General features: G+C 61.9%; 29 protein-coding genes, 2 pseudogenes and 1 riboswitch. Of the genes and pseudogenes, 13 read left to right on the top strand and 18 right to left on the bottom strand.

Translation table 11 applies throughout. The features are described from left to right. Nucleotides 1–128: pseudogene (locus C6Y62_RS05150) on the top strand (hypothetical protein); the annotation flags it as partial. Nucleotides 129–264: 136 nt separating this feature from the next. Here the strand turns inward: C6Y62_RS05150 and C6Y62_RS05145 are convergent. After that, nucleotides 265–780 (bottom strand): hypothetical protein, encoded by a 516-nt coding sequence (locus C6Y62_RS05145; RefSeq protein WP_173953013.1) that lies wholly within the window; start codon nucleotides 778–780, stop codon nucleotides 265–267. A 374-nt stretch (nucleotides 781–1,154) separates the two neighbouring features. Between C6Y62_RS05145 and C6Y62_RS05140 the strand changes: the two genes are divergently transcribed. From C6Y62_RS05140 to C6Y62_RS05125, 4 genes are all read left to right on the top strand, one after another. Continuing rightward, nucleotides 1,155–1,361, top strand: coding sequence for a hypothetical protein (locus tag C6Y62_RS05140; protein ID WP_173953012.1), 207 nt, complete (start codon nucleotides 1,155–1,157; stop codon nucleotides 1,359–1,361). 264 nt (nucleotides 1,362–1,625) lie between these two features. Further along, a complete protein-coding gene (locus C6Y62_RS05135; protein ID WP_068462297.1) occupies nucleotides 1,626–3,905 on the top strand; it encodes a transglycosylase domain-containing protein in 2,280 nt (759 codons plus the stop codon). Then, a complete protein-coding gene (locus tag C6Y62_RS05130) occupies nucleotides 3,877–4,545 on the top strand; it encodes a DUF1214 domain-containing protein (RefSeq protein WP_173953011.1) in 669 nt (222 codons plus the stop codon). The genes C6Y62_RS05135 and C6Y62_RS05130 overlap by 29 nt, the downstream gene beginning before the upstream one ends. Then, nucleotides 4,536–5,120, top strand: a complete 585-nt coding sequence (locus C6Y62_RS05125; protein ID WP_157066739.1) for a hypothetical protein — start codon at nucleotides 4,536–4,538, stop codon at nucleotides 5,118–5,120. The genes C6Y62_RS05130 and C6Y62_RS05125 overlap by 10 nt, the downstream gene beginning before the upstream one ends. An 867-nt stretch (nucleotides 5,121–5,987) precedes the next feature. Here C6Y62_RS05125 and C6Y62_RS05120 read toward each other — a convergent pair. Further along, nucleotides 5,988–6,338: a DUF1491 family protein gene (locus C6Y62_RS05120; RefSeq protein ID WP_068464319.1), complete on the bottom strand. Its 351-nt coding sequence runs from the start codon at nucleotides 6,336–6,338 to the stop codon at nucleotides 5,988–5,990. Nucleotides 6,339–6,761: 423 nt separating this feature from the next. Between C6Y62_RS05120 and C6Y62_RS05115 the strand changes: the two are divergent. Next, nucleotides 6,762–7,783: pseudogene (locus tag C6Y62_RS05115) on the top strand (IS30 family transposase). Between the two features lie 182 nt (nucleotides 7,784–7,965). Here C6Y62_RS05115 and C6Y62_RS05110 read toward each other — a convergent pair. Together C6Y62_RS05110 and mutS are read right to left on the bottom strand one after the other, a co-directional pair. Continuing rightward, nucleotides 7,966–10,737: a [protein-PII] uridylyltransferase gene (locus C6Y62_RS05110; protein WP_173953010.1), complete on the bottom strand. Its 2,772-nt coding sequence runs from the start codon at nucleotides 10,735–10,737 to the stop codon at nucleotides 7,966–7,968. 87 nt (nucleotides 10,738–10,824) lie between these two features. Next, the gene (mutS, locus tag C6Y62_RS05105; protein ID WP_420844139.1) at nucleotides 10,825–13,782 is read right to left on the bottom strand and encodes a DNA mismatch repair protein MutS; all 2,958 of its coding nucleotides are present in this window, start codon (nucleotides 13,780–13,782) and stop codon (nucleotides 10,825–10,827) included. 260 nt (nucleotides 13,783–14,042) lie between these two features. Here mutS and C6Y62_RS05100 point away from each other — a divergent pair, with 260 nt between their 5' ends. Beyond that, nucleotides 14,043–16,331: an NADP-dependent malic enzyme gene (locus C6Y62_RS05100; protein WP_173953009.1), complete on the top strand. Its 2,289-nt coding sequence runs from the start codon at nucleotides 14,043–14,045 to the stop codon at nucleotides 16,329–16,331. A gap of 41 nt (nucleotides 16,332–16,372) precedes the next feature. On the opposite strand, the gene C6Y62_RS05095 is transcribed toward C6Y62_RS05100, so the two are convergent. Further along, nucleotides 16,373–17,752 carry a sensor histidine kinase gene (locus C6Y62_RS05095; protein ID WP_210257972.1) on the bottom strand — a complete coding sequence of 460 codons (1,380 nt, stop codon included), beginning with the start codon at nucleotides 17,750–17,752 and terminating at the stop codon, nucleotides 16,373–16,375. A gap of 94 nt (nucleotides 17,753–17,846) precedes the next feature. On the opposite strand from C6Y62_RS05095, the gene C6Y62_RS05090 reads away from it, so the two are divergent. Next, nucleotides 17,847–18,830 (top strand): response regulator, encoded by a 984-nt coding sequence (locus C6Y62_RS05090; RefSeq protein ID WP_173953007.1) that lies wholly within the window; start codon nucleotides 17,847–17,849, stop codon nucleotides 18,828–18,830. 136 nt (nucleotides 18,831–18,966) lie between these two features. Continuing rightward, nucleotides 18,967–20,871 carry a putative bifunctional diguanylate cyclase/phosphodiesterase gene (locus C6Y62_RS05085; RefSeq protein WP_173953006.1) on the top strand — a complete coding sequence of 635 codons (1,905 nt, stop codon included), beginning with the start codon at nucleotides 18,967–18,969 and terminating at the stop codon, nucleotides 20,869–20,871. Between the two features lie 55 nt (nucleotides 20,872–20,926). Here the strand turns inward: C6Y62_RS05085 and olsB are convergent, their stop codons facing one another. Beyond that, nucleotides 20,927–21,895 carry a l-ornithine N(alpha)-acyltransferase gene (gene olsB, locus C6Y62_RS05080; RefSeq protein ID WP_173953005.1) on the bottom strand — a complete coding sequence of 323 codons (969 nt, stop codon included), beginning with the start codon at nucleotides 21,893–21,895 and terminating at the stop codon, nucleotides 20,927–20,929. A gap of 418 nt (nucleotides 21,896–22,313) precedes the next feature. Next, complete coding sequence (locus C6Y62_RS05075) at nucleotides 22,314–23,381, bottom strand: 2'-deoxycytidine 5'-triphosphate deaminase (RefSeq protein ID WP_173953004.1); 1,068 nt, start codon at nucleotides 23,379–23,381, stop codon at nucleotides 22,314–22,316. A gap of 88 nt (nucleotides 23,382–23,469) precedes the next feature. Further along, nucleotides 23,470–23,548: riboswitch (SAM riboswitch) on the top strand. Nucleotides 23,549–23,639: 91 nt separating this feature from the next. On the opposite strand from C6Y62_RS05075, the gene metZ reads away from it, so the two are divergent. The 3 genes from metZ to argE all read left to right on the top strand — a co-directional run bounded on the left by metZ (nucleotide 23,640) and on the right by argE (nucleotide 26,507). Next, on the top strand, nucleotides 23,640–24,857 hold the full coding sequence (gene metZ, locus C6Y62_RS05070) for an O-succinylhomoserine sulfhydrylase (RefSeq protein ID WP_173953003.1): 1,218 nt from the start codon (nucleotides 23,640–23,642) through the stop codon (nucleotides 24,855–24,857). Between the two features lie 71 nt (nucleotides 24,858–24,928). Then, on the top strand, nucleotides 24,929–25,321 hold the full coding sequence (gene apaG, locus C6Y62_RS05065; protein WP_068462109.1) for a Co2+/Mg2+ efflux protein ApaG: 393 nt from the start codon (nucleotides 24,929–24,931) through the stop codon (nucleotides 25,319–25,321). 10 nt (nucleotides 25,322–25,331) lie between these two features. Further along, nucleotides 25,332–26,507 (top strand): acetylornithine deacetylase, encoded by a 1,176-nt coding sequence (argE, locus tag C6Y62_RS05060; protein ID WP_173953002.1) that lies wholly within the window; start codon nucleotides 25,332–25,334, stop codon nucleotides 26,505–26,507. A gap of 62 nt (nucleotides 26,508–26,569) precedes the next feature. On the opposite strand, the gene C6Y62_RS16320 is transcribed toward argE, so the two are convergent. From C6Y62_RS16320 to C6Y62_RS05035, 5 genes are all read right to left on the bottom strand, one after another. After that, nucleotides 26,570–26,932, bottom strand: a complete 363-nt coding sequence (locus tag C6Y62_RS16320; protein WP_246274292.1) for a hypothetical protein — start codon at nucleotides 26,930–26,932, stop codon at nucleotides 26,570–26,572. Between the two features lie 2 nt (nucleotides 26,933–26,934). Beyond that, complete coding sequence (locus C6Y62_RS05050; RefSeq protein WP_173953001.1) at nucleotides 26,935–29,244, bottom strand: FdhF/YdeP family oxidoreductase; 2,310 nt, start codon at nucleotides 29,242–29,244, stop codon at nucleotides 26,935–26,937. 250 nt (nucleotides 29,245–29,494) lie between these two features. Further along, nucleotides 29,495–30,496 carry an Hsp33 family molecular chaperone gene (locus tag C6Y62_RS05045; RefSeq protein ID WP_173953000.1) on the bottom strand — a complete coding sequence of 334 codons (1,002 nt, stop codon included), beginning with the start codon at nucleotides 30,494–30,496 and terminating at the stop codon, nucleotides 29,495–29,497. 3 nt (nucleotides 30,497–30,499) lie between these two features. Beyond that, complete coding sequence (gene argF, locus C6Y62_RS05040) at nucleotides 30,500–31,444, bottom strand: ornithine carbamoyltransferase (protein ID WP_068459467.1); 945 nt, start codon at nucleotides 31,442–31,444, stop codon at nucleotides 30,500–30,502. 35 nt (nucleotides 31,445–31,479) lie between these two features. Further along, entirely contained in the window at nucleotides 31,480–32,646 is a 1,167-nt protein-coding gene (locus C6Y62_RS05035; RefSeq protein ID WP_173953089.1) for an aspartate aminotransferase family protein, read from the bottom strand. A 773-nt stretch (nucleotides 32,647–33,419) separates the two neighbouring features. Between C6Y62_RS05035 and C6Y62_RS05030 the strand changes: the two genes are divergently transcribed. Further along, nucleotides 33,420–33,983: a GcrA family cell cycle regulator gene (locus C6Y62_RS05030; protein WP_068459470.1), complete on the top strand. Its 564-nt coding sequence runs from the start codon at nucleotides 33,420–33,422 to the stop codon at nucleotides 33,981–33,983. Between the two features lie 323 nt (nucleotides 33,984–34,306). Here the strand turns inward: C6Y62_RS05030 and phoB are convergent, their stop codons facing one another. From phoB to C6Y62_RS05000, 6 genes are all read right to left on the bottom strand, one after another. Beyond that, nucleotides 34,307–34,993 (bottom strand): phosphate regulon transcriptional regulator PhoB, encoded by a 687-nt coding sequence (gene phoB / locus C6Y62_RS05025; protein WP_068459472.1) that lies wholly within the window; start codon nucleotides 34,991–34,993, stop codon nucleotides 34,307–34,309. Nucleotides 34,994–35,017: 24 nt separating this feature from the next. Next, a complete protein-coding gene (gene phoU, locus C6Y62_RS05020; protein WP_173952999.1) occupies nucleotides 35,018–35,722 on the bottom strand; it encodes a phosphate signaling complex protein PhoU in 705 nt (234 codons plus the stop codon). 80 nt (nucleotides 35,723–35,802) lie between these two features. Beyond that, nucleotides 35,803–36,609 (bottom strand): phosphate ABC transporter ATP-binding protein PstB, encoded by an 807-nt coding sequence (pstB, locus tag C6Y62_RS05015; protein WP_173952998.1) that lies wholly within the window; start codon nucleotides 36,607–36,609, stop codon nucleotides 35,803–35,805. Between the two features lie 24 nt (nucleotides 36,610–36,633). After that, a complete protein-coding gene (pstA, locus tag C6Y62_RS05010; protein ID WP_173952997.1) occupies nucleotides 36,634–37,968 on the bottom strand; it encodes a phosphate ABC transporter permease PstA in 1,335 nt (444 codons plus the stop codon). Beyond that, nucleotides 37,968–39,449 carry a phosphate ABC transporter permease subunit PstC gene (pstC, locus tag C6Y62_RS05005; protein WP_173952996.1) on the bottom strand — a complete coding sequence of 494 codons (1,482 nt, stop codon included), beginning with the start codon at nucleotides 39,447–39,449 and terminating at the stop codon, nucleotides 37,968–37,970. Before pstC ends, pstA begins: the two co-directional genes overlap by 1 nt. Before the next feature lie 149 nt (nucleotides 39,450–39,598). After that, complete coding sequence (locus C6Y62_RS05000; RefSeq protein WP_173952995.1) at nucleotides 39,599–40,657, bottom strand: substrate-binding domain-containing protein; 1,059 nt, start codon at nucleotides 40,655–40,657, stop codon at nucleotides 39,599–39,601. Between the last annotated feature and the right edge of the window lie 260 nt (nucleotides 40,658–40,917).

Here is a 40,917-nt window from a genome sequence, read left to right as displayed (position 1 = left end):
CCGAAGGCGACCGCGTCATCATTTTTGACACGACGCTGCGCGATGGCGAGCAGTGCCCCGGCGCCACGATGACGTTCGAGGAAAAGCTGGAGGTCGCCGACTGCCTCGACGAGATGGGCGTCGACATGCCCCCCGAGAATAAGCCACACCCGCCAGTCGTCACCGCCCTGCGTCGCTGACGGCGGCAACTGATCGGATCGCGCCCACAGCGGCCAATGGCCGAGGATCAGCTCCAGGTGCGCCGCGCTCAGTGTGCCCGCTAACTCAGCCAGATCCTCTTTCAGACGCCCGGCGGCGCTCGATTTGCTCAAAGCGCTCGATAATCTCGCGCTGAAGTCGTTCCACCTCATGGGCGTTTCCGGCTCCGGCGTTTGCATCATCGGGCTTCATCACCTTGTCTTCGCCAGGAACCTGAACCACCTTCTGCATGCCGCCGATCATCGACGCGACCGTTTTGGCATCGCGCTCCAGATCGGCGGAACTCAACGCACCGCTTGCCATGTCCTTCTCCATCTGATCGAGCTTTCTATTGATCACTTTGCACAGCCGTTGCGCGATGATCTTGGTTGCGGGCTTGCGCGGCTTTGGTGCCGCCATGGCTCGCTTTTGCGCTTCGGTTGTCTGTCGACGCCGACGCCACTCATGTTGCCGTGCATACTTGCAGATCAGCGCCCCCGAACATCCATATCGCAATCCGATATCTTCGAGGCCCAGCTTGCCCTCCTCGTAGTCGCGCTGGATGAGGAGAAGCGTCTGCGGATCGAATTTCGGTTTGCGCATGTCGGAGCGGCTGCCATCCTTGCTTTGCCATCGGATCAATCTTCCATCGGCCAAACAAAAAACGCCGGGGCATTGGCCGCCGGCGCATCTGTCGCGTTATATCTGAAGCATACCGCAGCACCGTCACGCTGAGGATAACTTCGCCGTTTCGCGTGCTATCGGTTAAGCGCCGTTTGCAACCGGCTGCCGCTTGCAGCCGCTACGCGCCGTCATCATCCGCTGTGCCAGCGGCATCCGCGCTTACTATCGGTCAGAAGCCGCCTTCCGTTCGGCGCCCGATTGTGCAGCTCATTACGCCCGCAGATAGCCGTACTTTGTGTATTGAGATCGCGGCGATCAGGTCGCCGATTGATCGGGCCAATGAAGGGGCACGCGTGAAAACATTTATGACCGGGCTGATAGCGCTCATCGTCGGCTATCTCGTCGGCGCCGTCGGCGGCTACTTCCTGGTGCTCGCCACCACGTCCAACGCCCACGACGCCCAGGTCGAGGCGGCCACCAGCGCTGCATTCATCATCGGACCGGCCGCCGCGGTGTTCGCGCTCATCTCAGCCTTGCCGCTGCTCCGCCGCCGTCGCTAGCTGCCGCTTTTAATGGCCGCTCACCCTGACGCTCGTCGCGGCGCTAGCCCCGTTGATGCCGCCGTCTGCGATCCGGGTGCGGCTGCTACCCGGCCACGCTGCAATCTTAGTGGCAAAAATACACCACAATTCTGCGCTTCATCCCCCTGTCCAGGTTCAAACGCGCCTTAACAGCACCGCCCTCGAACGGCTATAAGCATTCGGGATTCTAATCAAATTGCTGCTCCGGGAAGCCCCGGAACCTCTACGGGGGCAGGGACCGACGTGCAGGATTGGTTCTTCAAACGCGGACGTCGCGAGCGGACCATCGATTGGCTCGCGCTCGATTCTCGCCTCGATTCCGGCCTCGCGGCCGCATGGTCGTGGTTTCGCGACACCTGGAATGCCGGCTCCAGCTTTTTCGACCGCTTTCGCCTGCGCGGCTGGAAGCGCCTCCTCAACGAAGCAGCATCCGAGGGCCTAACCCTCGGCGCCGGCGGCTTCGTCGTCATGTTCGCGCTGGCGATCCCCGCCTTCCATGAATTCAACGAGGGCAAATTCCTCACCGGCCAGTATGCGGTGAAGTTCCTCGACCAGAACGGCAACGAAATCGGCAAGCGCGGCATCCTCCACAACGACGCCGTGCCGCTCGACGAAATCCCCGACCCACTGATCAAGGCCACGCTCGCCACCGAAGACCGCCGCTTCTTCGAGCACTGGGGCATCGACGTCCTCGGCACCCTGCGCGCGCTCGTCACCAACCTGCAGGCCAACGACGTCGTGCAGGGTGGCTCGTCCATCACCCAGCAGGTCGCCAAGAATCTCTTCCTGTCGTCCGAGCGCTCCATGCAGCGCAAGATCAAGGAAGCCTTCCTCGCACTGCTGCTCGAAAGCCGCTTCACCAAGCGCGAAATCCTGAAGTTCTATTTCGACCGCGCTTACATGGGCGGCGGCGCATTCGGTGCTGAAGCGGCATCGCAGTTCTATTTCGCCAAGTCGGTGCGCCAGATCAACATGGCCGAGGCGGCAATGCTTGCCGGTCTGTTCAAGGCGCCGACGAAATACGCCCCACACGTCAATCTGCCCGCCTCGCGCGCGCGCACCAGCATCGTGCTCGACAACCTTGTTGAAGCCGGTTTTTACACCGCCGGCCAGGTGCACTGGGCCCGTACACATCCCGCCAACATCGTTGAGAACCGCAACACCTCCAGTCCGGACTGGTTCCTCGACTGGGCCTTCGAAGAGGTACAGCGCATCGCTGCCGGAACGGGGCAATACGTTCTCACCGCCCGCACCACCGTCGACCTCAACATCCAGAAGGCCACCGATGACGCGCTCACGGCAGCGCTGCGCAAATACCGCGGCAACCGTGTAACCAGCGGCGCCATCGCCCTGCTTGAAACCGACGGCGCCGTGCGCGCCATCACCGGCGGCCCGGACTACGGCGAAAGCCAGTTCAACCGTGCCACCAGCGCGCGCCGTCAGCCCGGTTCATCGTTCAAGGTCTATGTTTACGCCGCCGCGCTCGAAAACGGCTACACCCCCACAACCAGCGTGCGCGATGCCTCGCGCCGGTGCGGCAACTGGCATCCGCAGAACTATGGCGGCAGCCACGGCAGCGGCGGGCGCATGCCGCTCTGGATGGCACTCGCCAAATCGCTCAACACCGTCGCCGCTGAACTGTCATTCGCCGTCGGCCGCGACAAGGTCATCGAGCTCACCGAGCGCCTGGGCGTCACTGGCATCCGTAAAACCTGCTCGATGGCTCTGGGTGACTATGGCATCAGCCCGCTGCAACATGCCGGCGGCTTCGCCACCTTCGCCAACGGCGGCAAGCAGGCCAAGCCTTACGCCATTCTCGATATCGTCTCCTCGCGCGGCGATCTGGTCTACAGCCGTGACCGCGACGAACCGGAAGCTCCCCAGATCGTCGACCGCAAGGTTGCCGAGGGCATGAACTGGATGATGCACAAGGTCGTCGAAACCGGCACCGCCCAGCGCGCCAAGCTCGACTTCACCCACGTCGTCGGCAAGACCGGCACCTCCAGCGGTCCGAAGGATGTCTGGTTCGTCGGCTTCACCGGCAAATATGTCGCCAGCGTCTGGCTCGGCAAGGACGACAACCGCGCGATGGTCAACGGCACCACCGGCGGCCAGTATGCAGCGCCAGTGTTCCAGTCCTTCATGTCGGTCATCCATCGCGACATGAACATTCCGACTATTCCCGGCTTGCAGCCCCATCCGGTACAGGTTGCCGAGCAGCAGCGCATCGCCGCAATGCATCCCGCTGGCGTGGCGCCGCAGGAGCAGCGCAAGGGCTCCAGCCTTATGTCGGATAAAACGCGTGACGCATTGCGCAACGTTGCTCAGGCCCTGCGCAAGGCCGGCGGCATAGAGGAGCCCGCAGCTTCACCGCAGCCGGAAAACAGCACCGGCAGCACGCGCTCCGGGGCTGCGCCTGCCACTCCCGCCTCGCCATCCGCACCGCCAGGACGGCGCGCCGATGCCGCCATCAACGCCAACCCGGCAGCCAACCATGGAACATCGCTCCGTGCTGTCCCATAGCGCCCGCGCGCCGCTCTCCGTCGTCCTCAACCGCCTGCAGAAGCGCGTCGGCATTGTCGTCGGCATCCTCGGCGATTGGGCCGCCTTCATCGGCGCCGTGCTGATCCTTGGCCTCGGCACCAGCTGGTACATGATCGACATCGGCACCGGATTGACCACCGAGCGCCACGGGCCGTGGGTTGCATGGACATCGGCCGGCCGCTCCGATGGCGACCCTTACACCCGCGCGCACTTCGCACGCTTCGGCACCCTGCCGCTCAGCTCCGACATCGCCCTCACCTACACCGCCTTCACCGACGATACCGGCGAGCGTCTGCACTCGTCGTGCGAGTACAGCGTCGAGGGACGCGACATCGACGATGGCTGGTGGAGCGTCACTGTCTTCAACGATCGCGGCGATCTGATTGCCAACGCTGCCGACCGCCACACCTACACGCGCCAGACCGCCGCCATCAGGCCCGATGGAAAATTCGCCATTGCGCTTGGCCGCGAAGCAAGTCCGGGCAACTGGCTGCCCACCGGCGGCGCGGGACGGCTGGCGTTGCAATACACCGTGTTCGATGCCGGCGCGTCCATGCTGGAGCGCACCGATGATGAGCCCAAGGCGCTACCGGCGATAAGGCGCGTGCAATGCCGATGAAGCTTTTCAACGCGATCCGCAATGCCAACTGGCTGTTCATTCTCGCGGTGCCGGTAGCAGCGGGCATCCTGCACATCTGCGCGACGATGGCGGCGCCCTATCTCACGGCGGCTTCGGCTTACAATCGCCTTGCGCCGGCGCTGCCGGTCAACCGCATGCAGGTGCTCAGCGTCGCGGCGCCGGGGTCTGAACCGCTGCCCTTCATGTCACCGGATGCGCGCTACGCCATGTGCAGCTTCGATGCGCGCGGCGGTCCGATCGACGTTTCCGCGACCCTTCCAGCCGATCAGGGCTGGAGCCTCAGCGTCGTGACGCCTGCCGGTGATAACATTTACGCAGCGGCTTCGGTGCCGAGCCGGCCGACACCGATCACCCTCGTGCTTGTTCCATCTGAAGATGCATTTCTGGGTGTCACGCCGGAGGCGCGCGGCATCGCACGCAACATCCAGCCGCCGACGCCGCTCTCCGCCAGCCGCGGCATCGTCGTTATGCGCGCACCCGACAAGGGCTTCGCTTACACGCCGCACATCGAGGCACTGCTGCGGGACGCCAAGTGCGTCGCCCGTCCGTTCTAGGCTCTTTATTACTGGCGCTCGGCGACTCCCCTTCGGGGAGCCGGCCGCCGGGCGCACAGGAAAACCTGCGCCGGGAAGAAGAAGTTTTCTTTCTTTTGCGCTGGCGACTCCGCCTTGCGGCGCCGGCCGCCGAGCGCATTTTAAGTCGGTACTGGCGACTGCGCTCCGCACAGCCGGCCGTGGTTGTTTGTTGCGCTCGGCGACTCCCCTTCGGGGAGCCGGCCGCCGAGCGTGTAATGGCTTGTGCAGAATCGGGCCGCCTCCGTACGCCGTCATCCCGACGCAGGTCGGGATCCACGCCAGCTTCCGCTTTCGCACCGGCGACACCCCTTCGGGGCGCCGGCCGCCGCTGCATGGTTGTACAGACCCGCAGCACGCTGCACCTTGAGGCAGCTGACGACGCGATCAAATAAAACATGGGCAAATATGAACATGCGCCAGTGCGCACTCGCTGACGCGCACTGGAAAGGGCTTCGCGGCCAACAGCCCGTCTGCGGGTTCAGTTCGCGCCCGCAACGCCGTCTTGCAAACCAATGCTGGCTACTCTGCCAGATCCAGCACGTCGCGCTCATTCTGGCGGCCGCGCCGTGATGTTTGCTCATCGTGCAATTCATTCCAGCGCTCATATCGAACGCCCGGAAAAATAATCACTTCCCCTGTCTCGCAACCGCCACTGCGGTGGGATGGATCAGTACTGCGAGCTTCCGGGGCACTGAATGGAAGTATCTGTGCCATGTGCTTTCCCCCGTAACATGGCTGATTTTTGATTCGGGTTGGGCGTCAAGAACATTCCAGCAAAGCGATACGAATCACAGTGTACAATTTGGCGACGGCATCCGTTACCAAAAGGTAAACCTCGGCGTGCACTTAGTCTGACGCTGTGACGATGCTGTCGTCGAGGAAATGTCGCCCTTGACGATCCTCGACTTCCACGACCCAAAGATCGGAATCAAACCGCTGCTCGCGGGCGATGAATTCATCGGCCTTGTCGTAGGCACTTCCTGCCGGCAGATGGCAGATCCAGCGCCGATCCCATTCCGCACCATCCATGCCGGCCGGAGCAGGTCCGAACAGCTGGCAGGTTCCATCCAGCCGGTCGATGCGAATGAAGATCGCTCCGGCATCGTCGTCGCCATGGCGCACCACGGCGGCCCACGCTCCGGCGGCGGCGCAACGGCGGATGTAGGCGCTCACCCAGATGTCGGCGCGCAATCGCATGGGATTTGATGCTCCAGTTTCAGGCTGAATGCACTACCGCGCCAAACACACGCGCGCCAGCACCGCTCGGCTGAAATCCTATTGGCTGGCCGGCCAACGCCAGCGACGCTTCGCGGGCAGTTCACCCCCTCAGACCGTGTCGGCCCGACAACCTCGATCTACGCCAGCCGCCCATACCCCGCGCGGTCGCAGAAGAGGGCGAGCGCAAGCAAAGGCGGCACAAGCCCCACTCTTCCCTACGCTGGTAAGACGCGCTGGATCGAGGCGAGCGAGTTCAGCGCGCACCAATCAGTGCTGGCGGCCAGCTGCGCGGAGCGCAGTCGCCTGTGCTAACTAAAATGCACCGGCGGCCGGCTCCGCGGCAACTGACGTGGATCCCAGGGATTCACGAATCAAGTGCAACGGCCATAATCGGTCGCTGCGATGGGAACCCGATACAATCAGCTCCGCTTGGCGGAGCGCTGTGAGATATTCCGCCTGCGCGCAGGCGGAATATCTCTGCGCCGCATTGCCCTTCACCTTGGGCGCAGCCCTGCCACCATCTCGCGTGAGCTGAGGCGCAATGCCGTGAGAACAAAAGTCTGGCCCGGCGGCTATGCGCCCGAACGTGCGCAGGCGTTGGCCGAGCGACGGCGACGGTGGGATTGCCGCTTCAAGATGGCGCGCCAGCCGGAGCTCAGAGAGCACGTCAGGCAACTCCTTGCGATGGGATGGTCGCCCGAGCAGATCGCCGGCCGGCTGGCGCGCACCGACGTTTCCATGCGCATCAGCCATGAGTCAATTTATCGCTTCATCTATCACCGTGTTGCGCAGAAGGATTACTTGCATCGCCTGCTGCCCAATCGCAAAAACCGGCGCGGCAGGCTCATGCGCGGCGGCGTCAGCCCACTGCGATCGTTCAAGCGCAGAGTATCGATTGACGATCGGCCACCCGAGGTTAGCGACCGCCGCAACAAAGGCCACTGGGAGGCCGATCTGATGTGCTTCACCAAGCGCAATGAGGCCGTGCTCGTGGTGCATGAGCGCACTTCGCGCATCCTCCTCGCCGCGCGCCAGACCACCAAAGCCGCGCCCGTCGTGGCAGACGCCATCGGCCGTCTTATCGCGCCGCTGCCGGCAGAACTGAGGCGCACCATGACCTTCGACAATGGCACCGAGTTCGCGCAGCACTACAGGCTGACCGATGAACTCGGCGTCGAGACCTTCTTCTGCGACACGCACAGCCCATGGCAGAAGGGAGGCGTTGAAAATGCCATCCTGCGCCTGCGGCGGGCGCTGCCGCGCAAGTCGGATCTGGGTGCGATATCAGCGCGACAGCTGGCCAGCATCGTTGCAAACTACAACGCCACCCCAGACGATGCCTCGACTTCAAAACACCTGCCGAGGTTTTCTGGGAAAACCTCAACACGTTGCACTTCAACCGTGAGACCACCTCCCGACCGTAGTCGGGATGACGCCGTGCGGAGGCGGGCCGTTTCTGCACAAGCCATTATACGCTCGGCGGCCGGCTCTCCGGAGGAGAGTCGCCAGCGCAACAAACAACCATGGCCGGCTGTGCGGAGCGCAGTCGCCAGCGTCACTTAAAAGCCGGCTCCCCAATGGGGAGTCGCCGAGCGCCACAAAAAAGCTATTTGCTGTCGCTGGCGTCGCGGTCGAGCACCGCGATAAGCCGCTCGCGGATGGCATCCTGCCGCGCCTCGCGCTCGATCTTCTTACCGGTTAGATCGGTGACATAGAAGACGTCGACGGCCTTTTCACCGAACGTGGTGACGTGCGCGGAGGTGATGTCGAGCAGCAGATCCGACAGCGTGCTCGTCAGCTCATACAGCAGGCCGGGACGGTCGCGCCCCGCGACCTCGATCACGGTGTAATTATCCGACAACGCGTTGTTGATGATGACATCCGGCTCGACGGTGAAGGCCAGCACGCGCCGTGGCGGCGCGGCTCGCTCGGCCAGAAGTGTGTCGAGCCACGCATCGCCGCGCAACAATCGCTCAATGAGAGCGCCGATGCGCTGGCCCCGGCGCAACTCGTCCTCGTCGGTTTCAAAAGCGCGATTGAGAACGAAGGTATCGAGCGCACGGCCATCGCGCGTGGTCATGATGTGCGCGCCGGCAATATTCGCGCCGGTGGCTGCGCAGGCGCCCGCAAGCAGCGCCAGCAAGCGCGGATGATTGGGAGCGACAATCGTCAGCTCGGTGATGGCGGTGAACGCGTCTGTGTGCGTATCGGTGGCGACGGCCAGGCCCTGCTGCTCCGCCTTGCGCAACAGGCGCGCATGCTCGATGCGATGCTCAGCATCGGTGCGCAGCCAATAGTCGGGATAATGCTGATCGATGTAACGGTCGATCTCCTCCGGCGTCCAGTCGGTCAGCTCGCGCCGCAACGCGTCCTGCGCCTCGGCCACACGCTCGCTGCGCTTGATCTGCGTATGACCTCCGGCCACAAGCGGCTCGGTCTCGTGATAGAGGGTGCGCAGAAGCTGCCCTTTCCAGCCGTTCCAAACGCCCGGACCAACAGCGCGGATATCCGCGACGGTGAGCAGCAACAGCAGCTTCAGGCGCTCCGGGCTCTGCACCACATCGGCAAAGTCGCGGATGGTTTTTGGATCGGACAGATCGCGGCTGTGCGCGATGTTGCTCATGGTGAGATGCTGCTCGATCAACCACGCGACAGTTTCGGTTTCGGCTGCCGTGAGACCAAAGCGCGGACCCAGCTTGCGCGCAACGCGCGCGCCGACGATGGAATGATCCTCAACGCGTCCCTTGCCGATGTCGTGCAGAAAGGCTGCAACATAAAGCGCGCGCCGATTCTTGATTGAGCTGATGATCTTGGTTGCAAGCGGCAACTCATCGACAGCACCACCGCGCTCGATGTCAGCGAGCATGCCAACGGTGCGTAGCAAATGCTCGTCAACCGTATAGCTGTGATACATGTTGAACTGCGTCATGCCGACAACGCGGCCGAACTCCGGCACGAAACGCCCGAGTACACCCGCTTCATTCATGCGCCGCAGCGACATCTCCGGATTTTCATGGCCGCTCAGCAGTTCGAGAAAGATGCGATTGGCTTCCGGATCGTTGCGCAGGTTGTCGTCGATCAGCAATCTCGATTGCCGCAACAGGCGAATGGCATCGGGATGCAGAAACGAATTCGACAGATGCGCCGCAGAAAAGAAGCGCACGAGATTTACCGGATCGCGCCTGAACACATCGGCATCCGATACGTTGAGGCGATCGTTCTCAACCCGGAAATCTGTGCGCGTGCGCAATTGACGACGCTGCTTCCAGCTGGATGGGCGGAAATAGCTGCCAATTGCCGGCGTGCCCTTAAGCTGCTGCATTTCCAGCGCTGAACACAGGATGGTGGTGAGATCGCCCACATCCTTCGCGACCAGAAAATAATGCTTCATGAAGCGTTCAACGCCGCGCAGGCCGCCGCGATCGTTATAGCCGAGCTGCTGCGCCATCCATGGCTGCACGTCGAACGTCAGCATCTCTTCGGAACGGCCCGATCCGAAATGCATGAAGCAACGCACGGTCCATAGGAAATCTTCGCAACGCCGATAGGTCGCCACTTCCGAGGGGCGAAAAATTCCGGCCGCAACGGTCATCGCGCCAACGCCCTGGCCGTAAATGTATTTCGACAGCCAATGCAGCGTATGAAGATCGCGCAGGCCGCCTTTGCCGTCCTTGACGTTGGGCTCGACCTTGTAGCGGCTTTCGCCCGCCACGCGATGGCGCGCATCGTGCTCGGCCATCTTCGCGTCGATGAAGGCGCGCGCCGTGCCCGCAACAACCTCAGTGTGGAAGCGATCCTCGAACTCGCCAAAAAGCTGACCGTCGCCGTAAATCAGGCGCGCATCCAGCAGCGCCGTGCGGATGGTGATGTCGGAGCTGAGCTTGATGCACTGATCGATGGTGCGCGTGGCATGACCGACCTTGAAGCCCAGATCCCACAGCACATAGAGGATGTATTCGGCAACGCTCTCGGCCCACGCCGTTTTCTTGTAGGGCAGCAGGAACAGCAGATCGATGTCCGACCCCGGCGCCAGCAGACCGCGCCCGTAACCGCCGGTGGCAACAATCGCCATCCGCTCCGCGTCGGAAGGGTTGGTGGCCCGGTAGATATTGTCGACGGTGTAGTCGTAGAGCAGGCGGATCAGCTCATCCTGAAAGTGCGACAGACCCTCGGCGCACTGACGGCCGCGATGATCAACCTCAAGCTGCGCCCGTGCCTGGGCGCGGGCATCCGCAACGAGGCGCTTCAGCCGTTCGAGCACGGCGCCCCGCGCCTTGTCGGCGACGCCGCCGTGTTCACGCAAAATGGCAGCAAGCTCGGCGCGCATTGCCGCCGGATCGAAATAGGGCGCTGGTGTGTGTTCGTTGGCAGTATCCATACGCGTTTCGCCAGCGACCCTTCTCAAATTCAAGCGGCGCTAACTTGCGCCCCGCTTGCTTAACTTCTCACTTCGTCCGGAAGCGCTCTAGGAACGCTCCGCTCGCAGCATCTTGAGCCGATAGATTGCATCCAGCGCCGCGCGCGGTGTCAACTCATCGGGCTGCATGGCATCAAGCGCCAGCTCCAACGCAGTGGGACCGGCGGGCTGAGGTGGCGGCGCCGCGGGCTGGCTTGCTGCAAACAGCGGCAGATCATCCAGACCGCCATTGCGCGAACTTTTCCCGCGTTCCGACTTTTCCAGCAGCGCCAGAACTTCTCTCGCGCGGCCGACGACACCCGCCGGCAGGCCGGCGAGCTTGGCGACCTGAATACCATAGGAGCGGTCGGCCGCGCCTGACTTAACTTTGTGCAGAAAGACGATGTCGTCCTGCCATTCGCGCACGTCGATGGTGACATTGACGACGCCCGGGAGACGGCGCGCAAGATCGGTAAGCTCGTGGTAATGGGTGGCGAAAAGCGCGCGTGCGCGCAGCACATCGTGCAGATATTCGACCGTTGCCCACGCGATCGACAGGCCATCGAAGGTGGCCGTGCCGCGCCCGATCTCATCCAGAATGACTAAAGATCGATCACTTGCCTGATTAAGTATCGCCGCTGTTTCGACCATCTCGACCATGAAAGTGGAGCGGCCACGCGCCAGATCGTCCGACGCGCCGACCCGGCTGAACAGGCGATCCAGCGCTCCGATGGTGGCGGAGCGGGCCGGAACGTAAGCGCCCATTTGCGCCAGCACGGCGATGAGCGCGTTCTGGCGCAGGAAAGTGGACTTACCGGCCATGTTGGGACCGGTGACGAGCCAGATGTTGCCGTCGTGCTCGGTTGTGGCGGAGGCGTGCGCAAGCTGTGTTGTATCGTCTTCCGACATTGATGCGCTGGCCGACAGCACGCAGTCGTTTTCAATGAACGTGCCCGCCTTGGCAGACCGCAGCGCCTGCTCGACCACGGGATGGCGTCCGCCGCGAATGTCGAACACGCGACTATTATCGACGACCGGGCGGACATAATCTTCCTCGCGCGCCAGTTCCGCCAAGGCCGCCGTGGCGTCCAGCTCGGCGAGCGCTGCCGCGATGCGGCCAAGACCATCGACGCTGGCCTCGATGGCGCGCGCCAGATCAGCAAATATTTCCTGTTCAAGGCTGAGCGCCCGCTCGCTGGCCGACGCTATGCGGCCTTCGATTTCGCTCAGCTCAACGGTTGTAAAGCGGACAGCGCTGGCCATCGTCTGGCGATGGCGGAATTCGGACGCGAGCGGTTCTTCAAGCAGCGGTTTGGCGTTGCCCTGCGTGACCTCAATGAAATAGCCGAGGATGTTGTTATGGCGCACCTTGAGCGATTTAACGCCTGTCTGCTCGACGTATTTCGCTTCCAGACCGGCGATGACACCGCGGCCGTCTTCCTTCAGGCGGCGCACATCGTCGAGCTCGGTGCGATAACCGGCCCGCACGAAACCGCCATCGCGCTTCAGGTGCGGCGGATCTTCAACCAGCGCATCGGTGAGCATGGCGCTGAGATCGGGCGTCACCGCGCGCTGCTCGCTCGCGATGCGCTGCAACTCTTCCGGCAGCCCGATGCCAGATGCTTCATTCTCAAGCAGATCGGCACAGCGGGCGGCACAGGCCAGTCCGTCGCGCACAGCAGCGAGATCACGCGGTGAACCTCGGCCGAAGCTAAGCCGTGAAGTAGCACGGGCGATATCGGGCGCGGCGTTGAGCGCAGCACGCAGATCCGCGCGCAGGTTTTCCTGACCGATGAGATAGCCGACCGCATCGAGCCGCGCATTGATGCGTGCAACATCGCGCAGCGGGCTGGCGAGACGGGCGGCGAGTTCGCGCGCGCCGCTGCCGGTAACAGTGCGGTCGATGGCCGACAGCAGACTGCCCTGTCGGTCGCCCGACGCGGAACGCACCAGCTCCAAACTGGCACGACTGGCGGCATCGATGAGCAGGATGGCATCGGAACCGGAGCGCTTCGGCGGACGCAGCGCGGGCTGCTGCCCCATCTGCGTCAGCTCGATGTATTTCAGGATGGCGCCGAGCGCGGCAAGCTCAGCACGGGTGAAGTTGCCGAAACCGCCCAGCTCCGCCACCTTGAGGTGCTTCTTGAGGCTCGCTTCACCACCGAGGCTGTCGAAATAGGCGTTGGGAACCGGCGTTGCGGCCGCGCCGAGACGGACGATCCAGCCGCGCACATCGGCATCGGCGAGCACGCCATCGGACGTGATGACTTCGCCGGGGGCAAGACGTGCAAGCTCGCCCGGCAGATCGGCGGCGGCGATTTCGCCAACCTCCATCTCGCCGGTTGAGATGTCGACGGAGGCAAGCGCGAAGGAGCCAGCGCTGCCGCTGCCGGCCACTGCCTGCACCGGGGGCCGGAACAGCGCCGTGAGATAGTTGCGGACCTTGGCGTCGAGCAGCGCTTCTTCCGTGATCGTGCCCGGCGTGACCAGCCGCACGACATCGCGGCGCACGACCGACTTGGAGCCGCGCTTGCGCGCCTCAGCCGGGTCTTCGAGTTGCTCCGCCACGGCGACGCGATGGCCGGCGCGGATGAGCCGCTGCAGATATTCGTCGGCGCGGTGTACGGGCACGCCGCACATCGGGATGTCCTGCCCCGCATGCTTGCCGCGCTTGGTGAGCACGATGCCCAGACACGCCGCGGCGATGGCGGCGTCCTCGAAAAACAGCTCGTAGAAATCGCCCATGCGATACCAGAGCAGGCAATCGGGATGCGCAGCCTTGATCTCCAGGAACTGCGCCATCGAGGGCGATGCGTCGGCAATGGCTGACGGCGTGGTGAGCGGTTGTCCGGTTGCAGCGGAGCCGGTCGCCCCTGCGGAAGCAGCATCACCGGCATCACCGGCGGCTGCCTCAGGGACGGCACCGATGCCCGCCTGATCCTCGGCGAAGCCGGAATTGTCGTCAGTGGCGGGGGCTGCCACATACGCGCCGGTTCGCTGCTTCGCCTGTGCTTCTTTACCGGCCATTGGCGGCCATCCCCCACATCCATCGCCATACGTCTTTAGGCGGAGATCTCCACCGCCCTCAGACGGTTCGCCGTACCCGCCCAAGCGGCCGGGCGCAATGAAATCAGGCGTTTCTTTCACATGCAAAGCGATGCGGCTTTACGCTTCGTCACAACCTGCGTGCCTACTATAGCCAATGGCTTGATTGTTTATGCGCATCCGCACGCCTATGCTGCGGTGCTTTTCAACAGAATATCCCCAAAGGACGCACAGTTTCTCCAATGAGCTCTTCCCGTAATCCGAAAGCCGAAGCCGTTCATTTCACCGATCAGGAAGCGCTACAGTTCCACGCGCAGGGAAAGCCGGGAAAACTGGAGATAACACCGACAAAGCCGCTGGCGACGCAGCGGGATCTGTCGCTGGCCTATTCGCCCGGCGTTGCGGCGCCGGTGCACGCCATCGCCGAGAACCCGCACGCGGCCTATGACTACACCAACAAGGGCAACCTGGTTGCCGTGGTTTCGAACGGGACGGCAATTCTGGGTCTCGGCAATCTGGGGGCACTGGCCTCCAAGCCGGTGATGGAGGGCAAGGGTGCGCTGTTCAAGCGCTTCGCCGACATCGACGCCATCGACCTGCTGGTCGACACCCAGGACACCGAGGAGTTCATCAACTCGGTGCGGTTCCTTGGCCCCTCGTTCGGCGGCATCAACCTTGAGGACATCAAGGCGCCGGACTGCTTCATCATCGAGCAGCGCCTGAAAGAGCTGATGAACATTCCGGTGTTCCACGATGACCAGCACGGCACCGCCATCATCTGCGCAGCCGGACTGATCAATGCTGCGGCCTTGACTGGGCGAGAGTTGAGGGACTGCAAGCTGGTGGTCAACGGCGCGGGCGCGGCCGGCATCGCCTGCCTTGAGCTTGCCGTTGCTATGGGCATCCCCAAGAGCAACGTGATCCTGTGCGACACCAAGGGCGTCGTCTATCAGGGCCGCACGGAAGGCATGAACCAGTGGAAGTCGGCCTACGCGGCGGACACCAAGGCGCGCACGCTGGCCGAAGCACTGGAAGGCGCGGACGTGCTGTTCGGGCTGTCGGCCAAGGGCGCCGTTACCGCTGACATGGTGCGATCGATGGCGGAAAAGCCGATCATCTTCGCGATGGCCAACCCCGACCCGGAGATCACGCCGGAGGAAGTGGCTGCGGTACGCAGCGATGCGATCGTGGCGACGGGCCGCTCCGACTATCCGAACCAGATCAACAACGTGCTGGGCTTTCCGTTTATCTTCCGTGGCGCGCTGGACGTGCAGGCCTCAACCATCAACGAGGCAATGAAGATTGCAGCGGCCGAAGCACTGGCGGCGCTGGCACGCACAGAAGTACCCGATCAGGTTGCAGCAGCCTATGCGGGCCGCCAGCCGAGCTTTGGTCCGGAGTACATCATTCCGGCGCCGTTTGATCCGCGCCTGATCGTTACCGTCGCCACTGCTGTTGCCAAGGCGGCGATGGATTCCGGCGTGGCCCGGCGACCTATCGTCGATATGGATGCTTACGCAGCGCAGTTGCGCGGGCGCCTCGACCCGCTGGCCGGATGGCTGCAATCGACCTACGCCGCGGTGCGCGCGAACCCCAAGCGGGTTGTGTTTGCCGAAGGTGAAGAAGCCGCGGTGATCCGCGCCGCGCATACGTATTTCACTGAGGGCTTCGGTGTACCGATCCTGATCGGCACCGAAAGTGTGGTGCGTCGGCGCTTCAAGGAGCTGGGCATTCCACTGCGGCCGGAATTCGAGATCTACGACACGCGCAAAGGCGCACACGTGGACGAGTTCACCAACTATCTCTACGCGCGCCTGCAGCGGCGCGGCTACCTGAAGCGTGACTGCCAGCGCCTTGCCACCAACGAACGCAACGTGTTTGGCGCGCTGATGGTGGCGCACGGGATGGCGGACGCACTGGTGACCGGCGTGACGCGCAACTGGACCAACGCCTTTGACGACATCACGCGGGTGCTGGATGAAGAACCCGGCCATCACCTGATCGGCGCATCGATGGCGCTGCTGCGTGGCCGCGCCGTGCTGATTGCCGACACCAGCGTGCACGACATGCCGGACGCGGTGCAGCTTGCCAACATCGCAACCGAGGCTGCGCGTTCAGCCCGCAGCTTTGGCATGGAACCGCGCGTTGCGTTTCTCGCTTACTCGACTTTTGGTCAGCCGAAAGGCGAACGCTCCGATCAGGTGCGCGAAGCCGTTGCAATTCTCGCAGAGCGGCAGGTCGATTTCGAATTCGATGGCGACATGGCTGCCGATGTCGCGCTTAACCGCGAGCTGATGCGGCATTATCCGTTCTGCCGCTTGTCAGACACCGCCAATGTGCTGGTGATGCCAGCGTTTCACGCCGCGTCGATCTCGACCAACATGTTGAAGGAGCTGGGCGGCGCAACGGTGATCGGGCCCATACTTGTTGGATTGTCCCGTCCGGTGCAGATCTGCGAGTTTGGCGCCAAGGACTATGACATCGTCAACATGGCCGCCATCGCAGCGCATGACGCGGGCCGCAAAGGCTGACCCGCAAAGACCTGCTCCGCGCAGAGATCGGGCGATGCTTCTCAGGCTTCGCCCGATTGCGCCGCATGGTTCATCACCGGCAAGTCGATGATGAAACGCGTGCCACCGTTGGCGCGCGAGCTGCATGTGATGGTGCCGCCGATACCTTCAACGATCATACGGCAGAACGACAGCCCAAGACCTGCTCCGATACCAATCCGCTGCGTCGTCACATAGGGCGCGAACACGCTGTCGATGATTTGCGGCGGGATGCCTAGCCCGGTGTCTGACACGATAATGCTGTTGCGATGCTCGCCGCGCTTGAGAGCGATGGTAAGATTTGGTGCTGGCGCACGCTCATCTTCACCTTCGAGCGCGCGCTCGCGAATGGCGCGCAAGCCGTTCTGCATCAGATTGAACAGCACGTGCGTCATCAACAGGTCCGACCCCTTGAAGCTGAAATCTTCTTCAAGCTCCATCCGAACGATGCCGCGTTCATCCGGCCGGAAACTGTAGCGCTCAACAGCGGTGAGCACGATGGACGACATGCGCTGAAGATCACCCGCATCAGCGTCCGTCTGCGCATCGCCGGCGTTGCCGAGCATGAGGTCGATGACCGAGTTGGCCGATGTCACATGCTGCTGCATGCGCCGGATCGAACCGATAATTTTTTGACGCGCCGCCGATTCCGGCAGCCGGTTCAGCAACCACTCGCATCCATCGGCCTCAAGACGGATACCTGCCAGCGGCGTTCGGCACTCATGCGCGACCTGATCTGCAAGCGCCGCAGCCTCAGTCTCGCGCTCGATGGCCTCCGACGCCTGCACGTGCCGAAGTGCAAACGCAGCGGCGAGCACGGCGCCATACACCGGCAGCATCTGGAGCCATGACGCCGGCAGCGGCGCACCTTCCGTTACGACAAGAAACACACCCATCGCCGCCAGCACACCAATGACAACCGCAGCGATGCCATTGGGAACGTCATAAAGCTGCACGGCAACAATGAGGCTGGCCACCGACACGACAGCCCACACGGCGCTGTCGGCATTCATCAGCAGCATGAGCGTGGTGAAGAATGGCAGACAATAAAGCAGTGCCGCATAGGACATTGCCACTACATGCCGCCGCATATCGATCGGCCAATGGTTTTTCGCTGCAATCATGACGCTCAGACCCCAGCCCATCGCAAACCAGACGCCGGCATATTTCTGAGACAGCGGCGTCATGGATGAATACAGGAAGTAACCGACTGCAAACGCCACCACCCCAAAGACGGCGGCAAATTGAATGCTTCGCTCAGTGCGCAAATAGTTACAGCCAAAGCTATGCAGCATCGCGCGCACGGAGGAGCCAGCGTGACGCTCGGCAGCAGCTATTGAACGGCGCACTGCGGCTGCACCGGCCAACGGCATTAGCGACAAACGTGCAGATAATTGAAGCATCTAAATTTTTAGCCGAGGATGTACCAGATCCGATACGAAAGCATAGTACGAACATCTTACGGAAAGTGCTTCATCCAGTCTGGACACCCGAGCCATGACGCCGTTTTTTCACCCAACGTCTATTTTAGCTCTCGATGATGATCCGCTGTTTTTGGAAAGTCTTGTCTTTCAGTTCTGTGACGATGTCTCGTGTCAAACTTTTTCCCGTACTGACGCAGCGCTAGAGCATTTGATTAACCAGGCGGGACAACATCCTTGCTATTCGCGCATGTATGATCTCGTCGCGCTGCCATCTGCGGGTCTGCGCGCAGCCATGCGCAATCCATCCGACGCATTGCTGTGTGCCGATGTTTCCGGCTTGCGTTCGATCATCGACGATCCTGGCCGGCACCTGCGCGTATCGGTAGCCATCGTTGACTACGACATGCCGGAGATGGATGGTCTGGAGTTCTGCCGAGCCATCCGCGATCTGCCGGTTAAGAAAATACTGCTGTCCGGAAAGGCGGGGCTGGAAGTTGCGGTAGACGCCTTTAATGACGGGCTTATCGACTACTTCTTGCAGAAGCAGGACCAGAACGCCACTCAGGCGCTGCGTAGCGCTATCCAGAGATTGCAACGGCTATATTTTGACGACGTATCGCGCCCGATTTCAAACGCGCTTGAGCTTTGCGGCACGACATGGTTCAGCGATCCAGCCGCGCGGAATTTGATCCAGAGCACGGTCGATCATCTCGGCATGGCAGAATACTGCCTTTCAACAACGCCGCCGGGCGTCGTCATGCGCGACGATGCTGGCAACGAAACATTCATGCTGATTTCAGATCGCAGCGAACTCGACGCGCAAATTGCTGCTGCAGACGCACGCGGCGCACCGGACGAGCTGATCAATCAGCTATCGAGCGGCAAATCACAGTCGTGGTTTCCAACGCCGGATGGTCGTTACAGGGCCGACTATTATTCACGATGGCAAGCACACACATGGCCGGCGGACGATCTGTACGGCAACAATCACTGGATGCACAGCCTGATACCAGTTGGCAGCGCGCGCATACTGGATGACATGCGTAAAATTGCGTGAGCGCACAACCTGCGCCAATCGTTACCAATCAATAATATTACCTCCGCATACATCTTTCCTAACCGACGATGAAAACCTTAAACTTTGAAGGGCAATTAGCAATGTAGAGACTATCTCTGATGTACAGCAGAGTAGATTGTTCATTACAGGATTTCGCGCCGTGGCAAGCATTTCCCGCCGCAAAGCCGTCGATACTGCAGCCAAACGACTGCACACCGATCGTTCGGACACAGAGCCACGTCAAATCACGCGACTGCGGAAAAATTTTGATGCCCAGCTCGCCGACCTGTCGAAACGCAATAGCGAGCTCGAACGGCTGAACTCATCCATGGAAGCCGCCATCGATCATATGGGGCGCGGGCTATCCATGTTTGACAGCGAGCAGCGACTTCTTGTGTGCAACAAGGCGTACGCCGATGTTTACATGCTGCCGCCCGAGCTTACTGCACCCGGTACGCCCTTCATTGAAATCCTGCGCTATCACCTCAAGCAAACAGCCGGCGCCGACACATCCGGCAAAGGTGCTGCGGAGTGGATCCAGGATCATATCGCGCGCCTGCAAATTGAAGGACACGTCGAAGAGGTCCAGCGACTTGCCGACGGGCGTGTCATCCGTGTCAGCTACCGCCCGCTTGCCGGTGGCGGCTGGGTGGATATGCAGGAGGACATCACCGCTCAACGCCGCTCCGACGAGAAGATCGAATGGCTAGCACGCCACGACACGCTGACGGAGATTCCGAACCGGTTTCATTTTCGCGAGCATCTGACAAAACAGTTCGCCACCTACGACACCCGAAAGGGCTTCGCGCTGCTCTGGCTTGATCTCGACCACTTCAAGGATGTGAATGATCAGCTTGGGCATCTCGTCGGTGACGGGCTCCTGAAGAGCGTGGCCGATCGTCTTCGCAGCTGCCTGCGAGCTGGCGATATCGTCGGACGGCTTGGCGGCGACGAATTCGCGATCCTGCAATGCGGCGCAGACCGACCCGAACTGGCCGAAGCGCTCGCGCGGCGCGTACTTGACCGCATCCGGTTGCCGCATGAGGTTGCCGGACATTCGCTGTTCACCGATGTCAGCATAGGCATTGCTCTTGCACCGACGCATGGGCAGACGCCCGAGCAGCTTCTCGCCAGCGCCGATCTTGCACTTTATCAAGCAAAGTCGCGCGGCCGCGGCCTGCATGCCGTATTTTGCCAGCAGACCATGGGAACGCCCGCATCCGTTCTTAGCCCGCTGCGCGCGGAGCTTGAACACGCCGTCGAGCGGTCAGAACTCGTGCTGCACTATCAGCCTATCGTTGATCTGCAGAAGGGCGAGGTATCGTGCTGCGAGGCATTGATGCGCTGGAAGCACCCAAGTCGCGGCATGATTGCCCCTGCCGATTTCATTCCGATCGCGGAAGAAACCAAGCTGATCGTAAGCATGGGGAAATGGGCTCTTGAGCAGGCGTGCTCCGACGCATTGGATTGGCCTGCCTCGACGAAGGTGGCGGTCAATCTTTCAGCGGTGCAGATTGAGTGCGGCGACATATACGAAACTGTCACCGATGTGCTGGCGCAGACGGGCCTGCCGCCCGCGCGCCTGCAGCTTGAAATTACTGAATCCGTCTTGATGCGCGACCGTGCGCGCACACAGGAAGTATTACGCAAGCTGCACGATTTGGGCGTGATGATCTCGCTCGACGACTTCGGATCGTGCTTTGCAACGCTGAGCTACCTGCACAGCTTTCCATTTCGCAAAATCAAGTTGGACCGCAGCTTCGTGCGTGACATTCCTCAGCACCGCGACTGCGTGACCATTGTGAAGTCCGTCGCCGACCTCGCCCGCGAACTGGAAATGCATTCTGTGGCCGAGGGCGTGGAGACAGCCGCGTGCCTCACGACGGTGCGCGATGCAGGCTATAGCGAGGCGCAGGGCTTTTACTTCAGCCCGGCCGTACGTGCCAGCGGCGTGGAACGCGCATTGAGACTGTGCGCACAGCGGTTTTCGGCTGCAACCGCGCCTACGGATACCCAGCACATCCCGAACATTTATGCCTAGTGCACTGCCGGAAAATGGGCGACGCCGTTTTCCGACAGCACAGCAGGAAAGTTCGTCAGGCGTCCACTGACACCCTGCTTTTGACTTCGGTCGGCGCCCCGAAATGTTCGAAATAACGCGGATCAATCTTCTCAACCGGAAGAATGATCAGCACGTCCGTTGTGCCGAACTGACGGTCAACAACGGCGCCATCGCCGACGAATGCACCCAGGCGCAGATAACCCTTGATGAGCGGCGGCAGCGCCTTCAGCGCGGCCTTGGCGTCAATCTGATCGGCAGGCAGCCGGTTCATGGGAACATGCAGATGCGGATGCGCTGCGCAGCGCCACTCAGGCGGGGCCAGCGCGTTCTGATGCAGGAAGCTGAGCGCCATGGCGTGCTGGTCGGGATCGGTGCCCGGCAGGCTTGCGCAGCCGATCATCACATCGACTTTGTGCTCGCGCACATACGTCCACAGGCCATGCCAGAGCAGTTCAACTGTGCGCTTGTTGCGATAGGGCTCCAGCACGCACGAACGGCCAAGCTCCATAAAGCGGTAGTGCGGCCGGGAGGCAATCAGCGGAGCGATGTCGTATTCGCTTTGCGTGTAGAAACCCAGCGTGCGCTCCGCCACCTCCTGACGCAGCACGCGGTAGGTGCCGACGACCTTCTGACGGCGAACACTGCCCCATGCCTCATTGGCGATCGGCATGTTGCCATCAACCACCAGCAGATGATCGCAGACGGCATCGTAGGGATCCTGATCCCGACGCGTCATCTCGGCCCGCTTGGTTGGGATGGCGGACATCTCCTCATAGAAGACGCTGTAGCGGAGGCGCTGCGCCAGCTTGATGTCGCGCCAGCGCCGCGTGAGCTTGACCTCAAGATTACCGATCTTGCCGTAGACCGTGTCCTGCTTGCGCAGGCGGAACGGCGTAGCGCTGGCGCCGTTCAGCGTATGCAGAGCGAGAAGACCACCGGGGACCGCTTGCAGTCGGGGGCTGCGTGCCAGCCGGCTGGCCATCCGCCGCGCCGTATCCTTCATGCTCGGTATCTCCGCTCAAATCACACCCCATCATAGGATGCGCGCCGCATGCCTTGAAGTGCCAAGCGCGGCTTCCCCCACACCAGTCCATTATGGATTTTTCCCAATGGCGACAGGTGGCTATCACGCTTCCATGACAGACTTTAGGCTTTCTTACGACGCTAACGGTGCGCTTGCCCGTGACAAAAGAGCAGCTATGGCGGCCCAACCCAGAATTGCTGCGCATTTGCCGTGACATAGCGGAACGGACGGCAATCGCGAAAGTCGCTAATGGGACCCGCATTCTTTAGAATGGCAGCGCGCTTGGCCGAGCTATTTCTTTCGCACCGGCGACTCCCTGCCTTTTGCACCGGCGACTGCTCTTCGAGCAGCCGGCCGCCGGTGAGTGGTTGGGATGAAGTAAGCCGCCGGTGCGGGTTTATCGGAAGTGCTTCGACAGCTTCAGCCCCTGCGCCTGATAATGTGAGGCGAGGTCGCTGCCGTAGAGCCGTTCCGGTGTTTCGGTGAGCTGTTCGTAGATCAGGCGGCCGATGGTCTGACCGTGCTCCAGAATGAACGGCACCTTGTGCGAGCGCACCTCCAGCACCGCGCGCGAGCCAGCGCCACCCGCCTCGGCGTGGCCGAAGCCGGGGTCGAAAAAGCCCGCGTAGTGCACGCGGAATTCGCCCACCAGCGGATTGAACGGCACCATTTCAGCAGCCTGATCCGGCGGCACGTGCACCGCTTCCTTGGAGGCGAGAATATAGAACTGATCGGGATCGAGGATCAGCCGCTTGCTTTCGCGGACATGGATCGGCTCCCAGTAATCGAGCATGGCGCGGGCGCCAACAGCGTCGACATCGACAAGGCCGGTGTGGCGCTTGGCGCGATAACCGATAAGGCCCTTATCGTCGCCGGTGAGATCGACGGACAGCGCGATATCCTGCACCGGTTTGGCATCGGCGCCACCGGCACGGAAGCGGATCTGCGACAGGCGCGAGCCTTTGCGCACCACGATCGGGAACGTCTGCGGACAGATTTCGGCGTAAAGCGGCCCGGTGTATCCGGCCGGGATCTGGTCGAACGCGGAAACGCCATCAGCGATCACGCGGGTGAAAACGTCGAGGCGACCGGTTGAGCTTTTCGGGTTGGTGGCGGCGCACAGGTCTGCGGGCAACGCCAGGCTTTCCAGCAGCGGCACCACATAGACGCAGCCGGTTTCCAGCACCGCGCCCTGCGCAAGATTGATGGTGTGGAGTTGCAGATCGTCGAGCTTGCTTTGCACCTTCTCGCTGGCGCCGGGCAGGAAGCTGGCACGCACGCGATAGGCGACATCGCCCAGCCGCAGGTCGAGGCTGGCAGGCTGCAGCTGATTATCGAGCTGCGGTTCAGCCAGCTTGACCGCGCCGGATTCGATCAGCGCGCGTATGGCCTGGGACGGCAGAATGCCATCGCGCGCCGCTGCGCCGCCTGCTCCGTTGCCCGACACGTTTTCGGCCCCCGCCATTTCACTCAAGCCCCCACACCTGATACATGGCCTGTCTCTAAAGCAAGCGGGCCTTGACGCCAAGCTCAGGCGGGCGCTAAGTGCCTGCCACGAAATTCGTGGTCATTTGGCCGGCCGGCTTGCAGCCACGTAAAACAACTCGCTAAAAGGGCCGTGCGCATTCTCCCGGAGCATTGAGCGCGGCCGTCTTTTGCGAGCAGCGCTTTGAGCTGGCCGGGTTTTTTCATGCCGGGCTGGACAGCCCTGGAGGATATGCGCATGGCGAGCGAGAAGAAACCGACAGCAGACCCGGCCAACTGGGCGCCGCAGACGCGGCTGGTGCACGGCGGCACGCTGCGTTCCGAATTCGGTGAAACCTCCGAGGCGATGTTCCTGACGCAGGGCTTCGTCTACGCCAACGCCGAGCAGGCTGAAGCGCGCTTCAAGAACGAAGATCCCGGCTTCCAGTATAGCCGCTTCGGTAATCCTACCGTCGCCATGTTCGAAGAGCGCATCCGCTTGCTGGAAGGCGCCGAGGAAGCACGCGCCACCGCTAGCGGCATGGCTGCGGTGAATGCCGCCGTGCTGTCGTGTCTCAAGGCCGGCGATCACATCGTTTCGGCGCGCGCGCTGTTCGGTGCCTGCCGCTATATCGTCGATACGCTGGCGCCGCGCTACGGCATCGGCTGCACGCTGGTGGACGGCCGCGACCTCAACGCCTGGAAAAAGGCCATCCAGCCAAACACGAAGCTGTTCTTCTTCGAGACGCCGTCAAACCCGACGCTGGAGCTGGTGGACATCGCCGCTGTGTCGGAGATCGCCCACAGCATCGGCGCGATCGTGGTGGTAGATAACGTGTTCGCCACGCCCATGCTGCAGCGGCCGATGGCGCTCGGCGCCGATGTCGTCGTGTATTCGGCAACGAAGCACATCGACGGGCAGGGGCGTTGCCTTGGCGGCGCGGTGCTGTGTAGCTCCGACTATATGGCTGGCGGCCTGCAGGAATATCTGCGCCAGACCGGACCGACGATGAGCCCCTTCAATGCCTGGGTGATGCTGAAGGGCATGGAGACGATGGCGCTTCGCGTCAACGCGCAGGTGCAGACGGCTGGACGCATCGCCGATCATCTGGCCAAGCAGCCGGGCGTGAAGAGCGTGCTTTATTGCGGTCGCGATGACCATCCGCAGGCGGAAATCGCCAAACGCCAGATGAGCGGCGGCGGACAGATGATCGCGTTTGAGGTGGAAGGCGGCAAGGCGGCTGCGTTCGCGCTGCAGAACGCACTTGGCCTGATCAAGATTTCCAACAATCTGGGCGATGCCAAATCGCTGATCACGCATCCGGCCACCACAACGCACTTCCGCATTGGACCGGAGGCACGGGCGGAGCTTGGCATCGGCGATGGCCTGATGCGGCTTTCGATCGGCCTTGAAGCATTCGAGGATCTGGCCGCCGATCTGGATGCCGGACTTGCCGCCGCGCGCAAAGCTGCATAAGACCAGCGCCGCAACACGCCATACGGCCTGCGCCTCATTTCAAGGCTGAATTACCAGGAGCAATTGCCGCCATGTACGAAGCTGTGACCCGCGGCATCCGCATCCGCGTCACCCCTCAATATCTTGAGGACCAGTCGCAGCCGGAGGACAGCGAGTTCTTCTGGGCCTACACCATCGACATCGCCAACGAGGGCGAGGAGACGGTGCAGCTGCGCTCGCGCATGTGGCAGATTACCGATGGCGTTGGCATGACGGAAGAAGTGCGCGGCCCCGGCGTTGTAGGCGAAACGCCGGTGATCGAGCCGGGGACGACCTACACCTACACGTCGGGCTGTCCTTTGCGCACGCCGTCGGGCATCATGGTGGGCAGCTACCAGATGACGGACACGAAGGGCGAGTTGTTCGACGTTGCAATACCGGCCTTCTCGCTCGACTGTCCGTTCGCACCCCGCAGCGTGAACTAGCGAGCAGAACATGAAGGGCCCGAAGTATTCGGTGATCGAGCTTCTGGACCGCCTCGTCAGCTTCGACACCACGAGCCATAAATCCAACGTGGCACTGATCCGGTTTGTGGAAGACTACCTTCTGCAGCACGGCGTCGTCAGCCTGCTTGTGCCCAACGCGGACGGCAGCAAAGTCAGCCTGTACGCAACCATCGGGCCGGAGAACGTCGCGGGCGTTGCGCTGTCGGGACATACCGACGTCGTGCCGGTTGTCGGGCAGAAGTGGACGTCAGATCCGTTCACGCTGACGAAACGGGATGGCAAACTTTATGGCCGTGGCAGCACCGACATGAAGGGCTTTCTGGCCTGCATGCTGGCTGCCGTGCCCGACTATATGAACCGCAAGCTGCAGGTGCCGATCCATCTCGCGTTCTCCTACGACGAGGAGATCGGCTGTCTTGGCGTTCGGCCGATGATTGCCGAGTTCGGCAAGCGGCTAACGATGCCGCGCATGGTATTTGTAGGCGAGCCGACGCTGATGACGGTTGTCGACTGCCACAAGGGCCCGGTGCGCTGGCACGTGACCATCAAGGGCCGCGCGGCACATTCGAGCATGGCGCCGCTGGGCGTCAACACCATCACCGTGGCGGGCAAACTGCTGGGCGAGATTGCACGCATCGAAGCGGAGCTGAAAGAAGCGCCGCAGGACGCGCGGTTCGATCCGCCCTATGCGACGATGCAGGTGACGAAGATCGAAGGCGGCACGGCGACGAATATTGTGCCAGTGGAATGCACGATGGATTTCGACATCCGCGCGCTGCCGGGGGTCGATATTCCGGCCATCGACCGGCGCATCCGTGCGTTCGCCAACGAAACGTGCCTGCCCGACATGCAGCGCGTGGCACCGGAAGCGGCCATCGACATTGCCATCGCAAATCAGGTGCCGCCGTTCGCAGCGGGGGAACATTCTGAGGCGGTAGCGTTGGCGCTGCGTCTTGCTGAGCAGAACGAAACGCACGCGGTTTCCTACGCGACGGAAGCGGGCCTGTTCCAGACCGGCGGATCGCCATCGGTTGTGGTGGGGCCGGGCGACATTGCGCAGGCACATACCGCCGACGAATGGATCGCAATCGAGCAGCTTGAGAAGTGCAGCGCATTCCTGAAGCGGCTGGGCGATTGGGCCGAGCACGGATCAGCGGTGCGCTGACGCGCGATCGACAGAGAATGATTGCGAACCAAGCTTAGCGAGGCCGGCGACGGCGGCGGCGATTACGCCCTGCCCAGCGACGTGCGCGCCAGAAGCGCAGTCGAGATATCCGTCAGCGCGAACGAAGCTTTTTGCGAGCGCTGCTTGCGATCAACGATGCGCAGCAAACCTATTTCCGCCAGCTCCGTCACCTCGCGCAGCACCAGTGCATGTTCGATGCCCAGCGTACGCGAGAACGTGCGCGTGTCGTCACTGATGCCCAGACGAAGCGCGACAAGCACCCCGCCACCGATCGGCGACAGCGATGGCGTTGCAGCGCGCAGTTCATCGACCAGCGCGAGGAAGCGCTCTTCCGAGATGTCTTCCTCGTCGGGAACTGCATCCGATGCGTTGCTGTTGCCAGCAACGCTACTGGTATCTGTCATGCTCATGCGGCGCTGAGCTGTCGTTCAACCGGCTTGAACGACACCAGCACCGACTTGGACAGCGGCGTATCGCTCTGATCGCCCGCCGCCGAAAACGGCACTACGACATTCAGCTCGGGGTAATAACCGGCAACGGAACCGCGCGGCAGATCGTATGGCACGACGCGGAAATCTTCGGCAACGCGCGAAACGCCATCATCATGGCGGCCGACGATGTTGACACGATCACCGGCTTCGACACCGATCTCGGCCAGATCCTTCGGGTTGACGAACACAACGCGGCGCTCGCCGTAGATGCCGCGATAGCGGTCGTCGAGACCATAGACGGTTGTGTTGTACTGATCGTGCGAACGGAACGTCTGCAACACGAACAAGCCGTCCTCGCTCAGCGCCTGCTGATGCTCGGTTGCTTCCGGCAGCGCGCAATCGGAGAACGTCGCCCGCTGCGTGTGCGTGTTCCACACACGATGATCGACAGCGTTATAGAGGCGGAACCCGCGCGGGCGGCGTACGCGCTCGTTGTAGTTATGGAAGCCGGGAATGGTGCGCGCGATGAGATCGCGGATGAGGTTGTGATCCTGCGCCAGCTTGGCCCACTCGACCACTTCCGACCCGACCGTCGCGGCGGCGATGCCGGCGATGATGCCGACCTCGGAACGCAGCTCCTTTGAAGCCGGTTTGTTGATGCCGCCAGAGCCGTGCACCATGCACATGGAATCTTCGACGGTCACGATCTGCGCAATGCCGCGCGCGTTGCGGTCGATCTCGGTGCGGCCGAGACACGGCAGCACGTAGCTGACTGCACCCGGCAGTAGATGCGAGTGATTGAGCTTGGTGGCGATGTTGACGGTGAGCTTCTGCTGGCGCATCGCCTTTGCGATCAGGCTGCTGTCCGGCGTCGCGCGGGCGAAGTTTCCGCCAAGGCCGATGAAGGCCTGCGCGGTGCCATCCAGCATGGCTCCGATGGCGGCGAGAACGTTGTGACCATTGTGGCGCGGCATCGGCACGCCGAATTCCGCTTCAAGCGCATCAAGGAATGCAACCGGCGGCTTCTCGTTGATGCCGACTGTGCGATCGCCCTGCACGTTTGAATGGCCGCGCACGGGGCACAGGCCAGCACCCGGACGGCCGACGTTGCCGCGCAGGAACATGAAGTTGGAAACTTCGCGCAGCGTCGCGACCGAATGTCGATGCTGCGTCAGCCCCATAGCCCAGGTGCAGATGGTGCGCTCGGACTCGATGTAGATCTGCGCCAGATGCTCAAGCTGTGCGCGCTCAAGGCCGGACTGGTGTTCGATGTGATCCCAGCTCGTCGCCTCAACAGCGGCGCGATAGGCTTCAAAGCCCGCCGTGTGCTGACGCAGGAAGCCGTGATCGAGCACAGACGGTTGACCTGCTGCAAGCGCTGCGTCGTCGGCTGCAAACACAGCCTTGGCCATGCCGCGAACAGCAGCCATGTCACCGCCCAGGCGCACCTGGAAGTATTCGCTGGCGATGGCGGTTGAACCGCCGGTCAGCATCTCAAGCTTGTCCTGCGGATCGGCGAAACGCTCCAGGCCCTTCTCGCGCACGGGATTGAACACGGCAACGCGCGCACCACGCATCGCGGCCCGGCGTAGGTCGCCCAACATGCGCGGATGGTTGGTGCCGGGGTTTTGCCCGATGACGAAGATCGCGTCGGCTTTCTCGAAGTCTTCGAGCGTGACCGTGCCCTTGCCGATGCCGATGGCCTGTTCGAGCGCAACGCCGCTAGCCTCGTGGCACATATTCGAGCAGTCGGGGAAGTTGTTGGTGCCGTAGAGCCGCACGAACAGCTGATAGATATAGGCGGCTTCGTTGGAGGCACGGCCGGAGGTGTAGAACTCGGCGCGGTCCGGACTGTCGAGGCTGTTGAGGATGCGGCCGATATCTGCAAAGGCGTCGTCCCACGACACTTCTACATAGCGGTCGGTCTCGGCGTCATAACGCATCGGATGCGTGAGACGACCCTGCTTCTCAAGCTCGTAGTCGGTCCATGAGCGCAGCTCCGAAACCGTGTGCTTGGCGAAGAACTTCGGCCCGACGCGCTTGTCCGTCGCCTCCCAGGCGACGGCCTTCACGCCGTTTTCGCAGAATTCGAACGAGGAACCGTGCGCCGGGTCGCCCCATGCGCAGCCGGGACAATCGAAACCGTCTGGCTGGTTGGCCTTCAGCATCGCCGCTGCACCGGAAAGCGGCGCACCGCTGGCGAGCAATTTCTTGCCGCAGCTTTTCAGCGCTCCCCAGCCACCTGCCGCTTTCGATTTCTTTCCGATGAATTCGGGCTTGCCCATGCACACAGCTCTCAAAAGTATGGAGACTGATGTGCATCTGCGAAATCGGATCGGGGGGCAACCGAGCCGCGGTTATGACAGTCATGCAGAATTTGCAGAGCAGCCAGACAATCCGGCAATTTGCTCTGTCACGAGGCAGCACTTGCTGCATCGTTCACCACTTACGGTGGCGACAACTAGAACTGTTCTGCTTCCAAATTGAAAAGGCTGACTTTTCAGCGCCACATCAGCGCAGCGGAATGTAGTTCGCTCAAGTGAACTCGTCCGGCGAAAAGCGATAGGTCGTGGTGCAGAACTCGCACGTCACGCCGATGGAGCCATCCGGTTCGCGCATATCAGCCAGCTCGCTCGCGCCGAAGCTGGTGAGGAATGCCGCAACGCCCTCGCGCGAGCAGCGGCAGTGCGCCTCAATCGCGGCGGCGGGGAATACGCGGACGCCTTCCTCGTGGAACAGCCGATACAGCAGCCGGTCGGGCGGCAGGGTCGGGTCGAGCAGTTCATGATCCTCAACCGTAGCGGCGAGGATGCGGGTGCGCTCCCAGTCGTCGTTCTCGATGTCGTCGCCGTCGTACTCGGCATCGTCAAAGAAGATGCCTTCGTTATCGTCGGCGATAGCCGCGTCGTCGTCCGTGCCGCCTTCCCGCGCCAGGTTCTGGATCATCAGACCGCCTGCGCGCCACTGCCAGCGACCGGGCTGACCGTTCTCGCCGGCGGTATAATGTCGGGCCACGGCCAGACGCAGGAACGTGGGGATCTGCTCCGACTGGCTGAAGTAGGTGAGCGCCGCGTCGGCAATGCCTTCGCCGGTCAGTTCAACGATGCCCTGATAACGCTCCATATCCTCGCCGGGATCGATAGTGATGGCGAGGTGGCCGCTGCCAAGCAGCTCGCTGGCGGCAAGCCCCTGTCCGTTGCCGACGCGCGTCTTGTCATAGCGGGCGTAGGCGCGGACGCGGCCAGGAACTTCGAAGCTGACGACGAGAAAATCGAGCAGGCCATCGCTTTTGGTCTGCAGCGTCAGGCGGCCATCGATCTTGAGCGCGGAGCCCAGCATGGCGGTCAGCGCCACCGCTTCGCCCAGCGCCTGCGATATCGGATCGGGCATGTCATGCGGAGCCAGGACCGCGTCGATCGCCGGACCAAGACGGACAAGACGGCCAACCACGCCGGAGCGCACCGTGCGGAAAGGCAGCACGATGTCGTCGGTGGGAATTGTCACCGCCAGTTCTGCCGTCGCAACGTCGTCCGCCATATCTCAGGCCCCCAGACACCAGGCGAGGATTGCCTTCTGCGCATGCAGCCGGTTCTCGGCTTCATCGAACACAACCGACTGCGGGCCTTCCAGCACTTCTTCGGTGACTTCATCGCCGAGATAAGCGGGCAGGCAGTGCATAAAGATGGCGTTCTTGTCGGCCTTCGACATCAGGCGCGCATCGACGCGATAGGGCTTCAGCATCCGCTTGCGACGCGCCGCATCGGTCTGCCCCATCGAAACCCAAGTGTCGGTGACGACGCAATCGGCGCCCTTCACAGCGGCTTCCGCATCGCTGCCATAGCTGACGGCGCCCTTCTCGCGCGCGACCCAGTCAACGATCGACTGTTCGGGCCGCAGCTTGTCCGGGCACGCGATGCGCAGCTCGAAACCGAAGCGCACAGCGGCGTGCATCCACGACACCGCAACATTGTTGCCATCGCCAACCCAGGCCACGACGCTGCCCTTGATCGGCCCCTTGTGCTCCTCGTACGTGAGGATGTCGGCCATCACCTGACAGGGATGGCTGCGGTCGGTAAGACCATTGATGACCGGCACGCTGCCGAACTCGGCCAGGCTGAGCAGCGTCTCGTGGGCGTTGGCGCGGATCATGATCGCGTCGACATAACGCGACAGCACGCGGGCGGTGTCCTTGATGGATTCACCGCGCCCCAACTGCAGATCGGTGTTGTTGAGCGACAACGTCTGGCCGCCGAGCTGGCGCATGGCGACGTCGAACGAAACCCGCGTACGCGTCGAGGGCTTCTCGAAGATCATCGCCAGCGTCGATTCCTCGACCCCTGCCGGGCGGAACTTCGCCGGCGTTCGCTTGCCCGCTTTCTTCATCGCGTGCGCCATGTCGATGATGCGACGCAAGGTCGGCGCATCGAGGACGTCGAGATCGAGGAAGTGTCTCGTCTGCGGGGTGCTTTTGGATTTTGAGGCCATGGCGCTCCGGCCGGATGGTTTGGATCGGGGTTTCTTCAAGTTCTGGCTTCCGCCACGCGGTCGAGCGCGCGCTCAAGGCGCTGCATCGCCTCGGCGATCTCCTCATCGGTGATGTTGAGTGGCGGCAGAAGCCGAACGACGTTGTCGCTGGCGCCGACGAGCAGCAGATGCTCCTCACGCGCGGCAGCGACCAGATCTGCGGGCGGCACGCTCAGCTTCAGGCCGACAAGAAGACCCTGACCGCGCACTTCCTGCACGATGCCCGGGTAGTTGTCGCTGATGGCCGCAAGCGACTGCTTAATGTGCAGCGACTTGCGACGAACGGATTCAAGGAAGCCTTCCTCCTGCACCGCATTGAGCACTTCAAGGCCAATGGCCGTGGCAAGCGGATTGCCGCCGAAGGTTGAGCCATGGGTGCCGGGCACGAGTCCGCGGGCCGCATTCTCGGTGGCCAGCAGCGCGCCGAGCGGGAAACCGCCACCGATACCCTTGGCGATAGCCATCAGGTCCGGCGTGATGCCTGCCAGCTCATAGGAGAACAGCTGTCCCGAACGGCCAATGCCGCACTGCACTTCATCGAGAACGAGCAGCAGCCCGTTGGCGTCGCACAGCGCGCGCAAGCCCTGCATGAACTCGGCGCTGGCAACATTGACACCGCCTTCGCCCTGCACCGGCTCGATCATGATGGCTGCGGTTTCGGGGCTGATCGCCTTTTCCGTAGCGGTGAGATCACCGAACGGAACCTGATCGAACCCGGCAACCGGCGTGCCGAAGCCTTCCAGATAACGCGGATTGCCGCCGGCAGCGATCGTTGCCAGCGTACGGCCATGGAAGGCGCCACTGAAAGTGATGATACGCCAGCGCTCGGGCTCTCCGCCGGCGAAATGATAGCGGCGCGCAGCCTTGATCGCGGCCTCGCACGCTTCAGCGCCGGAGTTACAGAAGAACACCTTATCGGCAAACGTCGTGGCGACCAGCCGTTCGGCCAGCCGTTCCTGCCCCTCTACACGATAGAGGTTAGAGGTATGCCACAGCTTGGAAGCCTGCTCGTTCAGGGCCGCGACCAGACGCGGATGCGCATGCCCGAGAACATTGACTGCGACGCCGGACCCAAGATCGAGGTAGCGGTCACCATCAACGGTGATCAGCCACACGCCCTCACCGCGCTCAAAAACTAGGTTCTGGCGCGCGTAGGTGCCCATCACGGCCGCGGATGGGCCCGTTGTAACTGCGGCCTTGGTTGATGAAGCCGAGGTCGCCAAGGATGAGGACATTGGCCAGCCACCCTGTGCAGCGAAACAGCGCTGAAAATCAAAAAAGGCCACCTTCCGCGGCGGCCTTGGAAGCGCAGTTGATACGCGTGACCTGCTGATCTGTCAACGGAATGGGAGCCAGACGACTCCATTTTCGCAACCGATGGGGAGCCTCCAGCAAGGCCGCTCCCGCCAGCGCCTCGACAGCCTGAAAAAGCTCTCGGCGACACTTAGGCTGGGCATAAAGCCAGACACCTGGGGATGGAAAACGATCCACATAGCCTGACAGCCGGGCAGAGCCTGATTCCATCGGCAAATCCGCAACGGGGAGGACCGTTGCCTGTTGCGAATATGCCACCGACACATTTGGATGCCCCGAATCCCTGCCGTCCGATCTTGTAGGCTCAATTCTGGCTGTTGTAGTCTCCAGCCCATCACAGCACGAGGTTTCGCGCTTATTTCGCGGATCTCGCTTGCTTAGTATCCGGTAGCGTATGGGCGGAGCAGTTACTCCGCGTGTCTAATGTACGCGCCGTGTCAAGCGTCTTTCAGTTCAGCGTCACCCAGTAAAGCGTCCCCGTAAACCGGGTCCGGCATCGGCTTGCCGCGTGCGTCGTAGCGTACTCGTACGCTCCGCGCTGCGTCCTGTGCCTGTCCCGAGAATGTCAATCGGTGTGCGCCTAGGCTAGCGCGCGCCCCTGGTGCTCAGGGAGCGAATTTTTATGGCTTGGACGGATGAGCGTGTGGAGCTGTTGAAGAAGCTGTGGGGCGAGGGCTTGAGTGCAAGCCAGATCGCCGGCCGGCTTGGCAGCGTCACCCGTAATGCCGTGATCGGCAAGGTTCATCGGCTTGGTCTTTCCGGCCGCGCAACCACCTCGCGCATGAAGAGCCACCGCCCGCGTCCGCGGCTGGCCGCCAACAACAAGCGCATCGCCAACAACAAGCAGCGCTTTACGCCTGCTACCACCGGCAATCCGGCGCTGCGGGCCCTCTATCAGGTGGAGCAGGAAGTCTATTCGCCGCCCGCCGAGGAGATGGTCATCCCCAAGGCTGAGCGGAAAACCATTCAGACTTTGACTGAGTGCTCCTGCCGTTGGCCGATCGGTGACCCGCAGTCCGCAGAGTTCCACTTCTGCGGCAAGAACAAGGTTCCCGGCCTGCCATACTGCGACTTCCACGCCCGCCGCGCCTTCCAGCCGCCGCAGACCCGCCGCCGCGAGCGCGAGGTTGTGGAGCCGATGGTCGGTGGAGCTATCGAAAACCTTTCGCGCAAAGAGACTGTGTAAGCACGCACCCGCACGTCGTGTTCGCACAACCAGTAGCGCCGGGTCCGCCGCCCGGCGCTATTTTTTTGCCGCGTTCCACCGGCTGCTTGCATCCACAATGCGCTGTGCCGGTTGGCCAAAAAAAACGCCGCGGTGCTTCCGGCACCGCGGCGAAGTTTCGTAGGGAATTACAGTCTAGGAAAGTGCACGGCCGCGGCGATCAGGGATCACGGCGGCCGCTGCAGAACAGCCGGAGCTGCCCAACAGAGCGGACGGCGCCGACCACGCAAACGGACGTGGACGACACGCGAATTCTGGATGGCGCTTTGGAAGTGCGCGGTGCGCTATGCTTCACCGAACACGTAGCCCGCAGATCGGACTGTGCGGATCGGATCGCGTTCGTTGCCGCGTATCAATGCCTTGCGCAGACGGCCTATGTGCACATCGACTGTGCGCTCGTCAACGAAAGCATCGCGCCCCCATACGCCGTCGAGAAGCTGGCCACGCGACAGCACGCGGCCCGGGCTTTCCATCAGGAATTCAAGAAGACGGAATTCCGTCGGCCCGAGACGAACCTGGCGCAAGCCACGCATGACGCGATGAGCCGCCCGATCGAGCTCGATATCGCCGATCTTCAGAACCTCGGCCACGCGCCCCGGCGAAGAGCGCCGCAGGATTGCCTTCACCCGCGCCATCAGCTCCGGCAGCGAGAACGGCTTGACGACATAGTCGTCAGCGCCCGTGGAAAGGCCGCGGATGCGGTCGTTTTCCTCGCCACGGGCGGTGAGCATCAGGATCGAGACGTTGCGGGAATCTGACTTGGCGCGCAGGCGGCGACACAGCTCGATGCCCGAAACACCCGGCAGCATCCAATCGAGTAGCACGAGGTCGGGGCACTCTTCCTCAAGGAGGATGAGTGCCTCTTCGCCCGTTTCCGCATGGGCCACGCGAAACCCTTCCGCTTCGAGATTGTAACGCAGCATCTCGGCCAGCGGAGCTTCATCCTCAACGATGAGAACCTTAGCGGACATACCTATGGCCCTACCTCCCGATCATCACGAGATCAGCGTCGAACTCGTCTGATCGTCCTTCGGCCGATCGTCGGCAATATTGAAACCGCGCACCAGGAAGTGCACCGTTTCGGCGATGTTGGTCGTGTGATCGCCCACGCGCTCAATGTTCTTGGCGCCGAAAAGCAGATGCGTGGAAATGCCGATGTTGCGCGGATCTTCCATCATGTAGGTCAGCAGTTCGCGGAACAGCGAATTGTACATCGCATCGATTTCCGCATCATGGCGCCAGACCGCAAGCGCCTTGTCGGCGTCGCGCTCGGCATAGGCGTCCAGCACTTCCTTCAGCTGATGCAGTGCCAGCTCCACCATATGGCGGATGCCGGACATCAGCGGCTTGGGATGGGATTCGTCGGCAATCGCAAGCGCGCGCTTGGCGATGTTCTTGGCCAGGTCGCCGATGCGCTCAAGGTCGGTGGTGATGCGCAGAGCGCCCATGATGTGCCGCAGGTCGTTAGCCATCGGCTGACGGCGCGCGATCATGGAGATGACCTGCTCTTCAATCTCGCGCTCAAGATTGTCGATCGCCTTGTCAGCAACAACAACTTCCTCGGCGAGCTTCGGATCGCGGCGCTCCAACGCGCTGAGCGACTGACCCAGAAGCTGCTCCGCGAGACCACCCATCTGGGCGATCTTCTTATCGAGCAGAGCCAGCTCTTCCTCATACGACTTTACGATGTGTTCGTTCATTAAAGGCCCTCCTGCCGCAGTTTTCGGCTGTGCCGTTGCGGGGGTCGCGGTGCGACCGAATGGATTGAGATGGCGCAGCATTAGCCGAAGCGTCCGGTAATGTAGTCCTGCGTGCGCTGGTCCTTCGGGTTGGTGAAGATGTCGGTGGTGTTACCTTCCTCCACAAGCGTGCCGAGATGGAAGAACGCCGTTCGCTGAGAAACACGCGCGGCCTGCTGCATCGAGTGCGTAACGATGATGATGCAGTAGTTCTGGCGCAGTTCGTCGATCAGCTCTTCGATCTTGGCGGTCGCGATCGGGTCCAGTGCCGAGCACGGCTCGTCCATCAGGATCACTTCCGGATTGACCGCGATGGCGCGCGCAATGCAAAGCCGCTGCTGTTGACCACCGGAAAGACCAGTGCCGGGATCGTTGAGACGATCCTTCACTTCTTTCCAGAGACCGGCCTTCTCAAGGCTGGCACCTACGATCTCGTCGAGATCCGCCTTGGAGTGGCTGAGACCGTGAATGCGCGGCCCATAGGCCACGTTTTCATAGATCGACTTCGGGAACGGGTTCGGCTTCTGGAACACCATGCCGACGCGAGCACGAAGCTGCACGACATCAAGACTGGGATCGTAGATGTCCTGATTGTCGATGATGATCTTGCCGGTGACCTTGGCGATCGGGATCGTGTCGTTCATGCGGTTGATGCAGCGCAGGAACGTTGACTTACCGCAACCAGACGGACCGATAAACGCCATCACCGAGCGATCGGGGATGTTCACCGACACGTTCTGCAGAGCGTGCTTCTCACCGTAGTAGACGTTCACATCCTGCGCCGACACTTTCGTATCGTGCTTGACTGCGTCGGGCTGGTGGACTTCGAGATTAGGCATCTTGAGCATCTTAAGCTCCTAAAGAACTTTGTTTTACCAGCGCCGTTCGTACTTGCGACGCAGAATGACGGCGAAAAGGTTCATGCAGATTAGCAATGCCAGCAGGATCAGGGTTGCGCCCGCTGTACGCTCGACGAAGCCGCGCTCCGCTGAGGTTGCCCACATGTAGATCTGCACAGGCAGAGCCGTTGAAGGCGACATCGGCGAAGTCGGATACTCGACCACGAACGCGACCATGCCGATCATCAGCAGCGGAGCGGTTTCACCCAGCGCCTTCGCCAGACCGATGATGGTGCCGGTGAGAATGCCAGGCATCGCCAGCGGCACGACGTGATGGCTGATGGCCTGCATCTTGGAAGCACCGACGCCGAGCGCAGCTTCGCGGATCGACGGCGGCACCGCACCGATGGCGGCGCGCGTTGCGATGATGATCGTGGGCAGCGTCATCAACGTCAGCACCAGGCCGCCGACAATCGAAGCAGATCGCGGCAGACCGGCAAAGTTGATGAAGATGGCAAGACCCAACAGACCGAACACGATGGATGGCACCGCAGCCAGGTTGTTGATGTTTACCTCGATGAGATCGGTCCAGAAGTTCTTGGGCGCGAACTCTTCAAGATAGACAGCTGCGGCAACACCCAGCGGCACCGCCAGCAGCAGCACCGTCATCATCATAAAAAGCGAACCGACTAGCGCCACACCGATGCCGGCCGTTTCCGGATTACTGGAAGCGCCGTTGGTGAACAGCCCGGTGTTGAAGCGCTTCACAAGCCGACCTTCAGCTTCCGCCTTGTCGATCCATGCAAGCTGCTGATCGGAGATCTTGCGGACCGCAGCCGGCAGGTCGCGGTCAAGCTGCCCCTTGAGCAGGTTGTCCACGCGGCCACTTGCAAGCACCCAGACCGGAATAGTCTTGCCGATCAAAGAAGGATTAGCGAGCACCTCATTGCGGATCTCGACGTCGACATCGCGCGACAGGAGCTGACCGACCTCACGCATGTCACGGCGATTAGCGGTGTCCGCGCCCAGCGCCGTGGCAAGAGCCTTGCGCGCCAGCAGCGTGTAGTCGGCTGAGCGCAATGCATTCGGATCTTTCTGGCCGCTCGGATCGATCACCGAACGATCAAGAAGCACATCAAGCTTGAACGATGACTGCACGAACGATGTGTAGCCGGTTGAAATGATGCTCCAGAACAGCACCGCCAGGAATGCCAGGCCGAACAGGATCGCGGCAACACCGTATATCTTGAAGCGACGCTCGGCGGCGTAGCGGCGACGGATCGACTTCTGGATCGCGGCGTTTGTCTTGTCTCGCGCATTGCCCGATGCCGGGCCGGGAAGCGAGCCGGGAATGGTATCGACAGCCATTATTCGTATTGCTCCCGGTATTTGCGCACGATGTAGAGCGCGTAGATGTTGAGACACAGCGTGAAGACGAACAGGGTGAGACCCAGTGCGAATGCGACGAGCGTCTGCGGTGAGTTGAACTCAAGGTCGCCGGTGAGCTGGCTGACGATCTTGACCGTGATCGTGGTGACCGGCTCGAAGGGATTGAGCGTGAGATTGGCGGCGATACCGGCTGCCATCACCACGATCATCGTTTCACCGATGGCGCGCGATGCGGCCAGCAGGATTGCGCCGACGATGCCGGGCAAGGCAGCGGGAAGCACAACACGACGGATGGTTTCCGATTGCGTGGCACCGAGCCCGTACGAGCCTTCGCGCAGCGACTGCGGCACCGCGTTGATGATGTCATCGGAAAGCGACGACACGAACGGGATCAGCATCACACCCATGATAAGACCGGCGGTGAGCACACTCGTTGCCGAAATCTCGAAGCCGATGTGAGCACCCATATCGCGCAGGAACGGACCGAAGGTGATGAGCGCAAAGAGGCCGTAAACGATGGTGGGGATGCCGGCCAGAATTTCCAGCAGCGGCTTGGCAATGGTGCGGATGCTGCGGCTGGCATATTCCGACATATAGATGGCGCTGAACAAACCGACCGGAACTGCAACCAGCAGCGCGACGATCGAGATATAGAGCGTGCCCCACAGCAGCGGGATGAGACCGAACTGGCCAGAAGTGTTGCTGCCGCTACCGGCGGCGGAGAAGCGCGGATCCCAGGTGGTTCCGAAGAAGAAGCTGAGCGGCGAGACCGACTGGAAGAAGTGAATGGCCTCAAACAGCATCGAGAAAACGATGCCGACCGTTGTGAGGATGGCGACGGTGGAGGCGAGAAACAGCCCGGTGAGGACCATCGCTTCGACTGTGTTGCGTGCCCTTAAGGTGGGGCTCATACGCCAGTTGGCGTAGGCAAACCCACCGAGAGCAAGCGCCGCAATCAGCGCGGTCAGCATCGTGCGGCTGCGTTGCAGCAGCTCGACCTGCTCATACGCCGCAGCGATGACATAAGGCTCGGGCGCGGAGCCAAGCACAGTGCCGCGCTCCTGCAGCACGCGCTGAGCTTCAGCCGGAGTCGTGAAGCCGTAGCGCACCTTGCGGACGGTCTCGAATTCCTCCGGCGTCAGTCTGGGCAGACCGCGCGCAACGGAATTGATGCGGCCGACGATCAGCGACTGTTCCGCTGGCGTCAGCGCTTTGACATTCTCAGGCAGCCCGGCGGAAACGACGCCGCGAATGATCGGCGCTTCAGCGGCCGACCAGATGCCAAGAACGATCAGAGCAGGCAGCAAGGTCCACAGCGCCAGATAGGTTCCGTAATAACCGGCGCGAGAATGGAGATGCGCATCGCCCTTCTTGGCAAGGGCATTGGCGCGCGAAAGGCCGAGGCCAAACGCTAATAGCGCCGCAACAAGTAATCCTAAGAGTAAGACGGACGTCGACAACTTCGCGGTCCTCGTTTGCAGCGTGCGTCGCGAAGACGCCGCTCCTCAGGCAAACGGCCCGATGCCGAACGCATTCGGGTCGCCGCTTGGCGGTCCAGCCCATAACTGAAGACTGAACCGCCTCGCGATGCACTTAGTCAGCCGTCAAATTACATTGACTTGGCGGCCTTGACGTCTTCCTGCAGCTTCGTGCGCTCTGCATCCGGCGAAGGAACGAGGCCATACTCGGCCAGCGGACCATCCGGGCCGATCATGCGGTCGGAAGCGAAGAATTCTACGAATTCCTTGAGGCCCGGGATAACGCCGATGTGCGCCTTCTTCACATAGAACTGAAGCGGGCGGGAAACCGGATATTCACCCGAAGAGATCGTCTCTACCGACGGAGCAACGCCGCTGATCGTGGCAACCTTCAGCTTGTCGGTGTTGTTCTCGAAGAACGAAAGACCGAACACGCCAACGCCCTTGGGGTTGGAGGTGATGCGAGCCAGGGTCTCGGTGTAGTCGCCGTCGATGTCGACAGCAGCGCCGTCCTTACGGACCTGCACGCAAGCCTTGTCAGCGGCCTTCTTCTTGGCAGCGTCGTCGCCTTCGGCCTTGGCGGCGAGAAGCTTGTCAGCGCCGGTGGCCTTGCAGCCAGCGTGCATTACCTTCTCTTCGAACACTTCGCGCGTGCCGTGCTTCTCACCGGGGATGTATGCGGCAATCGGCCAGTCCGGAAGCTTGTCGTTTACTTCCTTCCAGGTCTTGTAGGTGTTGGCGACGAGAGCGCCATCCTTCGGCACTTCAGCGGCGAGAGCGAGGTAGATGTCCTTCGGCTCGATGGCCCAGTCGTCCGACTTGGAGTCAACGGCGAACACGATGCCGTCATAGCCGAACTGAACTTCGACGATTTCCTTCACGCCGTTCTTGGCGCACTCGGCGATCTCGCCTTCCTTGATCTTGCGCGAGGCGTTGGCGATGTCGATCGTGCCTTCGCCAAGGCCCTGGCAGAACTGCTTCAGACCGGCCGAGGAGCCCCCCGACTCAACGATCGGCGTCTTGAAATTGTTGAAGGTCTTGCCGAACTGCTCGGCAACAATGTTGGCGTAAGGCAGAACCGTAGAGGAACCGGCAATCTGGATCTGGTCGCGCGCGACGGCCGGGGCTGCGAATGCCAACGAGCCAAGAACGGCCACAGCGGCCGTGCTCGCGAGAATCTTATTGCTCACACTGATCTCCTGGTCTTGGAGTGATAACGGGGCCCATAAATCCCACACATCTTTGAACCTGTCCCCCGTCCGACGCCTTGCGCCGTGAGGCTTATGTAAACCAGCGCAACAATACTTTCATGACAGCTCAACAAATTGATTCACCTGAATTTTATTCAGGTGTCGCCGGCGCGCGGGGCCTCTGTTAGCCCGGATTTTGCCGCGGCTGCGCTCTTGGAATGCCACAAAGTTGCATGGGCGACGATCCGGAGGCCGGAGGC

The organism is Hyphomicrobium sulfonivorans (assembly GCF_013306565.1).
Taxonomy (GTDB): Bacteria; Pseudomonadota; Alphaproteobacteria; order Rhizobiales; family Hyphomicrobiaceae; genus Hyphomicrobium_A; species Hyphomicrobium_A sulfonivorans.
This window is presented reverse-complemented; position numbering and strand designations above follow the sequence as displayed.

Coding starts and splice junctions, on each gene's coding strand:
- C6Y62_RS05145 (WP_173953013.1), bottom strand. CDS start 780: ATGCGCAAACCGAAATTCGATCCGCAGACGCTTCTCCTCATCCAGCGC.
- C6Y62_RS05130 (WP_173953011.1), top strand. CDS start 3,877: ATGGAACATCGCTCCGTGCTGTCCCATAGCGCCCGCGCGCCGCTCTCC.
- C6Y62_RS05125 (WP_157066739.1), top strand. CDS start 4,536: ATGCCGATGAAGCTTTTCAACGCGATCCGCAATGCCAACTGGCTGTTC.
- C6Y62_RS05120 (WP_068464319.1), bottom strand. CDS start 6,338: ATGCGATTGCGCGCCGACATCTGGGTGAGCGCCTACATCCGCCGTTGC.
- C6Y62_RS05110 (WP_173953010.1), bottom strand. CDS start 10,737: ATGGATACTGCCAACGAACACACACCAGCGCCCTATTTCGATCCGGCG.
- mutS (WP_420844139.1), bottom strand. CDS start 13,782: ATGGCCGGTAAAGAAGCACAGGCGAAGCAGCGAACCGGCGCGTATGTG.
- C6Y62_RS05100 (WP_173953009.1), top strand. CDS start 14,043: ATGAGCTCTTCCCGTAATCCGAAAGCCGAAGCCGTTCATTTCACCGAT.
- C6Y62_RS05095 (WP_210257972.1), bottom strand. CDS start 17,752: ATGCTTCAATTATCTGCACGTTTGTCGCTAATGCCGTTGGCCGGTGCA.
- C6Y62_RS05090 (WP_173953007.1), top strand. CDS start 17,847: ATGACGCCGTTTTTTCACCCAACGTCTATTTTAGCTCTCGATGATGAT.
- olsB (WP_173953005.1), bottom strand. CDS start 21,895: ATGAAGGATACGGCGCGGCGGATGGCCAGCCGGCTGGCACGCAGCCCC.
- C6Y62_RS05075 (WP_173953004.1), bottom strand. CDS start 23,381: ATGGCGGGGGCCGAAAACGTGTCGGGCAACGGAGCAGGCGGCGCAGCG.
- metZ (WP_173953003.1), top strand. CDS start 23,640: ATGGCGAGCGAGAAGAAACCGACAGCAGACCCGGCCAACTGGGCGCCG.
- apaG (WP_068462109.1), top strand. CDS start 24,929: ATGTACGAAGCTGTGACCCGCGGCATCCGCATCCGCGTCACCCCTCAA.
- argE (WP_173953002.1), top strand. CDS start 25,332: ATGAAGGGCCCGAAGTATTCGGTGATCGAGCTTCTGGACCGCCTCGTC.
- C6Y62_RS16320 (WP_246274292.1), bottom strand. CDS start 26,932: ATGACAGATACCAGTAGCGTTGCTGGCAACAGCAACGCATCGGATGCA.
- C6Y62_RS05050 (WP_173953001.1), bottom strand. CDS start 29,244: ATGGGCAAGCCCGAATTCATCGGAAAGAAATCGAAAGCGGCAGGTGGC.
- C6Y62_RS05045 (WP_173953000.1), bottom strand. CDS start 30,496: ATGGCGGACGACGTTGCGACGGCAGAACTGGCGGTGACAATTCCCACC.
- argF (WP_068459467.1), bottom strand. CDS start 31,444: ATGGCCTCAAAATCCAAAAGCACCCCGCAGACGAGACACTTCCTCGAT.
- C6Y62_RS05035 (WP_173953089.1), bottom strand. CDS start 32,646: ATGGGCACCTACGCGCGCCAGAACCTAGTTTTTGAGCGCGGTGAGGGC.
- C6Y62_RS05030 (WP_068459470.1), top strand. CDS start 33,420: ATGGCTTGGACGGATGAGCGTGTGGAGCTGTTGAAGAAGCTGTGGGGC.
- phoB (WP_068459472.1), bottom strand. CDS start 34,993: ATGTCCGCTAAGGTTCTCATCGTTGAGGATGAAGCTCCGCTGGCCGAG.
- phoU (WP_173952999.1), bottom strand. CDS start 35,722: ATGAACGAACACATCGTAAAGTCGTATGAGGAAGAGCTGGCTCTGCTC.
- pstB (WP_173952998.1), bottom strand. CDS start 36,609: ATGCTCAAGATGCCTAATCTCGAAGTCCACCAGCCCGACGCAGTCAAG.
- pstA (WP_173952997.1), bottom strand. CDS start 37,968: ATGGCTGTCGATACCATTCCCGGCTCGCTTCCCGGCCCGGCATCGGGC.